Below are 57,671 nucleotides of genomic sequence, written 5' to 3'. Positions count from 1 at the left end.
TAATGACTGAACGTTACGAGCTACCCTAGTTTTTAATTCAGTTTTACTTACTTTTGAAAATTGATTTGACGCAATAACGTATAACTCATCTTTATAATGATCAAATACAAACACATCTTCTATCATATAGAGCGTTGCGTCGTGTGTTGTTTTCTTACTTTCAATAGCGATGCGTTGTAAAATTGGAAATTCATGTCGCACTAAATCAAAACTACACGTTCCGATAAAACCTGAAATAAATGGCAATTGCTTTAATGTTTCATCATCAATGTCACAATCAAACTGATTGATGTATGATTTCAAATAATTGTATGGCTCAGAAGTTATTGTTTGAGTTCCTTTTAAAGTTTCAATCATCAAAGAATTATCATTTAATTTGACAGTGCCATAAGGCTCAAATGCTACGATAGAGTATCTACCTTTCAATTGTTGTTGACTCGTACTTTCCAGTATAATTTTTCGTTCGTTTAACTGCCCTAAAACTTCGGGCGTTATATGCGCTCTTAATACTTCATAATAAAAATCCATTTTCTCATTCCTTTCATTAAAAAAGTCAGCCTCCTTATCTAAAGGACGCTGACGCGCGGTACCACCTTAATTAACGCAATATTCCAATTATTCGGAATATTGAACATTCACTCATTGATATTAATTTGTTTTACTAGCATAAACCCAATTTCATATTAAGCGGTGTTGATTTACATCACCCATCAACTTTCTGTCACTACCATACTTATCACTACTTCATTTATGCTATTAAATTGAATATTAAAAACACCACAGCATACGCGCTCACTTTATAAGGACGCGTTACCGTGGTGCCACCTTAATTAACAATAAATTGTTCACTCATCAATTATTAAACTTTAGAATTCCAGACCCAATTCGATAAATACGTTGTGCCAATTTGCATCACCCATTGACTTTCTATTTGCTACAAACCATATCATCTACTTCATTCATAGAATTGTGTGATATTTCTTATAATTCAGTATAATACAAAAATCTATTTTGTTTGTCAACAATGGATTATAAATTTATAGGTGATAAACAGTATGCATAAAGAAGATTTTGTGTTGCTTCAATAGATTCTATATGCGTTCTCTCTAGTGCATGAGATGATTCGATACCAGCACCAAATAGGCCATGACGAATATCAGCACCAGCTTTTAAGGCTGCTGACGCATCTGAACTATAATAAGGATAAATATCCACTTTATATGGTATATCATTTATTTTACATAAATTTATGAGATGTGATTTTAATTCTTTATGATATGGACCAGATCCATCTTTAGCACAAATTGATACGGTGTATTCATCTGATGACTGGCCATCACCTAATGCGCCCATATCAAGTGCAATAAATTCTACTATCTTATCCGATATAGAAGCATTAGCACCATAACCAATTTCTTCGTTATTGGAAATGTAAAATTGAGTTGTATATGGTAATTGCGTTTTTTCTTGCTTAAGTTTCTCTAGCAATTCTAGTATCATTGCCACGCTCGCTTTATCATCTAAATGTCTTGATTTGATAAATCCTGATGAGGTAATTTCAGTTCTAGGATCAAAACTGACAAAGTCTCCCACTTCAATTCCTAAATCTCTTGTCTCTTGATCAGATGTCGTTTTTTCATCGATACGGATTTCCATATGTTCACTATCTCTTGGTATTTCATGGTTATTTCTGTAAACGTGCACACTTGTTTCATGCATACATATCGTTCCAGTATATGTTTGTCCCGATTCAGTTTGAATCTCACAATATTCTCCCTCAATAGCATTGTATGTAAATCCACCTATTAAGCTTATAGCCAATCGGCCATCCTCTTTAATGTCTTTAACCATTGCTCCCAATGTATCTACATGAGCAGTAATACATCTTTGTTGCGCTTGGTTTTCTCCTTGAACTTCGATAATTAAAGCGCCTTTATTTGTTATCTTTGTGTCATAACCTAGTGATTCAACTCTATTCTTAACATAATTGATTGCCTCTGTCGCATTACCAGATGGACTATTGATTTCTGTGAGTTCTTTTATTGTTTTCAATACCTTTTGAGTCATCATTATCTCCCCCTAGTTAAATTATTTATTGGTAACATTTTATCGTATTTATAATACTATCACTATTAATTCATTTATTTTACTATTGTTTATCTATAGTCTGTACCTTACAATGTACATATTCTGAAAATTTCGAAATAAGGTGATTCAATATGCAACATATTTTATTTGTAGGTCTTGGTTTGATTGGTGGAAGTTTAGCCAGCAACTTAAAATATTACCAGCCTAACTTAACCATATCTGCTTTTGATGCAGATAAAAATCAACTAGAAAAAGCTTTGTCGATTGGAATAATTGACGAAAAAGTTGAAGATTATAGTGAAGGTGTTAAAAAAGCAGACGTTATCATTTATGCTACGCCTGTACAACAAACTGAAGTGTATTTAAAAGAATTACCTAATTATCAAACACAACCTCATTTGATTGTAACTGATACTGGCAGTACGAAAGCTAATATTCAAAGCTACGAAGCATTTCTGTTAAGCAATGATATTCATCTTATTGGTGGCCATCCAATGGCTGGAAGTCATAAATCAGGTGTTCTTAACGCTAAAAAACACTTATTTGAGAATGCTTACTACATCCTTGTTTATAATGATGCACGCAATGCTGAAACAGCCCAAAAATTACAATCATTATTATCAACGACATCTGCAAAATTTATAACAACCTCTGCTCAAGAACATGATTACGTTACTGGTGTCGTCAGTCACATACCTCATATTATTGCATCAAGTTTAGTTCATTTAAGCGAATCAAACTCAAATCATCATGCTTTGATAACTCAATTAGCTGCTGGTGGTTTTAGAGATGTTACACGTATTGCTAGTAGTAATGCAGATATGTGGCGTGATATTACATTTAGTAACCAAGAGAACATACTTCACCTATTGGATATGTTACAACAACAGATAGATTCAATTTCCACGCATATTCGCTCAAATCACACTGATGAGATTCATGATTTCTTCTCAAGTGCTAAAAAGTTCAGAGACCAGCTCCCAGTTAAGCAACAAGGTGCACTAAGTATTGCGTATGATCTTTATGTAGATATTCCAGATAAATCGGGTATGATTAGCAAAGTTACTTCTATCTTAAGTTTACATAATATTTCTATAAGTAACTTAAAAATTCTCGAAGTTCGTGAAGATATTTTAGGTGCTTTGCAAATTAGCTTTAAAACTCCTGAAGATCGCGAACGTGGTATTCAGGCATTACATGATTTTGAAACATATATTTTATAAGTATATCCTCCTAACTTGATGACGCTCCTAAAATATTAGAAGTTCAAGACACCGATGATTGGACCCCAATGCAAAAATGATACAAATATTGCACAATTGGGCATCGAGCCCTGAGTAAAGAGAACTTCACAAAGATATACCACGAGCAAAGCAAGTTTGAAATTGGAATGCCCAATTTTCATCTTGATACCATCATTGTTAGGAGGACATTATTTACATTTTATGCCCTGCCATTAAACCTAATCGTCCATGCTTTGTTCCAGCATCAGTATAAGATATCGCTTTAGATATAATGCCCTTCCCATATTTATTTTGTAAATAATCAATAGTTTTGGCTAATTTCTCATCTCGTCTTCTTTCATATTCATCAATAAACAAATTGAGTTGACGGTCTTCTTCATTAATAAGTTGTGTCAATGATACACTCAACGTCCGATACAGCGCGTGTTTATCACATAATTGATTCGCATAATAATTTACTACCTTATAAATATCTCGCTCCAAGTTTGTCGCATCCGTTAATGTATATTGCTTATGTACGCCGCCACCTTCCGTATAGCCAAATGAAAAGTGAATGGTTCTTGCCAATTGCTTACGTGCTCTTATTCTACTAGCAACATCTTCAATTAGTTCTTGCATGACTACCTTCGACTCTTCAAATCGGTAATCTCTCATCAAAATTTGGCTTTTGCATATAGAAGGATTAGTAACATTATATTTCTCTCTCAATTTACTTTGATCAATACCGTTTGCGTGTAAATGCATATCCACCCCTATTACACCAAAATCTCTTTTGAGATATTTATACGGATACTGTGCTAAATCCCCTACCGTTACAATCCCTTTCTTGTTAAGTTTTGCTTCTGTTTTTTTATTAATGCCCCAAAATTCCCTTAGTGGCGAAATTTTCCACAACTTTTGGGGGACATCATAATATCTCCATTCTGTAATACCATTGGCTGTATGCTTCGCTTCGATATCCATTGCAACCTTACTTAATAACATATTTGAGCCTATGCCTATTGTGCAATATATCCCTGTTTTATCTTCTATCTCTTTTTGTAATCGCTCTGCAAATGACTGAACAGTAGAGTTAAATCGATGATAACTATTAGTTACATCTAAAAAAAATTCATCGATGCTATATTGATGCAAGTCTTCTCCTGGTACATATTTAAGTGCAATTTTAGAAATTTCAATTGAAACTTCTAAATATTTTCTCATGCTAGGATTAATAATATAAATGTCATTCCGATGTGGTATTTCAAATAGCCTAGATCCTGTTTTAATACCAATTTCTTTTAGTTTAGGTGTAGCTGCTAAAACAACTGAACCTTGTCTTTTAGTGTCTGCAACTACTGCCAATTTTGTTTCTAGTGGGTCCAACCCTTTGTCGATGCATGAAACACTAGCAAAAAAGCTCTTTTGATCAATACACAGAATATCTCTATCCTCCAACAAATTATAATCATACATGCCAGATACCTCCCTTATCCAATTCCTATTATATACGAACACTTGTTCTATTTCAACAAAAATAAGAACGAGTGTTCTCAAAATTATTTTGGAGTCGTATCTTAAAACATGCTATACTATGGATGAAATTACTATTTCAAGGAGGAAATAAAATGCCAATCATCAATGTTAAATTATTAGAAGGACGTTCTGATGAACAATTAAAAAATTTAGTTACTGAAGTAACAAATGCCGTTGAAAAAACAACTGGAGCTAATAGAGAAGCTATTCATGTTGTCATTGAAGAAATGCAAAAAAATCATTATGGCGTTGCAGGCGTTAGAAAATCAGACGCTGAATAAAACGCAGATAAGTTTACATAATAATATTATGGTATTTAATTGCGTAGTAAAAAAGCACACTTGCTAAGTGTGCTTTTTTACTGTCATTTAATTATTTAAAAATTCTTGAATAGCCTTTTTGTTTTTATCTTTATCAATATCTAATGCACTGCCATCATTATTAGTATTAATATTTTGGTATGAATTATTAATCGGCACTGTAAGAGATTCTACGTTCTTATCTCCTCTAATACCAAAACTTATACCTGTTTGGAATATCGCTGAATTAGGCATACTTGTATTAATATAGCCTCTCAAAATACCAGCTACTTTAGGCAACTTAACTACAGAGCTAGGCGTAACTAATTCTTTTTTCAACGTTTGCATAACTTGTTGTTGACGTCTAACTCGCCCAAAGTCTCCTTCCTCATCATGTCTAAATCTTGCATATCCAAGTAATTCTTTACCATTCAAACGATGATGACCTTTTTTAAGAGATACGCCAATGTTTTCAGACATATCTTTTTCTACGTCCATAGGAACACCATTTGGCTCTAATTCATCGATCATTTTTTCAAAGCCTGTAAAATCAATGACTGCATAATATTCCGGATTGATACCTAAATTCTTATTTAATGTTTTTCTTAGCAGTTCTGGACCACCAAGTGAATATGCTGCATTAATTTTGTAATTTTGATACCCAGGTATTTCTGCATAAATATCTCGCATTACTGACATCATTTTCATCTTTTTATGAATAAAATCATATTGAACTACCATGATGGAGTCAGTTCTTGACTTACCACCATTTGCTTTGTCAGCGCCTAATACAAGTACAGAAATCTTACCATCATTTTTAACAGGTCCGTTAAACTTATGTACTTTAATATCTTTGGCATGTTTCTCAGCATAATTAACACCACTACGATAACTATGGACGATATAAATAATAGCTGCAAGAAGCAATATTACTATAATCAAAATAATAAAAGGTAATTTTCGTAGTTTTTTCTTATTTCGTCGTTTAGAAGGTGTCTCTGATTCTGCTTGTCGTCTGTATACTGTCTTATCCTTCTCTTCTGTCATATTTACCTACCTTACGTCTTGTAAAAATCTTCAAAATTGTATATCTATGTACTATAATTATATATAATTAAGTTATAGAAGTTACTTTAAAAAATCAAGTAATTTTTAAATAAATGGTACTAAGGTCCAATGAAAGGATGGCATAAATGAATATTAATACAGCATATTTTGCTGGTGGGTGTTTCTGGTGTATGACCAAACCTTTCGATCAATTCGATGGTATAGAAACAGTAACATCTGGCTACATGGGTGGTTCAACTCACAACCCTACTTATGAAGATGTGAAAAGTGGGACCACAGGACATTATGAAACTGTAAAAATCGAATATGATGTTGCACTGTTTTCTTATAATAAATTATTGGAAGTATTCTTTTCGGTAATTGATCCTATTGATGATGGCGGTCAGTTTCAAGACAGAGGTTCTCAATATAGAACGGCAATCTTCTACACGAATGAGGACCAAAAAAAACTCGCTGAACAATACATCCACCAACTCGAGCAAACCATTCATTCTGAAAAAGCAATAGCAACTAAAATCTTACCCGCTTCAACATTTTACAAAGCAGAAGAATATCATCAAGATTTTTATAAAAAGAACCCTGAGCGTTATGCTCAAGAACAACAAGACCGAGCTAACTATAGCGCAAATTAAACACATAAATAATCAAAGGCATCCTTCATAAATGATTGTTATCATTTCAGTTGTAGGATGCCTTATTTTTAAATAATGATTTATTTATGACGAATAACTCTCATTACTTTTAGCATACTATACCATAATGAACTGTCTTTTCTATAAACTAAAAATCTTGGTTCCCAATTAGGGCTATATTTTTCTTTATATTTACGTAATCCTTGAAAGCGATAAAGTCCATTGAAATGTTCAAAAACACGACCAGCTACACGTTCACGTGGATATGAATAATTTAATTGACCTACATTCGATAATGTTGCCATACCCATATTAAATGCTTTATAGCCTTTGTCTTTACCCCAAAGTAGCATATGCAAATACAAACCGTCCATTAAAGGTAAATCAAGGTCAGGTAACCAACGAATTAAATCAACAGAAATAGCTTCATTATAATAAGTAGGCATTAAAGTACAAAACGCAATTACTTTACCCTCTTCATTCTTCATGATTCCAATAGGCGCTTGTTGTAAATAGTCTTCAGTAAATTGTCCTACTGAAAAATGCATTTCATTACGTCCATCTAACCATTGATCACTGACATATTTCAATTCAGAAATAATATCCATTGAAAAAGGTGGTTCTAAAATTTCAAATTGAATATTTAAATCATCGAATTTATTAAGTGTCGCTCGAAAACCACGACGTTTCTTTCCTGATGTCGTAAATTGAGTTAAATCTATGATGGCTTCTTCGCCCAATTTGAAGAATTGATTACCAAAATTATGATAAAGTGGCATAAACCGATCTGATACTTGATAAAAAATGATGTCATAACCTAACTTTTCACCATAATTATAAAAATCAATCAGCAACGATTGGAAAGCATTTGGGTCACCAATTGGATCACCTAACACAACAAGTGCATTACCTTTATAACGATACATTAAAAATGCTTGTTCATTTTCATGCATAAAGATATCTTTATCTCCACTGTAGATCAGATGACTTAAATAATTACCACCATATGTTTCTATGATTGCTTTACATTGTGACAAATCTTCAAATTGGTGTGGTCTATTGTATTTTGACTCAAGGAGCCATGCAACTATACCCACTAACATTACAACGACAAGAATTGTTAACCAGAAATAATATTTTAATAATGATGTATCCATTTCAATATGATAAATGTCCAGCGCATATAATGTTTCGGAAATAATAATGTGATTAACGTATAATACAAAGACGCTCAAAATAATAGCTACAATGAACCTCTTTAATCTAAATGGTCGCTTCACAACTTTAGATCGGCGATATGCAAGAACAAGTAATACAAATATTAGAATAATCCATGATAATAAGATTAAAGATGCATAAGTGTATATTGTCGCAGCGAAAATTAAAATAAGCGAAATCATTACAAATAAAATAGCACGACGACTTTGCTTGTATACCCCTCTAACATTAAGAAGTAATAATAAACAAGCACTAGTATGAATAGATAACATAATATAATATGCAAAATGATGATCATCATATAAGCCATCATAAACAATCGTAATGTTATTAATAAAGAATACAAAACTTGTGATTAATACTAAAGTGGCTAAAGCAAAAGATGGTATTTTAGCAATAATATCTTTTTGATAAGAAAATAAAAACGATGTTACATCTTTTGCAGGAACAAAATATTTAGATTCTTCAAAGTATTTTCTAGCAGATGAACCAAATTCAAAAGTAGATAATACAAGTGCAATAATGACTGGTACAAAGTAATAAGCGAAACGATACAACAATAACGCTAATAAAACTTTTTCTTCAGGAACGCCTAACGACTTTAATCCTAGTAATACAACTAAATCGAAAGCACCAAAACCTCCGGGAATGAAACTGACTAATCCAGAAAGCGCAGCAATGATAAAAATTCCAATTACAGTCGTAAATGCGACATTAATATCAACAATAACTGTCGATAAATAAAGTACTGATGCAGCAGCAAGCCACTCAACACTAGAAACCAATGTGCAATAAACACCTAAATATTTGTTATAACGATCAATAGGATTAATCATAGTATAAGCAATAAATAAAGGTAAGAATAATGCAACAATATATAATATCCATCTTACCCAGCTTACTTTATTTAATATGTGCGAAGCATCAAAGATATGTAATACGACAAGAATAGATAGAAGACTCAAACCTGTCAACATTGATATAAGTATAATTGAAATGGCATGCACTAATTTTTTTCGATCCGTTGTATAATTTTTATACACAAATGCTCTAAATCCAGCACCGATAAACCCACCAAAACCAACAATAGCATTGAGTGCATTAATAATATAGCTCACTTTAAACACTCTTATCAGTGGGATATCAAGTTTCAATCCCTTAACCAATATAAGATCGTATAAGCTCAGCAAAATCATTGCAGCACCACCACAGATAAATAAGCCTACAAGGTACCAACGATTAATTTTGCTAAAAGCTTCAAGCGTTTGCTTGAAATTAATATGAGCTAGTTCATGATATAGCGTGGCAACAACTGCTATAAACAACACTGCAGCAAAAACAAATTTAAGTATAGATAATAATCTATTTTTTAGTTCTTCAGTCATATCATACCTCTACCTTCAACTTCGATTAGTTTAAAATATATCATACCTTCATTTGAATGAACATATGAATATATATTACACGTGCTAACAGTATTGTAATGTACGTGAGATTATACATTCAGATTTCAAAATTTGATATGTACATTGCATTAAAAAACTAGGGCTAAGAAAAAGTGGATATCCCTCTTTCTCAGCCCTAGTCAACTACTACAAAGTAACACTCTAGCATTATTTGTCTTTTACTCGACTATACTTTGTATCAACAAGCCGTACTAATCGGCTCGAGTATATTCTTTTGTCTCTTCTTTTTTTATTTCATATTCTCCTGAATCATTACCGTAATACTTATTATAACGACGTTTAAATAATAAGAACATGTGAGAGACTAATACTTTAAGTATCGCATATCCTGGTATACCTAATATAACACCAACGATTCCTAATAAATTACCAGCACTTAATAAGATGAAAATAATTGTTAAAGGATGAATTTTCAATGTTTTACCCATGACATTAGGTGAAATAAAATGTCCTTCGATAAATTGAACAAGCGTCCATACTACAATTAATTTCAATAACATAAGTGGAGATGTAATAATAGCTATGATAATAGCTGGTGAAATCGCAATAGTTGGACCTAAATAAGGAACAACGCTTGTAACAGCTGCGATACATGCAAGCACCAATCCATAATCAAGCCCAATGATAGAATAACCAATAAAGAGTAAGATACCGATACAAAATGAAACAATAATTTGGCCTTGAATATAAGAACCCACTTGTACACTCATTTTCTCCATTAAATCATGGTAATCTTTTCTAAATTTTGGTGGCATAATCTTAGTTGAATACTCTTTAAACTTATGACCATCCTTTAACATAAAGAACAATACAAATGGTGTTGTGACAAGCACTACGCCTACATTTACTATCGCTTCTGCAAAACTTCTTATTTTAGTTCCAAATCCATCAAAATAACTCGAAACCATCGAAGGAATCTTGTTAGAGACAGAGTCTAACCAATCTTGTATTTGAGTATAAAATGAAGATAAGAAAGAAAAATGCGTAACTTGATCTATTGCATTATTAAATTTATCTACATACTTAGGGAAATTGTTCGCTAAGCGTGTGATTTGATCACTGATTAATGGAATTAATAAATTAATAATTAATGTTGCGCCACCAACAATTGCTAAAAACACAATAATAATGCCCAGCAATCTTGGGATATTATATCTTTCCATCAAATTGATAATTGGATTAATAAGATAAAACAAAATGAGCGATAAAATAATTGGTGCCACAATTGTATTAAATATAATGATAAATGGTTCAAAAACATATGAAACTTTATCAAATATAAATATTACAATGCCTATGAGCACTAATGAAAGTAAAGCAAATAATAAATCTTTACCGCCTAAAAACTTCATAAAACGCGTTTCTGTAAAACTGAATTTTTTTGCGCTGTTATCTTCAACTTGTTTATTTTCAGTTGTCATGTTTCTCACCATACCTTAACTAACTTATAGAACTAAAGCTATCTAACATCATAACATAAAAACAATTAAATGTTGTTTCGCTTTAAGATGAACTTATTTGTGTTTCAAAATGATAAATATGTAGTGCAAGATAAACAATTTCAGAATCATCAATAGGAATATTTAAATGTTTTTGTATCATTCTTGAGATTTTAAAAGCAGTATTGTATGCATTAGGATAATGGTTTTTAACCATATCAATAAAGACATCTTGAGCGTAAATATATTCTTTTTTATTAAGACGTCGAATTAAAAATTGGATATGTCTAATAAATCGTTGATATTGAACTGTATGATTATCAATTTCATGGTTCAAATCATTTTCAATAATCAGTATGCTTTTACTAATTAACTTATTAATTAAAGACATTTCGTGTATTGTTAAATCCTCAGTGTTAGATGCGATATGTAATGCGATAAATCCAATTTCATCAGGTGGAAAATTGACATCTAGTCGTTGATTCAGTTTATCAATAACTTGGCTTGCAATTGCATAAGCGCCACTATATAAATGTTTGGTTTCAATAGCAAATGGATTACTAATAATTTGATTTTGCTTTAATCTTTTGTATGCAAATATAATGTGATCAGTCAAAGCAACAACCAGATTTTTATCGTCAGTAGTATGCGTTGTACTCGTTATAAAATTGACTGCTTCAATTATCGCTTGTAGAACATCTTCATCTGCAATTTCAACTAAAGATTTATAATATTCTTGCTGTTGCTTTTGTTCTAGCTTATAAACTTTTTCTATTGAAGCACTTTCATCTAAGGTCATTCCAGCCTTTTTATTAAAGCCAATACCTTTTCCAATGAGAATAACCTCTTGATTATTATAAGTGCATATGATGACGTTGTTATTTAAAGCTTTAGAAATAGTATACTCACTCATCATAATCACCTTTCTTTATAATATATGAATTATAAAACGAATTATTAAAAATGAAAAGATTTCAAACTTAATGTAAAAACTCCTTCCAACGTTATGAAACCTAAATTCAATACATTGAAAGGAGTATGTTAATAATATTATATTAAATAGTTATTCAATCGATTACTTTTTAGGTAGTTGATTTTCTCTACCCCAAGTTTCAATGCCAAACAAGTTAATTTCGAGATTCTCTGGTTTGAACACAGGTTTCATACCAGCTTTACGTTGTTTTTGATAATCTTTCATGACAGCTATAGCTATATTTGAAAGACCGATAATAGAAATCAAGTTAACAATCGCCATTAATCCCATAAATAAATCGGCAGTACTCCATACTGTTTCAGTTTTCACAACTGAACCAACAAATACTAATAAAACAACTAAACATCTGAAAATAAACATAATTGCTTTATTTTTAGATAAAAATTCAATATTTGATTGGCCGTAGTAATAGTTACCGACTACAGAAGAAAATGCGAATAACGTAATCGCAACTGTTAAGAAGATACCCCCAGCTGAACCTAAATGTTCATTTAATGCTGATTGAGTAACTTGAACACCTTGAGGTGCACTTTCACCAAATTTTAATCCTGAATATAATAAAATCATAATCGCTGTAGCTGTACAAACTAACATAGTATCGAAAAATACACCAAGTGATTGAATTAAACCTTGTTTCACTGGGTGTGGTACAGCCGCTGTAGCAGCAGCATTAGGTGCCGAACCCATACCAGCTTCGTTAGAGAATAAACCACGTTTAATACCTTGAAGGATAGCCGCACCAACAGCGCCTCCGGTAACTTGTTCGAAACCAAACGCACTCTTAATGATCGTACCTATCATTGGAACAATTTGGTCGATATTTAATAATAAAATAACTAAAACCATTCCAATATAAATGATCGCCATGATAGGCACAATCAATGATGATAATGTCGCAATACTGCGCACACCACCAAAGATGATGATTCCTGTAATAACTGCCAATACAATACCTGTTATAACTGGACTTATGTTGTATTGAGTATTTAATGACTCTGCAATTGTATTAGATTGAACAGTATTAAATACAAACGCAAATGTTACAGTAATTAATATTGAGAATAAAATACCTAACCATTTTTGATTTAAACCTTTAGTTATGTAGTAAGCTGGCCCCCCACGGAATCCACCTTCTTTATCGTGAACCTTATAAATTTGAGCTAAAGTAGCTTCCATAAACGCACTTGCCGCTCCAATGAAAGCAATTACCCACATCCAAAATACTGCACCAGGTCCACCAAGCACAATTGCCGTAGCTACGCCGGCAATATTACCAGTACCTACTCGAGAACCAGCACTGATTGCAAATGCTTGAAATGGTGATATACCTTTTTCACCACTATTCAATGTTTCAGGTTTCTCTACTAAAGCTCTAAACATTTCTGGCAACATACGTAATTGCACAAATTTAGAACTAATTGTAAAGAAGAAGCCTACAGTTAATAGTAATCCAATTAAATATTGCGACCAAATTAAATCATTACCTACCTGAACGATTGTTTTAAACCACCCAGGTATTAAATTATCAAAATCACTCATTAAATCCCTCTCATCTATAATTAATTAATATCCTAAGATATATTACAAGAGATTTATACTGCATTGAATAAACTCAATAAAATAATACTAATGTATATTACGTTTGAGGTTATACAACATCAATATAAATCTCTTGAAAGATTAAAATTGGTTAAAATAACAAGTTCAATTTTATCATTTTCTTTTTAAATTGAAAATAAAATTTTTTGAGCAATTAGTCGATTGTCATATCTAGAACGTCTCCAAACTCCTTAACATCAACGATAAATGAACCATTTGTATATTGTTCAGATAAATGAATATCAGTTATTTGTCCTTCTTCCGTATGACTTTCAGAATATAATGTATACATATGCTCATCTTTAACAACATGACCAGCAACAATACGGTGTGGATTTTTCTTCAATTCTTTAAGTAATGTAATTCCTCTTTGTGCTCGCTTAGCTTGTTGTAGAATTTTATAGCTGATTCGTTTTACAGCGCCTCTTTGAGTAGCCATTATAATTGAACTATCTTGATTTACGGCATCTGTCATAACTACAACATCTTCATCTTTTAAATTAATAGATTTAACACCAGCTGCTCTCAATCCCGTATCAGATAATTCTTCAGTTGAATACGTTAATGACATGCCTTTATGAGTTAATACAGTAATCAATTGATTTTCATTTAGGCGCATTACACTAATTAATTCATCCTGTGCTTTAACTTTCATGGCGACTAACGGTTTATTGTAGCGCGTTGTCTTAAATAAACTAACGTTACTTTTCTTAATCATACCATTTCGCGTTGCTAATACATAAAATGCATCATCTTTGAAGTTTTGCTCATTGTATACATCGACCACAGTTTCATTATCGTCTAGAGGAACAATCTGAGAAACATGTTGCCCAAGTTCTTTCCATCTGATATCCGATAATTTATGAACCGGAATAAATAAATATCTACCTTTATTTGTAAATACTAGTACCGTGTCTTGCGTATTGACTGTTTGATATTTGAGTAAACTATCTCCATCTTTGAGTCCAATTTCTGCAACACCACTGGCATTAAAACTACGTGTAGATGTGCGTTTAATATAACCCTGACGTGTGATACTTAAAACAACATCTTCACTTGGCACCATCACTTCTTTATCAATTTTAATTTCTGCAATTTCCGCTTCAATTGATGACAAACGTTCAGATTTAAATCGTTTTCGAATGTCAGTCAATTCATTCTTAATTACTTGTAACAGCGCATCATGATTATCCAGTATATGACGATATTCTTTAATCATATTTGCTAACTCATTATGTTCATTTTCTAACGCAACGATATCTGTATTCGTTAAACGGTATAGTTGAAGCATAACGATAGCTTCTGCTTGCGCTTCTGTAAATTCGAATTCAGATACTAAATTGTCTTTTGCATCTTTTTTATTCTTAGAGTTACGAATTAAAGCAATAACCTCATCCAAAATTGATAATGCTTTCATTAAACCTTCTACAATATGCATACGTTTTTCAGCATGATCTAAATCATATTTAGTACGGTTCGCTACCACTTCAATTTGATGATTTAAATAACTATCTATAATTTGACGAATACCCATTAATTTAGGACGTCCGTCACTAATTGCAACCATGTTAAAGTTATATGCAATTTGTAAATCAGAGTTCTTGAATAAATAGTTCTTTATAGCCTCTGCATTTACATCTTTTTTCAATTCAATAGCAATTCTTAAACCAGTACGATCCGTCTCATCTCGTACTTCAATGATACCGTCTACTTTCTTATCGGCTCTTAATTCATCAATACGTTTAACAAGTGAACTTTTATTCACCTCGTATGGAATTTCTGTCACGATAAGTTGTTGGCGGCCATTTCGAAGTGTTTCTGCGTCGACTTTAGAACGTACGACAATTTTACCTTTCCCGGTTTCATAAGCTTTCTTAATACCATCGATACCTTGAATAATACCACCAGTAGGAAAATCTGGTCCTTTAATATATTTCATTAATTGACTAACAGTAATATTAGGATTATCGATGTATTTCAATGTTGCTTGAATTACTTCAGCTAAATTGTGCGGCGGAATATCAGTCGCATAACCAGAAGAAATACCTGTTGAACCATTTACTAGTAAATTGGGGAATCTTGCCGGCAATACCATTGGCTCAAGTGTTGTATCGTCATAGTTAGAAACAAAAGCTACTGTTTCTTTATTAATATCACGTACAAGTTCCTCAGATAATTGACTTAACTTTGCTTCGGTATAACGCATTGCTGCTGGTGGATCATTATCAATACTACCGTTATTACCATGCATTTCAATTAAGACATGTCGCAATTTCCAATCTTGACTTAAACGGACCATTGCATTATATACTGATAAGTCACCATGTGGATGATATTGACCGATAACATCACCGACTGTCTTAGCACTTTTACGGAAATTTTTATCATAGGTATTTCCACTACTATGCATTGCGAAAAGAATTCTTCGTTGCACTGGCTTTAAACCATCACGAACATCCGGTAAAGCACGTTCTTGAATAATATATTTACTATATCTTCCAAAACGATCGCCTATCACATCTTCAAGTGATAAATCTTGAATTATCTCACTCAATTTGTTTCCTCCTCAGTATATTCTTCAGTTTCAATTACTTGTACTTCAGTGTTATCTAATATACTTTGATCTTCTTGCATGCCAAATTCAACGTGACTTTCAATCCATTCACGACGCGGTGCAACTTTATCACCCATCAATGTTGTAACACGTTTAGAAGAGCGCATTTCATCTTCAATTTGAACACGAATAAGCGTTCGAGTTTCAGGATTCATTGTCGTTTCCCATAACTGTTCAGGGTTCATTTCACCAAGACCTTTATAACGTTGTAACATAAATCCTTTTCCTAATTTTTTCTGAAGTTTATCAAGTTCATCGTCTGTCCAAGCATATTCGACTTGTTTAGATTTACCTTTTCCTTTTTCAAGTTTATAAAGTGGAGGCAATGCAATAAACACTCTACCAGCTTGTACTAGTGGTTTCATATACTTGAAGAAGAAAGTTAATAATAATACTTGAATGTGCGCACCATCTGTATCAGCATCAGTCATGATAATAATACGATTGTAATTGCTATCTTCAATTTTGAAGTCATTTCCTACTCCAGCGCCAATTGTATGGATAATCGTGTTAATCTCTTCATTCTTAAATATATCCTCAAGTCTTGCTTTTTCAGTATTAATAACTTTACCTCGCAAAGGTAAAATCGCTTGGAATTTTCTATCTCTACCAAGCTTAGCTGAACCACCTGCAGAGTCCCCTTCGACTAAATACAATTCATTTTTTTCAGTATTCTTACTTTGCGCAGGTGTTAACTTTCCTGAGAGCAACGTATCTTTACGTTTATTCTTCTTACCTGAACGTGCGTCTTCACGGGCCTTACGTGCTGCTTCTCTAGCTTGTTGTGCTTTAATTGCCTTTTTCACAAGTGATTTAGAAAGTTGTCCTTTTTCTTCTAAATAAAACGGTAATTTATCAGAGACTACTGAATCAACCGCACTACGCGCTTCTGAAGTACCTAATTTAGACTTCGTTTGTCCTTCAAACTGTAGCAACTCTTCTGGAATACGTACTGATATAATCGCAGTTAAACCTTCACGTATATCATTACCATCTAAATTTTTGTCTTTTTCTTTTAATTCATTAATTCGTCTAGCGTAATCATTAAAGACACGTGTCATAGCAGTTTTAAATCCTACTTCATGTGTTCCTCCGTCTTTTGTACGCACGTTATTAACGAAACTTAATATACTCTCTGAGTATTGATCGTTATATTGGAAAGCAACATCCACTTCTATGCCATTAGCTGAACCTGTGAACATTGTTACATCATGAAGAACTTCTTTGCCTTCGTTGACGTAACTTACAAATTCTTTAATCCCCTCTTCATAATGGTAAACATCTTCACGTTCTTTACCACTACGTAAATCTTTCAATGTTATTTTAAGATTCTTTAATAGGAAGGCTGATTCTTGTAATCTTTCACTCAATGTATCAAAATTGAATGAAGTTGTTGCTTTAAATATTTCAGGATCTGGTTTAAATGTAACTTTAGTTCCTGTTCTCTTCGTTTTACCTGATTTAACTAAACCAGAGGCAGGCACCCCACCATTTTTAAAACTTTGCTTGTAGATATTACCATCTCTATGTATTTCAACTTCTAACCATTCGCTCAATGCATTAACGACTGAAGCACCAACACCATGTAATCCACCAGATGTTTTATATCCACCTTGACCAAATTTACCACCGGCATGTAAGACGGTAAAAATAACTTCTACAGTAGGTTTACCTGATACATGCATCCCTGAAGGCATGCCACGACCATTATCTTCAATAGAAATACTATTATCCTGATTAATTGTTACATTTATTTCATTACCATATCCGTTTAACACTTCATCCACAGAGTTATCTACAACTTCATATACTAAATGATGTAGACCTCGTTTATCAGTAGATCCTATATACATACCTGGACGCTTTCTTACAGCTTCCAATCCCTCTAATACTTGAATAGAATCATCTGAATAATGATTTGAATTTTTTGTTGCCAATGCGTTCGCCTCCTACAAACGTACGTTCGTTTTAAAAACTATACAATAGTTATTCTTATATAAATCGGTCTAAATTGCAAGTGTGAGTTAAAAACTAATCAATTTTAAGTTAGTAAAAAAACAAAATTTCAAAATTGGTCGTTGCTAGCTATGAGATTATGGTAAAATATAGCTACGTTATTAAAGGATGTGTAAAGTTATATGATGATAGTAGTCATGCTCATATTAAGCTATCTCATCGGTGCTATTCCTAATGGATATGTTATAGGAAAGCTCTTTTTCAAAAAAGATATTAGACAATTTGGAAGTGGCAATACTGGCGCAACTAATAGCTTCCGAGTTCTTGGTAAACCAGCAGGATTTGTTGTAACCTTTTTAGATATATTTAAAGGGTTTATAACCGTTTTCTTTCCCATTTGGTTTCCAGTGCATGCAGATGGACCGCTTAGCACGTTCTTCACACATGGGTTAATCGTAGGTTTATTCGCAATACTAGGACACGTTTATCCGATATACCTTAAATTTAAAGGTGGTAAAGCAGTTGCTACAAGTGCAGGTGTTGTCTTAGGTGTAAATCCTATCTTACTGCTCGTATTAGCAATTATATTCTTTGGCGTGTTATATATATTTAAATATGTTTCACTCTCAAGTATTATTGCTGCAATATGTTGTGTAATTGGCTCACTCATCATACAAGATTACATATTATTCGGTATGAGCCTACTTGTTTCGATTATTTTAATCGTAAGGCACCGTACTAATATAGTAAGAATCTTTAAAGGCGAAGAACCTAAAATAAAATGGATGTAATTATTAATCAGAAAATATCGATCCGAGATATATAATATAATATTGCTACTTTGCAAATCACAGTAGCTGACTGTATTGAGAAGACGCTTGAACCAAGCTATTCACAAAACTAGTCATCTTTGCGGGCAGAGCCCAAGCTAAAGCAAGCTGGGAGCGGGGCCCCAGCAAAGAGAACTTCATCAAGAAATTCTACAAGCTAAGCAAGCTGGGAGTTGGGGCCCCAGCAAAGAGAACTTCATCAAGAAATTCTACAAGCAAAGCAAGTTGGGAGTAGGACAGTGAATTTAAAAGCATTCTGTCCTGCTCCTTTTTATTATGCTCATAAAATCATTAAAGATTATCTCAAAAAGGTATTATGTTATAATGCTTAGAGTTCCAATAAAGATAAAAATTTAGAAATAGATATATAAGGTAGGAGGATTATGTAATGAAAATTAAACTAACAGATCAAGCTGTAGAATGGTTTAAAGATGAATTAGATTTGCCTGAGAATGACAAGGTTTTACAGTTTTACGTACGATATGGTGGTGAATTTCAACTTAAACAAGGTTTCAGTCCTGCCTTTCGTGTTGAACCTAGACAAGATGTAGAAATAGGTTATGAAGAGAATTATAATGACTTAGTATTGGTCGTTTCAGAAGATGATTTATGGTATTTCGAAGATAGTGATGTTCTCGTTGAAAAAGTAGACCATGATGACGAAATTGCCTATTCTAAAGTAAATTAAATCATAAAGACCATTTGGAGTGGGACAGAATTCTTTTTAAATTCGTTGTCCCACCCCCGCAAGGATGACTAGAACTGAGAAAAGCTCGATTTAAGCGCCTTCTCAGTTCAGTCAGCTACTGCGAATTTGCAAAATAGCTTTATTATATTATTTTTGTCCCGGACTCCAATGGTCTTTTATTTTATTTAAATTTCAAGATCGCTTGGTTGTGTCACTTCAAAATCTTTTTCTTCTTGATTCAATTTATCAACGTGACTATATGTTTTATGCCATTCTGGAAAATAGCGATCTAACCTTATTGGACGAAAATTACTTGATTTCATACAAATTAATTGTGTAGATCCCGTTGTCGCAAGCTCCCCATTTTCATTATAATCTTCATAACAATAAACTGATTTAAGCCTTGAATATTGTTCAACCCATGTTTTGATTGTTACTTTTTCAGGATAAAAAATTGATTTTTTATATTTAATTTGAAGGTCTACAACCGGAGAAATGATACCCTCTCTCTCCATGTCTGCATAACTAAAGCCCAGCTTACGAATATAATCTGTTCGTGCAACTTCAAACCATGTAGCGTAATTCCCATGGTAAATCACACCCATTTTATCTGTTTCTTGATATCTAGCTTCAATTTCAGTCATACTGTATATCATTCATTCGTACCTCTTTCCTATATCATTCACAATTCATATTAACATAAAAAAACCATGCCAACATAAAGTCAGCATGGCTTCACATATTAATTTATTGTGCTAATTTGTTTCTTAAAACCATTTGTAAAATACCACCATGACGATAGTAATCTAATTCAACTAGAGAATCGAAGCGGACGATTGCTTCAAAATCAACAACGTCGCCATTTTCTTTTTTAGCGTGAACTTTAACAATATCATGAGGACGAACAGTTTCATCGATGTCTACTGAAATTGCTTCTCTACCATCTAAACCAAGTGAATCAGCTGAATCACCATCTTTAAATTGTAAAGGTAATACACCCATCATAACTAAGTTAGAACGGTGAATACGTTCATAACTTTGAGCGATAACTGTTTTAACGCCTAATAAGTTTGTACCTTTAGCAGCCCAGTCACGAGAAGAACCCATACCGTAATCATTTCCTGCTAAAACAGCTAAACCAGTACCGTCTTCTTTATATTTCATAGCAGCATCATAAATTGGCATTACTTCATCAGTTGGCCAATATGTTGTGAATCCACCTTCAGTACCTGGCGCTAATTGGTTTTTAATACGAATATTCGCAAATGTACCTCTTACCATTACTTCATGGTTACCACGACGAGAACCATATGAATTAAAGTTTCTAATAGGTACATCGTGATCTAATAAATATTTACCTGCTGGTGTATCTTTACCGATAGCACCTGCTGGAGAGATGTGGTCAGTCGTTACTGAGTCACCAAATTTACCCATTACTCTTAAGTCTTTAAGCGGTTCAATTGTACCCGGTTCTTTAGATAAACCTTGGAAGAATGATGGATTTTGGATATATGTTGAGTTTGGATCGAAATCATATAAAGGAGCATCTGTTACATCGATTTCATTCCACATTTCATTGTTGTTATATACATTTTTATATTCTTCTAAGAATAGTTCAGGTGTTACAACACTATCTACAGTATCCGCAACTTCTTGAATAGTAGGCCAAATATCATTTAAGTATACATCTTCACCATCTTTACCTTTACCGATAGGTTCATTTTGTAAATCAATATCAACTGTACCAGCTAATGCATAAGCTACTACTAATTGAGGTGAAGCTAAATAGTTTGCTTTAACTAATGGATGAATACGACCTTCAAAGTTACGGTTACCAGATAATACGGATGTTACTAATAAATCTTCTTCAGCCACTGCTTTTTCAATTTCTGGTAATAACGGTCCAGAGTTACCAATACATGTTGTACAACCGTAACCAACTAAGTTGAAACCTAAATCATCAAGGTATTCTTGTAAACCTGAATCACGTAAGTAACCAGTTACAACTTTTGAACCCGGTGCTAATGACGTCTTAACAAATTCAGGTACTTTTAGGCCTTTTTCAACAGCTTTTTTAGCAACTAATCCTGCACCTAACATAACATATGGGTTAGATGTATTTGTACATGATGTTATCGCTGCAATAGCTATATCACCTGTTTTCATTGTTGCAGTAGATCCATCTGTAAATTGAATATCTGCTTTTTTATCAAATTCACTTTGATCTAACCCGTGTCCTTGGTTACCAGCTGGTGCAGTAACAGATTTTTCAAATTCTTTCTTCATATCACTTAAGAAAATTAAATCTTGTGGACGCTTTGGACCTGATAGTGAAGCTTCAACAGTTGATAAATCTAAATCGATAACATCTGTGTATTCTGGATCCTCTTTATCTACAGTGAAGAACATATTATTTTGCTCTAAGTATGCTTTTACTAATTCAACATGTTCTTCTTTACGTCCAGTTAATCTCATATATTTAAGTGATTCTTCGTCAACCGGGAAGAAACCACAAGTTGCACCATATTCAGGCGCCATGTTGGCAATTGTTGCACGGTCTGCTAAAGGTAGATCCGTTACACCTGGTCCAAAGAATTCAACAAATTTGCCTACTACACCTTTTTTACGTAGTTCTTGTGTTACACGTAAGGCTAAATCAGTAGCTGTTGAACCTTGAGGTAATGAATTAGTTAAACGTACACCAATTACTTCAGGAATTGGGAAATATGATGGTTGGCCTAACATCCCCGCTTCAGCTTCGATACCACCAACACCCCAACCAAGTACACCAATACCATTAATCATCGTTGTATGAGAGTCAGTTCCTACTAGTGTGTCTGGAAATGCCGTTTGTTCTCCATCAACGTCACGAACGTGTACCACATTTGCAAGATATTCTAGGTTTACTTGGTGAACAATACCTGTCGCAGGGGGAACAGCATTATAGTTATCAAATGCTTTAGTTGCCCAATTTAAAAATTGATAACGTTCATAGTTACGTTCAAATTCTAATTTCATGTTTCTTTCTAATGCATCTGGATTAGCATAGCTATCAACTTGAACAGAGTGGTCAATAACTAAGTCTACTGGTACTTCTGGGTTGATTTTATTAATATCCCCACCAACATCGTTCATTGCTTTACGTAGTGATGCCAAGTCTACTACTGCAGGAACACCTGTGAAGTCTTGTAAAATAACACGAGATGGTTTAAAAGGTACTTCACCTTCGTTCCCTTCCTTACCAAAGTTACCCAAAGCTTTAATATGTTCATCTGTAATGACAAATTCATCTTCTTGTCTTAAGACAGATTCTAATAAAACACGAATTGAATAAGGTAATTTACTTACTTTCGTTAAGCCTTGGTCTTCTAAACTCTTTAAATCATAATACGTATATGACTGGCCATTCGCTTCAAATGTCTTTTTAGCTTGTTGCTTAATGTTTGAAGTCATTTGTATATCCCCCTTGAATATTAAAAATTCATATTTATATGCCTTTAAATAAATTGTATAATTATATGATTTTCAAAACAACTCTATATACTTATATTTCACGTGATTTAGCTTTCGCATTTTTAATCAGTGTATATAAGTTATTCTTATCATATAAGCAACCTACTATAAGTAAATATTATTAATTGAGAATGATTTTCATTGATATACAAATTATTGTAACTGCCTCAATAAAAAAATTGCCTTCAAGCACTGGTTATGTGCTTAAAGGCAATAAACTTAAATTACGATTACCTAATATTATTTTTCAGCGTTTCTTCTTGATTCACGCTTTTCTAAAATATCAGATTCATAATCTTGTTGTTGATATTTAACATAATCTTCAAGTCTATGTTTATTTGGTTGTAGTGTTAATCCTAAGAATTTACGTTCTTTATTTGCATCCTTATAGAAACTAATCATCATCATTATTACTACAAAGGAGAATGGGAAGGCACTTATGATTGCCGCACTTTGAATCGCATTTAATGCGTCAGCACCATTTCCTCCACCTGCTAATAATAAGATGAACGCGATTAATGATTGCGCAACACCCCAAGTTACTTTAACAGTACCAGAAGGTTCAAGTGAACCAAATGTTGTTTGCATACCTAGTACGAATGTTGCTGAATCGGCAGATGTAATAAAGAATGAAGCAATTAACACTAATGCTATAAGTGATAATGCCATTCCTAATGGAACGTGGTGGAATACACCAAATAGTTGAGTTTCAGGTGTCATATCAAATAACTCTGGATGTTTTTTACCTGTTTCGATACCTAATACACCAAATACACTGAACCATAAGAAACTTATGATAGCAGGTACAAGTAATACACCTGAAATAAATTCACGAATTGAGCGTCCTTTAGAAACACGTGCGATGAACACACCTACGAATGGACTCCAGCTTAACCACCAACCCCAATAGTAAAGTGTCCAAGAAGACATCCATTCACGTTTTTGGCCATTTAGCGCTGCAGTATCAAAACTGTTGAATAAGAATGTATTGAGTAAGCTACCAGTTGAACTAGTAAACATATTAAAGATTAGTACAGTAGGTCCAATTATTAAAGCAATAATCATTAAAAGTGTACCTAATCCAATATTTAAGTTACTTAAATATTGAATACCTTTACTTAAACCTGACCATGCACTAGCAATAAATAAAACTGTTACTACTACGATAATAATTGATTGAACCCATACATTATTTGGAATGCCAAATAAGTAATTAAGTCCACCATTAATTTGTAGCGCGCCCATACCAAGTGATACAGCTACACCTACAACAGTTGCGAAAACTGAAAGAACGTCAATAACTGTTCCGATAGGTCCTTCAACTTTATCACCTAAAATTGGACGTAATGTTCTTGAAATTAATCCTGGTTCATCTTTTCTAAATTGTGCATAGGCTAATGCTAATGCAACTACGCCATATACTGCCCAAGCATGGAATCCCCAGTGGAAGAATGTAGAACGCAATGCTTCCGTGTATGCTTCAGTAGTTTTAGGATCCGCATTAGGTGGTGAAGCAAAATCTGCCATAGGTTCAGCTGCGCCGTAGAACACTAAACCTATACCCATGCCGGCACTAAATAACATTGCAAACCAAGATACAGTATTAAATTCTGGTTTATCGTTTGGTTTACCTAGCTTAAGTTTACCGATTGGACTAAAGATTAAAAAGATACAAAAGAACACAATTACTGTAGTCAAAATCATGTAATACCAACCAAGCTTTTCAGTAATCCAACTACTAATATTGCCTGTAATTGTACCGAATTGATCCGGTAAAAACGCACCGATTAATACCACAATAGCTACTACAATAGCACTATAGATAAAAACCGATGAAAACTTCTTATTATGCTTTGTTTCTTCTGAAGAAGAATTCATAATTTACTTACTCCTTTCCTTTACTATATTTTAATCTACATATGATAATATTCTATGAAGTAATTTAAGACGCTATATTAAAGGATAACAAAGGCTTTATACAATAGCAAATTTCTTTTAAATAAAACATTTACTAAAATATTTATATGTTGTATAATATATTTTATTATTATGTGGGGGTATTGAGTTTATGTTTAAAGAATTTAAAGAGTTTGCACTTAAAGGTAACGTGTTGGATTTGGCAATCGCTGTAGTTATGGGTGCAGCGTTCAACAAAATTGTTACATCTTTAGTTACATACATTATTATGCCATTAATTGGTAAAATTTTCGGTTCAGTTGATTTTGCTAAAGATTGGGAATTCTGGGGAATTAAATATGGCCTATTTATTCAATCGATTATTGATTTTATAATTGTGGCAATTGCACTATTTATATTTGTAAAAATAGCAAATACATTAGTGAAAAAAGAAGAGCCTGAAGAAGAAATCGAAGAAAATACTGTTTTATTAACAGAAATTCGCGATTTATTAAGAGCAAAATAATGATAATTAAATACAATATGGCAACGATAGTACTGATATTAAGTTGCCATATTGTATTTTTTTAATTCCATTTAAATCTGGTTTGACTTTGATATTGATTTGACGTTACTTCGAGAATTAATGGTATGCGTTGTTTCAGTTCACTCACATGAGATATAATTCCAACCATTCTACCTGTCGTTTTTAGTTTAACGATAGTGTCTAGCGCCGTTTCTAATGTTTCTTGGTCTAACGTACCAAACCCTTCATCAATAAACATTGATTCTAATGTAATACCGCCAGATTCCTGTTGGACCACTTCACTTAAACCTAATGCTAAAGCGAGTGATGCTTGGAATGTTTCACCACCAGATAACGAACTAATGTGTCTTGATTTATTTGAATGAAAATCAAACACTTCAATTTCTAAACCACTATAACCATGAGATATTGATTCTCTTCGTTTTAATTGATATCTTTCTCCACTCATACGCTCTAAACGTATATTTGCTTGATGGATGATTCGTTCTAAATAGTAAATAAGTACATAATTTTCTAATGTCAATTTCTTACTATTTTTGCCTGATAATACCTCAGATAATTCAAATATTTCTTGTTGCTCTTTTAATTCTTTGTCTAAATAATTAATGTGGTTCGTTATACTATTGAATTTTTCTTTATTACTTTGTACTTTATATTGAACTGTAGCACTCATTTCCATGTAATGATTATACTTTCTTTCAATCTCAGTCTTAGTAGCGTCTAACTGATCAACCGCTTCAGGTACTTGACCTTTCGTAATATTAGATAAACGCTCAATTTCTAATGTGAATTTTTGGTGATCTTGTTCATATTGCTTAATCTTCATTTCAATTTGTTCTTTGCTATTTAACTTAGCAAGTAAAGATGCAACATCTTCATATGAATTTAATCCTATACGTTCCATTTCTTGATTAATCTTGTCGCTATAATCATTTAGCTCTTGTTTAAGTTCCTCGATACCTTGCTGATTATTATTTAAATTATTAGATTCAATTTCTATTTGTTGCTTTGTTTGATTTAATTCTGACTCTAAAGTTTCTTTCTTCGTTACATATTCACTAACAATTTGATCATATTGCATGTAGCATTGTTCAAAATTTGATATGTCTTCGTAGTCGGTATTATCTTTAAAATCCAATATTAATGTTTCGTAATATTGCTTCAAAGATTGTAATTTTTCATGTTTAATCTGTAAACTATGATAGATGTCTTTTTGCTTTTCGAGTTCTTTTTTTAATTGCTCAAGTTCTTTTAATTGAAGCTGCAGATTTTCTTTTTCTTTACTTTTTACTGTTAATTGGACTTCTATTTCACCAATGTCGTTAATTTCATCCTCATTAAACTCTAATTCATTCATTTGTTTACTAATATGTTCAGAAGTCGTTTCAAGTTTTGTTAACTCATTCACTTTAAAATTTAAGTCATTATTCACATTTTTTATTAAACTTTGATTTCTAGCGATTTCATTAAAGTTGATATGCTCATTAAGTGATTCAATCTCATTCCCACATATTGGACATGTGTCTCCAACATGAAGCGCATTTTGAATCTCTTGAATAAACGTTTGCTTATCATTCAAATCAATATTTGTTTTATCTATTTTCTCTAATTCAACTTTCAAATCTGAGATTTGTTCTTTAACCTTACTAATTTTAATTTCAGTTTCGTTATATTTTTGATTTAATAATTGAAATTTATCTTTATTCTGTTTTAAAGCCATTTTTTTATCATATGACATTTTTAATTCAAATATAACTTGGTTAAGTTTTTCAATATTTTCACTACTAACATCTATTTGAGCTATTTCCTTATTTAAATTATTGATTAACCCTCTATTTTCTTCTTGTGTTTGATGATTACTTTTAAGATGCGCATCATTTTGTTTAATTTCTTCAAATGCTTTCTGATATTTATTCAAATTCATATAAAATTGTTTTGTTTTTTCAACGTATGCTGCTTTACCACTAACCATTTCAGACTGTTCATTTAAATTATTCTGTTCTTTTTGGAGTTTCTTCAAATTTGCATTAAGCTCTTCCAAATATTTTAAAATAGTATTTAACTTCTGTTGCGTATCTTTTAGCTTTTGTTCTTTAGCGTTTTTTTGATCGTATAAATGACTTAAGGGTTTAACTTCCATTATTTTATGTAATTCACTTTTTAATTCTTCAATATACGCTTTATTTTTTTCAAGTTGAATTTTTTCATTTTTATTACGTTCTAGTTCTTTTAATGAATCAATTAAATTATGATTTGACTCTATCTTGCGTTTGATAGATTCAAGTGATTCGAAATGCTGTAATTTTAGATGTTCATATTCCTCATCTAAGCGTTGACCTACTTGTTCAAATTGAGGTATTGCATTAACAATTTCTTTAGTTTGCATACTATTTAGATCTTTAAATTGAATTAATGTATCATCTTCAAATGTTTCAACATCATCCCAAAGCATCTGAATTTGATCATAACGTGATTCAATTTGCTTTTTCTCATCTTTAACTTGATTCATTAATAAATTCTGCATCTCTTCAAAACGTATACTGTTAAATAGCGTTCTTAAAATACTCTGTTTATCAGAACTGTTTGAAACTAAAAATTTCTTAAATTCGCCCTGTGGTAATATAAATAATTGTCTAAATTGCTCCGCATTTATACCTAATAGTTCTTTAATATAACTATTACCTGAACTAATTTTACTCTCGCGCAATTCATATGACTGACTATCTTCATCAAATTCAAATACATCAAGTTTCCCCGCTGTTGGCGATGAATTTCCATCTTTAACGAAACCAGCTTGTCTATATATTTTAAACTTCTTATCATTGATATTAAATTCATACTCTACACTCATTGGTGATTTACCATCAGCGAAATGACTTCGCAACTCACCCTCATTTCTTCCTTCTGTTGATGCCTTTCCAAATAATGCATAAACAATAGCATCAAACAACATCGTCTTCCCCGAACCAGTTTTACCGCTAATTAAAAATAACTGTTCATTATTTATTTGTTGAAAATCAATCACTTCATGTATAAATGGTCCGAAGTTATTAAGTATTAATTTAGTTGGTCTCAATGATTTAATCCTCCTTATAAATAACTTGGTTTAATAATTGGTGTATCTTTTTCTCTTGATAGTCTGTTAAATCTTCATCTGTAATCGTTTTATAGAAATTTTTAATGATTGTAGGATCATCTGTTGTTTTAAAATTTGCATAAGTGGTATCATTTCGACTTTCAAATGTGATATTACTTAAAGATAATGTATTCGGAAATAGTTGTTTAAGGTGGATAATTGGATCGGTAACATGTGACATATTTTTTAATTTAAAATGGAAATAGTTGTCTTTATTCTTCACAGGAACATTTCCTTGTACGACATCCATATAGTCCCCTTCAATTTCTTCTAATTCTCGCAATGGCTTCAATTGAACAAACTTAGTTTCAATGTTGTTTTTTGATTTTATTGTTAATCTCTTATAACCTTTAGCTTGATTAACCTCTGAAAATGAATATTGTAATAGTGAGCCACTATAATCAATGACATTATCGGTGATACTAAACGGATGATGCAAATGTCCTAAGAGCACTCTATCGAACATTTTAAAATTAGACTTTTCTACACTCTCAACTGTCCCAATTGTAAGAGGTCTCTCAGACTCTGACGTTTTACCACCTTTAATGGTTAAATGGCCAATTAATATATTGATTTGATTTTGATCTAATTGCGTTGACATATGCTCGATACATTTTTGGGTTGCTTGCTCATATGTCTTTATCTCATCGTCATCAAAAAAGGCTTTAATTTCACTAATTGTGGCAAATGGGAGTGTGTAAAAGTTGATGTCATTAATCGTTATGGGTGTAGACATTGAATGAAGTTGCGTTCGAATATATAAATGTGAAAACTCAAACCAAGTAGAACCATAGTTTAATCTTTCTCTACCATCATGATTTCCATTCGTTATAATCGTCGGAATCTCCATGATTACATTGATTGTTTTAATCGTTTCTTCAAAAAGTTTAATTGTTTCCTTACTGGGATAAGACGTATCATAAATATCACCTGAAATGATTAAAACATCTGGTTTCTCGTCTTTCAAATTCTCAATAAACTGGTTTAGTATGTATCGTTGATCTTCTAAAAATTGCTTACCATTTAAAATCTTACCTAAATGCCAATCAGCAGTATGAATAATCTTCATTTTAACTCCTCCATCAAGAACATTTGTTCGTATTTATTATATCCTGAATTACATCATAGTTCAAACTAAAAAAAGGTGGAACGATATCATTAAGAAGTCGTCTTCCACCTATCTTTATATTCTTTCAAAAACGCTATGCTAACCCTAGCTTATTTTACAATTTTACTTTTCAATTTTTTATATTTATACAACATAGCTAATCTCCAAGGTACAATCATGCTAAAGGCTAATAAGAAGAACATACCGCCAATTTCACCTGGATCAATTTGACTACTAATAAATATTTTAATTACAGTTCGTATAATTAACAATGATATTAAAATAATTGGAAATGCTTTAGAACGCTTCATGTAAATATCAGTACCATGTATCTCAAAATGACTTGTCCATATTAGAACTGTAGAGAATAAAACGCCGAGTATGATTGATTCTAAGATTTCCATCCCAGTTAATCTAAAGTACGGAATCACATACATCAATGCACCTGTAGCCATAAAAAATGGTGGTAAAATGATTTTCTTTTCATTAACAGGAAAGTTTTGTGCTTTCATGCGGATAAAAATTACCACGATTCCCATAAATAATGCAAATACAATTGAAAAAACTAAATATGCCAACGTTACACCCTCTTATATTCATAAACTCTTACTAGAGATTACTTAATTAAAAGTAATTTGATATTTTAAATCTTTTTAAATTTTTTAAATAACACTAAAGATGTTTTACTATAAAAATAAAGGATTGTAAACCTTAAAGGTCTTACAATCCGTTAGAAGATTATTTTTTTGAACTTTTCATGTTTTGATCCATGTTTTTATTCATCATTGTCATCATTTGATTGATTTTCTTTTGCGATGGTTTTTGACCCATTTGCATCATCATCATACGTAACATTTCTTCATTAATAGGTGGGTTTTTTTTCAGATAATCCATCATGTATTTACGTGCTAAAAAGAAACCACCAACTAGTCCACCGATAAGCGCTACAATGATTAATAAGATTGCTAACCACGTTGCCATTGTTTCACCCACTTTCTATATCCTACTGAATTTTACTAAATTACGATTCTATTTTCAAGAGCTAGTTAGTAAATCTATATCCAAATGTTATCATAACAAATACTTACTCAAATGTAAGTCTTATTTTTAAACTTACACATAAAAATTTAAGATCAATCATATATTTTCACGAATAAATGAAGCGGGACAAAATTCAATTTGAATTCATTGTCCCGCCCCTATGACTAAGAAAGCATGTTCAAACGCCATCTTAGATTAGTTAACTTCTAGGCATTAACTAAATATTTCCACTATCTTTTTGTACCAAGCTTTAATGTTTCTATCATTAAAGTGTACGAATTTGATTTAATACATTTTCTTTAGTGAAACCATATTTTTCGACAACTAAATCACCAGGGGCACTTGCACCAAACTGATCAATACCAATCACTTTACCTTCTGTTCCAACATATTTATGCCATCCTAATGGTGATGCCATTTCAATTGCCACACGTTTAGTGATTTCTTTAGGAATTACAGATGCTTTATATTCATCTGATTGTTGTTCAAATGCAAACCAGTTTGGCATTGATACTACACGTACACCTTTACCTTGTTTATCTAAATCTTTAGCTGCTTCAATAGCTAAGCTAACTTCTGAACCAGTTGCTAGTAACAAGTATTCAGGCTTAGTTTCTGTTTCAAAAACAACATAAGCACCTTTACGAACACCTTGTTCAACTGTATCTTCATCAACGTCTAAATATGGTAGATTTTGACGTGTAAGTACTAATGAAGTAGGTGTTTGTTCTGATTCTAGCGCAACTTCCCATGCTACTCTTGTTTCGTTTCCATCAGCGGGACGTATAACATTCATATTTGGAATAGATCTTAATCCAGCTAATTGTTCAATTGGTTCATGAGTAGGACCATCTTCACCTACTGCAATTGAATCATGTGTAAAGATAAATGTTGAATTTAATCCCATAATAGCTGATAAGCGTAACGCAGGTTTTAAGTAGTCACTAAATACAAAGAATGTTGCACCATATGGGTGTAAACCACCGTGTGCTGCCATACCATTTACAGCTGCACCCATTGCGAATTCACGCACGCCAAACCATATATTTTTACCTTCAGGTGTATTTCTATCATAATCAGTTGCTTCTTTTACATTAGATTTATTTGAACCCGCTAAGTCAGCTGAGCCACCAAAGAATGAAGGAACAGATTTACTTAACGCTTGGATGATTTCTCCTGAATCAGCACGAGTTGCAGCATTATGATCGCTATCAAAGCGTGGTAATTCATCTCTATAATTTGTTGGTAATTTACCGCTAATAGCCAATTTAAATTCATCAGCTAATTCTGGATATTTATTTGAATACGTTTCTAATAATGCTTTCCATGCGTCTTCATGTTCATTTGCACGTTTTAGCATTGTAGTTTGGAAAATTTCATATACTTCTTCTGGAACGTTGAAACGTTTTTCTGGATCTAAACCATATGCTTCAAATGTTAATTTTCTTTCATCTGAACCTAGTGGTGCACCATGAACTCCATTCGTTCCGCTAACATTAGGCGCACCATAACCAATAATTGTCTTAACTTCAATCATCGTTGGTCCATGTTGTGATTTAGCTTTCGTAATCGCTTGATCAATGGCATCAAGATCATTACCATCTTTAACTAAAATGTGATTCCAACCATAACTTTCAAAACGCTCTTTTACATCCTCTGAAAATGCTTTGTTTAATTCCCCGTCTAATGAGATATCATTTGAATCATATAATACGATTAATTTATCTAATTGGTTGTGACCTGCAAATGAAGCAGCTTCATGAGAAATACCTTCCATTAAGTCACCATCAGATGCTAGTACGTAAGTATAGTGATCAACAATATTGAAGTCATCTTTATTAAATTTACCAGCTAAATGATCTTCAGCTAATGCCATACCTACTGACATTGCAAAACCTTGACCTAGAGGACCAGTCGTAACTTCAACCCCATCAGTGTGTCTGAATTCAGGGTGTCCAGGTGTTTTAGAGCCCCATTGTCTAAATTGCTTTAATTCTTCTAATTCAAGACTACCTGAAACATGTAATAAGCTATATAATAGCGTAGAACCATGGCCTGCTGACAATACAAAGCGGTCTCTATTAAAATAGTCTTTAGATTGAGGGTTAAAATTTAAATGGCGTGTCCATAACGTGTAAGCCATTGGTGCAGCGCCCATTGGTAACCCAGGGTGACCTGAATTAGCTTCTTCTATTGCATCGATACTTAAAGCTCTAATAGTATCTATCGCTAGTTGATCTTTCTCGTTAAACATCTCTAATACTTCCCTTCTATTTAAATCATATTTGTTATATTATAACTTAAAAATAGTGTAATTGATAATCGTTTAGTCTCAAAGAACCTTACTTTAAATTTACTACTTTTTATTTTGTGCTTGAATTTTTTTTAATTTTTCAGGCGTAACATCATTACCTTCTGGATCAATTACTTTTGTACTTTCAATTTGTTGTTTAAATCCTTTTCTAAATGCTTCTAAATATTTTTTACGTAATTTTGATTGTTCTTTAGCTTCAGCTTCCGTCAAGCCCTGCTCTTTTTTCTTTTTAGCTAGTTCATTAATTCTATCTATATTCAAATTATCTTTAGGCATCTTTATCACTCTTTCTATATTTTCCTATTTCATTCTCTTTTACTTCATAGAATATAACAAAAAAGAGGCCTAGGCAAAAGCTATAGACATTTCTATAGCTTCGATAGACCTCAAAATTGATACTTATCTGACAAAGGCGAACACTTTGTAGTCATCTTGTTCCCCATTTGTATTATTTACGTTCTTATTATCATCTTTAATTATTGCCTGTTTAGAAATTGTATGATCAGTGATTTCGTACGTTTGTTCCGTTTGAGCGTTATGATATAAATTCATGAAAAATACTATAAAAACAACACAAGATATTGATACAACAGCTATATTCGTTATTAATTTATTTTTATATTTATTAAACATTACTTCCACCTCTAGAACATTTGTTTGTATACACACTTTAACAGAACATCTGTTCCTAGTCAACACAAAAACGAACAAATGTTTGTTCAATAAATAAATAAATGCTATACTATAGTTAAATAAAACTAGGGAGTGCCTATATATGAGAGAATTAACTAAACGTCAAAGCGAAATATATGATTATATTAAACATGTAGTACAAACGAAAGGATATCCACCTAGTGTTCGAGAAATTGGTGAAGCTGTTGGATTAGCGTCAAGTTCTACTGTCCACGGCCATTTATCACGACTAGAAGAAAAAGGATATATTAAAAGAGACCCTACTAAACCAAGAGCGATTGAAATTGTTAGCGAACAAACGAATGATTCAGTTAACATGGAAGAAACGATTTACGTTCCTGTAATCGGTAAAGTTACTGCTGGTATTCCAATTACTGCAGTAGAAAATATTGAAGAATATTTCCCATTACCAGAGCATTTAACATCTACACACAATAGTGACATTTTCATTTTAAATGTTGTTGGTGAAAGTATGATTGAAGCTGGCATTTTAGACGGAGACAAGGTTATCGTTAGAAGTCAAACCATTGCTGAAAATGGAGACATTATTGTTGCTATGACTGAAGATGATGAGGCAACGGTTAAACGTTTCTATAAAGAGAAAACACGTTATAGATTACAACCTGAAAATAGTACAATGAGCCCAATTTATCTTGATAACGTAACCGTTATTGGTAAAGTGATTGGTTTATATAGAGAATTGTAGTTCTAAATTTTAAAATTTACGTTTACCTCTCTCTTATATATCGAAATAAATAAAGATCTAGCAAAGTTTACAATGTAGACTTTGCTAGTTCTTTTGCTTTTCATTTTCTTTTTTATTCAAAATTTCTTTAACTTTGTCTAGAATATCTAGTTTTTTTGCATTTTTAGTTGTCATAATATCAACTTCCTTATCAACTAAAAGATACCCTAAATAAGTTGGCTTAAAACACTTACCCAGTATAATTTTCTGTCCAATATGGCTGACGCTCATCATTAAAATCAACGCCTACACCTAGTGTTTTAAAATTAGAATTCAATATATTTTTTCTATGACCAAGTGAATTCATTAATCCTTCATGTGCAAATATACTGTTTTGTTGACCGTAAGCTAGATTTTCACCTGCAGCGTTAAAGTCAATGTTATCAGCCTTTAATCTATCAAATGGGGATGCCCCATCTAAATTGTTATGATCAAAATAATTCTGTTTTACCATGTCTTCACTATGCTTCCTCGCAGTATTAGACACATCTTTGGCATAACTTAATGTATTCAGTCCATGTTGTTTTCGCTCTGCATTAACTAAATCATAATTTTGATATTCAAAACTCTGCTCTAACGTTGAGGATGGTGCACCATAATGTTGAGTCAATCTTTTTTCCATTGCATCACTAACTTGAAGTAATGCGGTAACACCATTGTCATTATGTTTATCATAAAAAACAGTTGTATAAATATTATCTTTATGGAAAACATCATATTCATCACTACTGATATCAATTCGATATCTGCCTTTAACCATTTCTTTTAACGGCTTACCCAGTCGTTCATTTACGACATCTTTAGGTGTGTTATATTTCACTTTAGATTTAGAAGTAATGACATTCTGATTACTATACAATGCATTGACCTTATTGTCGATATAGCTAACCATAATAAAGTTTTCGTAATCATTGTTGTAATAGGCATACCATTTCGTTCCATATTCGTTAGATGTTACTCTTTTAGGTTGACCTAATTGACGCTCAACTTTGTCTTTGGACATATTCATTTGAATATTATTGATTGCAAAGTCTTGATCTTTAGGTGTCTTTAGTGCATTGTTTTTAACACTTGAGTCTTGGTTCATTACTTGTTGAACTTTACTTCTAACGTCATTTTGAATATTAATTAGTGTTTGATTTTCTTTTAATGGTATTAATAAAGTTACAGCTAACAATACCAATGAAAGTAAAAAGAATTTTTTGATAATGTACACCTGCCACTCAAATTTTAATCTTTGTCCCCATTAAAAATTGAATTTCGTACGATAACATAATCTACTGTTGTTAATGATTTTAAATCTTTTCCACCTGCATATGAAATTGAACTTTGTAAATCTTGTTGCATTTCAGTCAAAGTATCTTTTAATGACCCTTTATGTTCAACAAACATTTTTTTGCCTTCTACATTCTTATGTTCGCCTTTTTGGAATTCAGATGCACTACCAAAATATTCTTTATAACGTTTACCGTCTAATTCAACTGTTTCACCTGGTGACTCTTCGTGAGCAGCAAATAAAGAACCAATCATCACCATACTCGCACCAAAACGAATTGATTTGGCTATGTCACCATGTGTTCTTAAACCACCATCAGCAATAATAGGTTTACGTGCTGCTTTACTACAAATGTTTAAGGCTGCTAATTGCCAACCACCAGTACCAAAACCAGTCTTAATCTTAGTAATACAAACTCTACCTGGCCCAATTCCAACTTTAGTGGCGTCGGCGCCTGCATTTTCAAGTTCTCGAACACCTTCTGGCGTACCTACATTCCCAGCAATTACAAATGATGAAGGAATATGCTTTTTAATATGCTTGATCATTTTAATAACTGAATCTGAGTGTCCATGAGCGATATCAATCGTAATATACTCAGGTGTCAATTGTTTGTCAGCTAAATCTTCAATAAATTTAAATTCATTTGCTTTAACACCTACTGATATAGAAGCAAATAAACCTTCTTTTTGCATATTTTGAATAAATGGAATACGAGCTTCTTCATCAAAGCGATGCATGATATAAAAGTAATCATTTTTGGCAAACCAATGCGCTAATTCTTCACTCATTACAGTCTGCATATTTGCAGGAACTACAGGTAACTTGAATGTTTTAGGTCCGAATTGGACAGTTGTATCACATTCAGAACGACTTTCAACGATACATTTATTTGGAATTAATTGAATATCTTCATAATCAAAAATTTTCATACTTTTTAGCCCCTATACAATCATATTTATTAAGTAAAAACGAACGTTTAGTATATTAAAACTAAAAATCATTCATTTTCTCACCCTTATATACTTTACAATGTTTTAATTGTCTTGTAAATGGACTAAAGTACTAGATTTGAATTTTACCAGCTTGATTTTTTAACACCAGGAATTTGTCCTTTATGTGCGTGTTCTCTAAATGCGATTCTAGACATTTCGAATTTTCTCATGACACCTCTTGGACGGCCTGTCACTTTACATCTACGAGTTAAACGTGTTGGAGAAGAATCACGTGGTAATTTACGTAATGCTTCATAATCTCCTTTTGCTTTTAATTCTTGACGTAATTCATAATATTGATTTACTAATTTTTCTCTTTTCATTTCTTTAGCAATTTTAGATTTTTTTGCCATTTGAGTCACTCCTATTTTTATAAATCGTAATTATTACGTTTTATATAATAACATATGCTTTTAAATTTACAAGACGAATAACTCAATTTAATCAATTAATTGCAAACATTCGTGATTATTAAAAACGAGAAAACGTTTATTTTGAGTGATCATGACTATTATAAATGGACAGTATTCTTACGATCATCATCCTAGCAATTATTACGTCAAATTAAGAAAGCAGCCTAATGAGAACCCTCATAAGACTGCCATATTATAAGTAATTAACTAATCGTAGAAAAAGAGGCTGAGACAAAATAAAATGTCTCAGCCTCTGTTATCATTTTGGCAATAGTTGATGATTTGAAAATACGCTTAATTCAAGCTATTTCAATCCTAGTCAACCTAGCCTGGGGAAGACAATGAAATAAATTTGAGAAAATATTGTTTCTGTCCTACTTCCCATTGTTAACTTTATCTTTATTGTCGTATTTAAAAGATAAGATATTATTTAGTTTCACGGTGTAGCGTGTATTTATTTAATCTTGGGCAATATTTTTTCATTTCAATACGCTCAGGATTGTTACGTTTGTTTTTAGTAGTAATATAATTACGATCGCCACATTCTGTGCAAGCTAATGTTACATTAACGCGCATAATTAACATCCTTTCTTGTTTAACTAGGAATACTTACGATTTAAAATTTTACCATAATACAATGCTCAACGCAATTGAATTTTTTCAGTACTATTTAAAATTTTCGTAAGTTTCGTCATTAGTACCTTCTAAATCAACATCATTAATATCAATTTCTAAGGCTTTGGCAACACCTTTACCATATTCTGGATCAGCTTTATAGCAATGACGGATATGTCTATGTTTAACATCTTCACTCACACCATCCATTGCATTTGCTGTGTTTGTAAAGATTCTTTCTTTCGCATCATCTGATTGTAAACGGAATAATTTACCTGGTTGTTCGAAGTAATTGTCATCGTCTTGTCTTTGATTATATTCGTAGCCATCACCGTCTACAGGGAATGCTGGTTTTTTATATTCAGGTTGTGATTGATACACACCTTTATTATTTGGATAGTAATGTGGGCCTCCACCTTGGTTACCATCAAGGAATCTCATTTGGCCATCACGACTAAATGGACACATGTTTTCAACACCAACACCTTTAGGTTGGTTTACAGGTATTTGCCAGTGGTTAACACCTAATCTATAACGTTGTGCATCACCGTATGAGAATAGTCGACCTTGTAACATTTTATCTGGTGAGAAGTCTAAACCAGGTATAATGTTTGTTGGTGCGAACGCTGCTTGTTCTACATCCATGAAATAGTTTTCAGGGTTTCTGTTAAGTTCAAATTCACCGACTTCAATTAATGGATAATCACCTTTGTACCATACTTTAGTTAAATCAAATGGATTATCTGGGTGATTTTTAGCTTGTTCCTCTGTCATGACTTGGATATACATTTTCCATTTAGGATAATCGCCGTTTTCGATTGCATCATATAAGTCACGTTGAGAAGATTCTCTGTCTTGACCTACAATTTCAGCCGCTTCATCATCAGTATAATTTTCGATACCTTGTTGCGTTCTGAAATGATATTTAACCCATACACGTTCACCTTCATCATTGTACATAGAATATGTGTGCGAACCGAAACCATGCATATGGCGGAAGTCTTTTGGCATACCTCTATCAGACATTAAAATAGTAACTTGGTGTAACGCTTCAGGTAAACCAGTCCAGAAGTCCCAGTTATTTTGTGGACTTCTCATATTAGTACGTGGATCTCTTTTAACGGCACGGTTTAAACTCACAAATAATTTAGGATCTCTAAAGAAGAATACAGGTGTATTGTTACCTACTAAATCCCAGTTACCTTCTTCAGTGTAGAATTTTAGTGCAAATCCTCGGATATCCCTTTCTAAATCGGCAGCGCCACGTTCACCTGCTACTGTTGAGAAACGTGCAAACATTTCTGTTTGTTTCCCTACTTCTGAAAAGATTTTAGCATTTGTATACTTTGTAATATCATTTGTAACAGTAAACGTACCAAATGCACCTGAACCTTTCGCGTGCATACGACGTTCTGGAATGACCTCACGATCAAAGTGAGACATTTGCTCTAAGAAATAAGCATCTTGCATTAATAGAGGACCTCGCGGACCAGCTGTCATACTGTTTTCTCTATCTGAAACTGGGTGCCCAAACAAACCAGTCAATCTTTTATCATCTTTCGCCATAGTTAATTCCCCTTTCACTTATTTATAATAATTATAATTTAGAATCTACTATTAATAAACCCATAAGCCCTATAATTGAAACATTTTCAATAATCTGTAAAAAGTCAGAAAATTTAAAATTTTTAAGCTAAATTGTTCAAAAGTTATTGAATACTGTCTTCAAAAGGATTAAAATGGTTTGTATATTTTAAATTTTAGAATTAGGAGTCATCATATGGAAGATAACAATATGAAACGTGGTCTTAACTCAAGACACATATCTATGATTGCTATAGGTGGCGCAATTGGTACAGGGCTTTTTGTAGCAACAGGTAGTGTTGTTGCTCAAGCGGGTCCTGGGGGCGCTATTTTAGCTTATTTATTAATCGGAGTAATGCTTTACTTTTTAATGTCATCAATCGGTGAACTAGCAACTTTTTACCCTGTTTCAGGATCATTCAGTTCTTACGCAACGCGATTTGTAGACCCTTCTCTTGGCTTCACTATGGGATGGTTATATTACATTATGTGGTCATTAGTATCTAGCGTAGATGTAATGGTAGCTTCAAATGTGCTTTATTATTGGGATGTATTCAAATTCTTTAGTCCACTTACTTGGAGCTTAATTTTTATAACTATTGTATTTTTATTAAATATTTTTACGGTTAAAGCCTTTGGAGAAACTGAATTTTGGTTATCACTCATAAAAGTTGTAACTATTATTATATTTATCATTGTTGGCTTCTTGATGATTTTCGGTATTTTAGGTGGTCACACGTATGGTTTTGAAAATTATACAAAAGGTGATGCCCCATTCGTAGGCGGTCTATCTGGTTTCTTAGGCGTACTATTAGTAGCCGGCTTCTCAGTTGGTGGTACTGAAGTTGTTGCAGTAACTGCTGGTGAATCTGACAATCCACAAAAGACAATGCCTAAAGCTGTTAAACAAGTATTCTGGAGAATTCTATTATTCTACGTTTTATCTATAGGTGTCATTGCGGCTATTATTCCATATACAGATCCATTATTATTAAATGAGAATGAATCCGTTTCACAAAGTCCTTTTACAATTGTATTTGATAGAATTGGTGTTGCATTTGCCGCTTCAGTTATCAATGCTGTTATTTTGACATCATTATTATCAGCGACAAATTCAGGTGTCTACACTACAAGCAGAATGTTATTCTCTTTAAGTGATGAGAAACAAGCACCTAAATTCTTAAGTAAATTAAATGATAAATCTAAACTACCATTACGTGCATTGGTAACAACATATATTTTAATTGTCGCAATTATCATTATTGCTAATTTCTATTCAAATGCTGTGTTTAGCTTATTGAATATTATAGGTTCATTGGTAATTATTGTATGGGCAGCTAGTTCGTGGGCTCAAGTTAGATTACGTAGGGCAATTAAACGCCAAGGTCAAGATATTAATGAACTATTACCTTACAAATCACCTTTATATCCACTAGGACCAATTTTAGTATTTGCAACTTTAATTTTCTTATATTTTGGTAATTCTATTGGAGATTTATTTGATGGTAATATAGGCAAATTCTTCGTTAATATTCTGCCAATCATTATCTTAGGGCTTATTTTCTTAGCTCATAAAATAATCAGAAAAACAAAATTTGTAAAATTAAATGATATGGATATTACACCACATCATTATCATAATGATTAATTAAATCAATGAATGCGAGAAACTAAAAGTGGATTAACCGCTTTTTGTTTCTCGCATTTTTTATAGTTACAATATATTGATTATTTTCGAAAAATCAGTTATCTAGTATAATAATAGTAAAGATGATGACTTAGAGGTGAATAGCAAAATGGTTGGTCAAACAAACTTATTTGATGATGTCATTAAAAGTGAAGAACGTTTCGTTATCGTTGTACAATCTCTCGAAGAAAAAAATGGTCAATTGCTAAAACGTACTTTAAGAGAGTACCCTAGCCTTGAACATGACCAAATGGAGAATTTGTTCACGCATTTAAAGGATGTATTTAGTACAGAGCCATTTGGTGAAAATCAGTCTGCGTTTACTATTACAGTCTATACCAATTTAGATTATGCTGCGGACCAAGTTTATGCTTATGTTAAGCGCTATAAAGGTAAACATGAATGGACACATACTGCTAAATAAATATAAAACGGCATGAGAATAAGCATGGCTTGTTCGTCATAGTTTTAATGATGAACATACACCACACTCATTTCTCATGCCTTATTTTGTACTATAAAAGTTCTTTCAATGCCTTTGGTATGCCGTTAGAATCGTTATCTAACGTTATTTTATCCGCAATCGCTTTAAGTTCTTCATTGGCATTTCCCATTGCAATCGCACAACCAACGACTTCAAACATAGATTGATCATTCAAACTATCTCCAAAACAAATCACGTCAGATAATGATATATTCATTTTCTCACATAAAGCTTTTATCGCATTACCTTTAGAAACATCTTTAGCCATAAATTCTAAAAAGAATGGTTTACTTGTAGTCACGTCTATTTCCGAATTAAAATGTCCATGCAGGTCGTCACGTACTTTAGAGATATTCGAAGCATAATCAACACCCATTGCTTTAGGTACATCTTCTTTGATATATGCTTTAATATCTTCGACGCGCTTCATAGGTAATCCCGTAAGTTCAGATTCAATATCTCTATATTCGTGATCACCATCATGAATGATGTATCCGTCTTGATAAGTCAATATTAAGAAATGGTGTTTACGACAAAAATCTGCAATAAGGTCAAAATTTTTCTTCGATACACTTTGACTCACTTCTACTTCTTCTGTAGACACTTTGATTGTTTTGCCACCATTGTAACTAATGATGTAACTATCATGTACATCTAATTGAAGTTCTTTAGCAATGGGCAACATACCTTCAGTAGGTCTTCCTGAAGCTAGCACTACTTTATATCCTTGGTTCTGAATATCTATTAAATAATCTTTTGTTTCTTGACTTACTTTATTTTCACTATTAATTAATGTATCGTCCATATCCATGACAACCATTTTATAATTACTCATATCTGAAGTGTACTCCTTTCGACATTTTACTCTTTTATATTTTACAATAAAATTTATGAAGGATACACAATTTCTTCTACAACACCTATTTCATTAATTGTAGCTAGTTCAGAATGACATGACGCAACTTGTTGTCTCAACGCTCTAACTAATTGCCCACTCTTCTCTTTACGACTCAATGTCAATATTGTAGGCCCTGCACCACTTATCACTGTCGCATAGGCATCGTATTGTTGAGCTAATGCTTTAACCTCTTTAAATTCAGGTATTAAATGCTGACGAAATGGCTCATGAAAGCCATCCTGTGACATCATTTTTCCAGCAAGTTCATAATTATGTTGAATTAATGCACATAGCATCGTGTTACTAATTGCACTACTTTGAACCGCACGCTTATGAGAAAATTGATCAGGTAATACATTACGAGAATCCTCAGTCTTTAATTCATAAGGAGGTATAGTTAAAATGATATCAACGTTTGGTACATCAATATGTGCTACGTTCGTTTCGTTAGTTTCGGGATTATAATAACCTGCTAACAAACCACCATATATTGTAGGTGCTACATTATCGGGGTGACCCTCAATTTCTGTTGCTAATTGAAGTAGTTCGTATTTAGATAGTTGTATATTGCCAAAATAGTTAGCAATATATAATGCACCTACTAACGCTGATGCTGATGATCCTAAACCTCGTGCTAAAGGAATATCACTTCTCATTGTAATACTTAAGCTAGGCAATTGAACATTATATTTTGATGCAACCTGTTGCGCTACTTTATAAACATAATTCTCCTTACTATTAGGAAGTGACGCTAATTCAGAATTCAGATACGTAAATTCCCAATTATCCCCTTCAATTCGTTTCACATAGAGATGCAAATATTTATCTATAGCCATACCTATTGAATCGAAACCAACGCCTAGATTAGCCGTAGACGCTGGAATCTTTAAGTGCAATTGTTCGCTCATTTTACAAAGCCCCTTTTATGTAATCAATAATACTTGATTTATCGTTAGGAAGCGGTTGAATTGGATTATCTAAAATTGAAATAGCAGTGTCAGGATCTTTTAATCCATTACCAGTTAAAATTGCCACTACTTTTTTACCTTTAGGTAGTTGACCTGCACGATGTAATTTAATTAATCCAGCAATTGAAGCATTACTAGCCGGCTCACTAAACACACCTTCTTTAGATGTCATTAATTGATAAGCTTCTAATATCTCTTCATCTGTAACACTATCAATTAATCCTTTAGACTCATCTAACGCTTTAGTAGCTTTAGTCCAACTAGCTGGATTACCAATTCGAATAGCTGTAGCAATTGTTTCAGGGTTTTTAATCACTTTATTTTGTACTATTGGTGAAGCACCTTCTGCTTGAAAACCGAATAATCGCGGTAATTGACTACCTTTTTTCTCATGATATTCTTTAAACCCTTTCCAGTAAGCAGTAATGTTACCAGCATTACCAACTGGAATTGCAAGTATGTCAGGCGCTTGTTCTAATTGCTCAACAATTTCAAATGCACCTGTTTTTTGTCCTTCAATACGATAAGGATTTACAGAATTAACTAGTTCAATCTCTTCGTCATTTTCAGCAATTTCCTTAACTATTTCCAAAGCTTCATCAAAGTTTCCTTCAATTGAAACGATTTCAGCACCGTACATTACAGCTTGTGACAATTTACCAAGTGCAATCTTTCCTTCTGGAATAACCACAATTGCTTTTAGTCCAGCTCTTGCTGCATACGCAGCTGCGGAAGCTGAAGTGTTACCAGTAGATGCACAAATGACGACTTTCTTCCCTTGTTCTTTCGCTTTAGTAACAGCCATAACCATTCCTCTATCTTTGAAAGAACCTGTTGGATTTGCACCTTCATATTTTACATATAAATCAATATCTAACATGTCCGATAAATTCTCACAATGAATCAATGGTGTATGACCTTCATTTAAAGTTAACTTTGGTGTGTCGCTATTAACTGGTAAATATGCTTTAAACTCATCTACTAAACCTTGCCATCTTTTCATAAACATTAAACCCCTTCAACTGGATAAATTTTCTCGATATTAAAATCAGCTTTACTTAAAACGTCTTCCGGTGATTGATCTAGACCAACTATAACTACACCATAAGATTGATCATCGCGCTGTTCAACCTGTAGTGATTTGTGGAATGGTAACGTTTCTTTCAATAATGATTCAAATTTTTCTTTTGATAAATCACTTTTTAGAACGACATAATAATTTAACTTCTCTTGAATGGATACTACATCTTCCGTATCCATCAGTTCTCGTGTTGCATCCGTTTTCAGTTCAAAGTGTGGCGGTAATGTATGTGTATTTGATTCAAAGAATAATGCAACGTTTAATAAGTCACTTACAACGGCACTACCAGTAGCTAGGCTACCTGCGCCTTTCCCATAGAACATTGTGTCACCTACTGCATCTCCTACGACATAAATAGCATTATATTCATCTTCAACTGTAGCTAGTTGGTGGGATTTATGTATTAATGTTGGTTCAACTGATGCGTTCACTTTACTATTTTGATAAGTTCCCTTACCAATTAGTTTGATTTTATAGCCTAATTTATCAGCTACATTGATATCAGATAGCGTTGTTTGGCTGATACCTCGAACCTTAACATCATTTAATTTAATAACTTGGTTAAATGATAAATAAGACGTAATAACAACTTTGCGCGCTGCGTCAATACCTTCTACATCATCAGTTGGGTCTGCTTCAGCAAATCCTAATCGTTGTGCTTCATCAAGCGCTTCTTCAAACGTTGTTTGTTCGCGCGTCATTTTAGAAAGAATGAAGTTAGAAGTACCATTAAGTATTCCCATAAACTTAGAAATATTATTCGCATTCAATCCATTATTAATTGCATTTACAATAGGAATACCGCCAGCAACACTCGCTTCAAACTTCAACGCAAGTCCTTTCTCTTCAGCTAAATCTTCTAATAATTTTAAATGTACTGCTAATAAATCTTTATTTGCAGTGATGACATGTTTCCCGCTCTTTAACGCATCTCTCAACCAATCTACAGTCGGTTCGATACCACCCATAACTTCAATGACAATATCAATGGAATCATCATTTAAAATTTCATTAACATCTTCAGTTAAATGATATCGGCTAATATTAATAGGTCTTTTCTTAGTTTTATCACGTACTAAAATATGTTTAATAACAATATCTTTGTTTAACGTATCAATGATTTGTTGTCGATTTTCTTCAATTATTTTAACTACGCCTGATCCAACTGTTCCTAGACCAAGTAAAGCAATATTTAATTCTTTCATATTTTTATCTTCCCCCATTTGTATAATTGAGAAATACAATTGTCTTGTTGAAATATACTTTATTTTAGTATACTATTAAACCATATTAAATTGATAGGACTTTTTAGCATAAAATGTAAATACTTAGCTATATATTATCACGTGATATCAGAAAATTAAATAGAATTTTCTGATTTTTTAGAAAGGTTGATTAGGTATATGAAAGTGGCAAAATTCGGCGGTAGTTCAGTTTCAAATGCAACACAAATTAAAAAAGTCCTAGATATCGTAAATAGTGACCCAGAACGTAAAATTATCATTGTATCTGCACCAGGAAAGCGACACAAAGATGATGTTAAAACGACAGACCTTCTTGTTCGTTTATACGAAAAAGTGCTAAATAACCTTAATTATCAGGATAAAAAGAAAGAAATTATTCAACGATATGCTGATATCTTACAAGAATTGGATATGGATACGTCGTTATTAACTGTGATTGACGAGACATTAGAAGAGATTATTTCAACTTTAAAAGAAGAACCTTTAAGATTGTATGATGCACTTCTATCTTGTGGCGAAAATTTTAATGCACAATTAATTGCGTCATATAATGATTCACAAGGTTTTAAAACAACTTATCTTTCACCTAAAGATGCAGGTATTCTAGTAACAGATTTACCACAGCAAGCACAAATTTTAGAAGAAGCATATGAACAGATAAGTAAATTAAGAGATATTGAAGGTAAAATTATTATCCCTGGATTCTTTGGTGTATCAAAGAATAACTACGTTGTTACCTTCCCTAGAGGTGGTTCTGACATTACGGGTGCAATTATTGCTAGAGGAATTAGAGCATCTCTTTACGAGAACTTCACTGATGTATCAGGTATTTTCAAAGCGAATCCAAATATTATTCAAAACCCCGATCTTATTGAAGAGATTACCTATCGTGAAATGCGTGAATTGTCTTATGCAGGATTTAGCGTCTTCCATGATGAAGCCTTGCAACCACTTTATAAACATAGAATTCCAGTGGTTATTAAAAATACCAATCGCCCTCAAGATAAAGGAACATTTATTCGTCATGATAGAGATGTAAGTGATAAAAATGTCATTATTGGTATTAGTTGTGATAAAGGATTTACTGTAATTAACATTAAAAAATATTTAATGAACAGACAAGTTGGCTTCACTCGTAAGGTACTTGAAATATTAGAAGACTATAACATTTCATTCGACCATATATTGACAGCATCAGTATCATTCTCCGTACACATCAATTAAAAGGTAAAGAGAAAGATGTACTCAATGCGATTCGTAAACGTTGTGATGTCGATGAATTAAGTATCGAGCATGATCTAGCCATATTAATGATTGTTGGCGAAGGTATGAATAAAGCGATTGGCACAGCGAACACGATCACGCATGCCTTAGCAGAATCCAATATCAATTTAAAAATGATTAACCAAGGGTCATCAGAAATTTCAATGATGTTTGGTATTTCAATTGAAGATGCAGATAAAGCTGTTTTGTCTACATATGAATATTGTTATCACGGCGTTTGTTTAAAAAACTTAAATAAGCGAGCATAATTAAAAACATCTAGTATTTAAGTAATCATGTTCATTTACATTTTACTTAAATATTAGATGTTTTTTATGAATGATTATTGGCTAAAGCTTCTTTTATACGTTGCTCACCGACAACTACTTTCAAAATTACAAATTGATAATAGCTTAAAGCGTCTAAAACCATTTTGTAGTTAGGTAATTGATGATAGTTTTGGTTATCTAATAAATCATACATTAATACAATTTCTGGCTTAATATAATCTACGCCCCACGTCAATGAATGAAAGTATATGCTATTCATAGGAATACGAATATTATTATCAAGTCTAAATATCCATTCTTCATTCACCACATCATAAATGAAGATATTTATTAGCAATTGCTGGTTAAACGTAATATCTATGTGCGCAATTTCTGGCACACTTAGTTGATCACGATCCATTAACACATTATTTTTATCATAATAATTTAATTGATATGTGGAAGGAATTACTTTTAGTACTTCGACGAGTTGCTTGCGCTCTACACAAATGTCGACTCTAGAAGGTAGAATAAAATTATCACTTAAAAATAACTGCATTGCGACTTCCCCGTGAAATTTGAATGAAGTACGACATTTATTTTTTAATATTTTAACTAGCTCTTCTACATGTTGTTGATGTTCCATATTACTACCTCCAAAGGAAACGCTTTCATACACTAATTATACATATACTGATTTGAGTTTTCAATTTACGAATTGTGAAGTATCGTTAAAATTGATGTTAAAAAAATGATTGATATGACTAATAATTAGATTATTTTTATTAATTTAACAATTTAACTTAATTTATATTTTGTTGAACTACGCAAATATAATAGATATAATTTATATGTTATTTCATATCACTCACATCTTTAAGATTACAATAAATGAGTGATATAAAATGAAAAATTCGAACATAGGTGATGAATTATGACATTAACAATTATCTTGGTTGTTATCATCGTTATTCTTATTTTAGCGTTCATCTTAAATCAACGATATATGCAAGATAGAGTTGATACAGAAGTTTACGCGAGAAATCAGATGGTAACAAAGAATGCGTCGCTTAGTAATGAAAATTTAGAACTCAAAAATCAAATGCTTAGTTCTAATAATGACGTAAGCTCACATGCTAAACGAAACGCAAAGCACGTTTTAACTGGCATTCTTGATAAGTATAAAGACGAAGGAAAGTTAAAATTCTATGATATTATAACGACAAGTAATTTAGCTACTAAGCATCCTTTCTTCGAATATGCTAGAACGTTTGATTATATCGTCGTTTCAGATGTTGGTTTAATCAATATTGATGTCAAAAACTGGAAACAAAAGACATTTTATCACTTTGATGCACCAGTTGACGATGATATGCAAATCGACACAACTGATGTCAATCAAATTGTTGGTCATTATGTTAGCAAACAATATCATAGTCAGTTCGATTCACCACGAAGTGAGATTTATACTTTCATCGAAAAAATCCAAAGTAACCGTGTCATTTATGAATTTTATGATCATGATCCATATGAACAGGCAGCAATTAATTCTAAAATTCTAAAAGACGGTATTGAAAATCACTTTAACCATAAAGTACAAAGTATCGGTGTCGTTTACTTTAGTGATGGTAGTGTCAATATCATTGAAGGTTCAGATGAAAGAGCTCAATATGTGGATACTGTTTCGACTAAGTCATCTCTTGAAGCGGTAATCAAAAATGCAATTGATTTATCTAAGCATCCGCTTTCTGAAGAACAAGTGACTAAAATTGTAAATAGCTTTAATAATTAATGCATTAAACAAGCGATTGACATTCCATCTTTTTACAGATACACGTGTCAATCGCTTAAATTTTTAACTCCATAAATTCACTTTATCTTTTTTAGCTTGTTGTTCGCCTTGTTCGAATATATGACGATATTTGCCATTTGGTGAGAAGTACTTTTCACGTGCTAATCCTTTTTTTACTAATTCTTCGTTGTACATCGTGTTGTCATTCAACCACACATACGCCAGTGTTCGTCCATAACGATCCTCTTTTTCTTTATCATATTCTAAGTATACATCTTTTCCGTTTAGATGTTGTTTACTATAATTTGACGCTTCTTTACCATAAGGTTGAACTGGTGTGTTAGGTTTTACTGTTTCTGGTGTATCTACTCCTATAAGCCTAACTTTAATTTCTTTGCCGTCTTCATTAGTTGCCACAAAGGTATCACCATCTACCACACGTTCTACATGTACTTTTTCTTTATCTTTTATATTAGTAGAAGTTGATGAAGATTGCGTGCCACTATTTTTAAATGGACCTGTATGATTAATAAATTGAAAAGCTAAAACGCCTATTACTAAAACTGCTAATACTATGATGCTAAGGGATTTTTTCGAATTCACAGTTGTCACCTACACTTTTAATTTCAATAATAAATATCATATATAAATTAAAATTAATCGTCAATGGCTTCTTAATTTTATTGAACAAAGTTAGACTCAATCTTACACGCAATAAGTGAATTGTTGAGTCATACCATGCTATAATAAATGCGTTAGGAGTGACATAGATGTCTGAGAAAAATGAAAATTTAGTGACAGTTATAGCTGTTATTATAGCTATTATTGTCGGTGTGATTCTTCAAATCGTCTATAAATTACCTATTATTGTATCTGTCGTAGTAGCAATATTATTAGGCGTGTTAGTAGGATTTATTGCTTATATTATTCAATCGATCGTACGTAAAAGAAAAAACAAATAATAACAACAATGACAACACTATTATTTTTAAGGCGACGTATCATATTTGAAATGGCTAATTAAATTGAGAAAGCTATTATATTCGTTTTTCTCAACTTTAGTTATCATTTCGAGCATGGCACAACAAAGAATTGCATGAAACATTTTAGAAGTAAAGCTAATTGGGAGCGAGACTATGAATTCAAATTAAATTCTGTCTAACTCCCAAATTTTTTTATATTTAAGGTTAATTTTTAAAATTAGTGGTATGTATAAGAAATACCTTAATTGTATAAAATTAATTATAAAAATGGATGGATTTTCAAGTAGCTACAAAAGCCTCATCATCAAATCAATTAGCGAGGTGTCATTATGGAAATTATAGACGTCATTATAGATCATCACGGTCTAATATATAAAGTTCAAACACAAAATGGCAATGTATTCGAACATACCTTGTCAAAAGACACCCCTCCAGATAAAGTAGCGCAAGTGTTACGTTTATTAGCTACTCATGTCGACAATTTAGAAGAGCAAGAAAAGAATAAGTAATATATTTAAAATGTCGCGCTCAACTTCAACGTACGCGATTATTTGTAAACAAAATGCAGAACATAAAATCATCTGTTTTCGGTTACTGAAGTATAGTAACCTAAACAAAGTTTTATGTTCTGCACTTTTATGCAGTCTATTTGATGAAATTAATCCAATACTATATCCAACCTTTATCGTTCGCTTTTTTCCAAGCATCAAAACGATTCTCCGCTTCGAGCTTATCAATAATGTTAGACATATAATTTCTTACTGTCCCATTTGAAAGATAAAGCTTATCTGCAATTTCTTTATTACTTAACCCTTCTCCAATCTCACGTAGTACTACTTGCTCTTTATGCGTTAGAGGATTGGCCTCTTTAAATAAAGATGTCATTAAAGATGTACTATATTCTTTTTCGCCATTTAAAACTTTGTGAATGGTGGTAACTAAATCGTCGACTGAGCGTTCTTTTAAGACATATGCGTCGACATCATTCGCAACTGCTCTTTCGAAATAACCAGGCCTTTTGAAAGTCGTAACAATAATTACCTTTGTTTTAACTTTGTGTTCTCTTAATTGCGACAATACCTCTAAGCCTGTCATCCCTGGTATTTCAATATCGAGAATAGCGATGTCGGGCTGATTATGCGTAATGCATTCCAATGCATCAACACCATTATCAAAATCATTGATTACTTTTAAATCATCATGAAATTCAATTAATTGTATCATTGCTTTACGTAACATATTTTGATCTTCTGCAATCACGATTGAAATCATTGTATACCTTCTCTCGGAATCATTATATCGATGGTCGTACCCTGTTTAGAAGTGATATGAATAGTACCGTTTAATAACGCTACCCTATCATTAATACTTTTTAAATTCACTTTATTAGGTTGTTTCAAACCTATACCATTATCACTGATGGTGAATTGAATACCTATGTCATTACTTTCTATTTTCCCGTTAATTTCAGTGGCTTGTGCATGCTTAATCACATTGTTAACTGCTTCTCTAAGTATCATAGATAATATGGTTTGTTTAGTTGGATTAAGAGAACTCGCGCCTCTTTTATTTTCAAAATGAAAGTGAATATTCGCATCCTGTAATATTTGCGCTATTGATTGAATTTCCTCTTCAAAACTTTGTACTTTTAAATTTTCGATAATGTGCCTTACTTTCTCCAATGTTTCTTTCGACATTTCATTTATATTTAAAATTTCTTTCTTAGCGGCTTGAGGATCTTTATCAATCAGTTTCGCTGCTAACTCTGATTTCACACTTAAACTTGCAAATACATGACCTAATGTATCATGCAAATCTTGACCGATTCTGTTGCGTTCTTTCTCAGCAATTAAAATATTAATATATTTATTCTTTTCCTCAATTTGTTGACGATATTGTCTTTCTTTCACAATTTTAAAATTACCAAACAATATCGCTAAAATAACAATATAATATATAATAATACTCACAACATATAAGTGATTGGAATGTAAAGTTGTGATGATGATACAAGCAATCATTGAACTTATTAATAAAACAAATTCGATTGATTTAATCCCTTTTTTAAATAAAAATGGTATTGCAAAAGCACTGAAGAAGAAAAATAAGCTCAATGACGGATTGTATGCATATACAAAATAGATAATCGCTAAAAAGTGAATAATGAACAAAATTAAGTTCATTCGGTGGCTCAATGTTTCATGAAATAGAATTAACCCTGCATATGCAATCGTAAAAATGATGACTATACAAAGATTAATGAAAAAGCTTTCATGTCTCCACGTTAAATATAAACCATAATAAGGAAATATTAAGTAAATTAAAGATGAAATTTCTCCCATTTTAGCGCCTAAACTACGTTTCATTTAATCCACCTCTTTCTTCTTATTAATTAATAATGCAATACCTAAAAAAATAATGCTATAAATACCTAAAATAAGGAACGATTGAAGATTAAAGCCGTGACCTTTACCTAGTTCAAGTGCCAAATGACGTAAATGATACGTTGGTGTTAACTTAGTAATGGTTTGCATCCAATCTGGAAACGTACTTACTGGGAACCATAAACCGCCAATAATCGCTAAAACAATATTAAGTAAATTTGCTATACTACTCGCTTTCTGTGTTTCATTAAATTGCGTAATAATTAAACCTAAAGTTAGAAACATGCTAGCACCTAACCATAGTGTTACACCAGATAAGAGCCATTCACTTGGTTTAAGTGATACACCTTTATAGAAATGGGCCACACTATATAAAAGTACAATTGAAATAAAAAATAAAGTCATTGTTTTAAGTATTTTAGCTAAATAATAATTTAGTACAGTGATGGGTGTAGATATTATTTTTTTATACCATCCATTGTTCCTTTCATCTATAATTTCTAATGGAAATTGCATTAAACAGAAGCCCATTAAACTAAATACAGTCATACTATACATATATTCTTTATAAAAAACTTTTTTTGCATCTTCTGGCATATCAATTAAAGATGTAAATAGTAAGTAGAACGCAAGCGGAAAAACAAATGCCATAAATGACGAAAATTTACGTCGCAACAATAATTTATATTCAAAATTGAGTAAAGTCATTGTCTTTAACATAAGCTATTGCACCACACTTTATTCATTTGAAAACATATGTTCCAGTAAAGATTTCTTATAAATTGTAATTTGGTTTAAATCTATTTGGATTTTAATTAAGTTCATAATGACTGACTCAACATTTTCTGAATGTATTTTTAAATTATTATTCATAATATCTATATGGTATATTTCTGAAAGTTGATGATATTGGTCTTCTGTATATTTCATGACTTCAATAATAGAATTATTTTGACTAAACAAGATATTATGCGGTGTATCATTAAGTTTAACCTTACCGTGCTCTAAATATACAACTTTGTCAGCCATCCTTTCGACTTCTTCAATATAATGAGACGTATACAATATGGTCATTCCATCTTGTTTGAGATGACTAATCAAATTCCAAAAATGTTCCCTCGTTTCAATATCCATTGAAGTGGTGGGTTCATCTAATATTAAGAATTGAGGCTTTCCTATTAAAATGAGTACAAAATCTAATATTCTTCTTTGCCCTCCTGATAATTTATTAGCATATTGATTCATTTGGACATCCGAAAAATGCGTTAATCTTTGAAACGTTTCAAATGTCATGGGATTTGGATATAATTGTGCATATAAATGATATAACTCTTTCACTTTAATGAGCTTAGGCATATGTGTAGTTTGAAATAATATCCCCATATTCTTCGACGAAATTAGGTTTGAGGTATCCTCAATTGATCCACTATTCGCATGTTTATGACCAATTAGTATATCTATTAATGTTGACTTGCCTGCGCCATTCTTCCCGATTAAAGCTGTACATTTTCCTTCTTCGATATTTAAAGTAATGTTATCTAATATAGTCTTCAGGCCAAACGATTTATTCAATTGGTTGATATTTATCATTACGAACTCACATCCTTATCATTTATACATCTATCTTATTCTTTTATCGAAGCTGAAATTAGTTCATAATGTCATGACTTTACTATGACATTTGTCATAGTAAAATGATGACAAAATAGCAAAAAAGATTAAGCAACTCAGTGTCGCTTAATCTCATAAATAACTTAATCCATTAGATTTAATAGAGAAGCAAAATGTCTTCTCCATTTAACCGGCAATGACCGACAAGTAATCTTATTAGATTAGTTTGTGTATGTTCTTATTCTGAATACTATAAAATTGGTGATACTAATTTTGCTATATCTTCTTTTATTTTAATTGAAAGTGAACGTTTATTATATGCGTCTAATGTTAATAATTTAGATTTTTTAATATCTTCTTCATAAGCATTTCTAATTTGTTTGGCGATATTTTCATCATAGATAAATGCATTCACTTCAAAATTTAATGCGAAACTACGATAGTCCATGTTAGCGGAACCAACACTGCATATTTCATCATCAATTATCATAACTTTAGAGTGGATAAAACCATTTTGATACGTATAAATTTTCACACCACTATTTAATAGTTCAGCAGCATTTGAAAACGTCGCCCAATATACGAATGGATGATCTGGTTTACATGGAATCATTAAATGTACATCTACGCCAGCATTCGCTGCCATTTTCAGTGCATTGATATAGGATTGATCTGGAATAAAGTAAGGACTTTGCATATAGATAGATTTTTTGGCGCTCATAATCATTTTAGTATAGCCGTACTCTATTTGATGTAACTCAAAAGCAGGTCCACTTGAAGCAATTTGTATAGCTGATTTACCTTTATGCTGATTCTTTGCAGGGAAATATTTCTCATCATATTCAAATTGTGGTCGATGCGCTTGTGAATTCCAATCTAAAATGAAACGTATTTGTAATGCATCGATGGCATTACCTTCAACACGAATATGCGTATCTCTCCAGTAACCTAACTTACCAAGTCCTAAATAATCATCACCAATATTAAATCCTCCGATGTATCCTACTTGTCCATCAATAATTATAATCTTTCTATGATTCCGGTTATTCATTCTAAAATTGATAAGTGGAAACTTAGAAGCAAAAAAGGCTTCAACTTCGCCACCTAGTGATTGGAAATGATGAAATTTTGACATTCTTACTTTCTTAGAACCCACATCATCATATAATATTTTAACTTCCAAACCTTCTTTAAGTTTTGTTTCTAATGCATCTATTATACGATGACCTAAGCCATCAAGTTCAAATGTATAATATTCTAAATGAATGTAGTCTTTCGCATTATAAATATCTTCAATCACTTTGTCGTAAAGCTTGTGGCCATCCGTAAATAAATCAATATGATTATCTTCTGTTAGAAATGCATCTTGCTTGTTTAATAACATTCTAATAAGATCCCTATGTTTCAATACTTGCTGATTATGAGTTTGATAACGATATGCATCGAATTGTTTAACTTGTTCATCTACTATACCTTTAAATGTATCCAATTCTTTACCATTATTTTTCTCCATTTTCCTTTTTGAAACTGTTCTTCCAAAAAATAAATAGAGTATAAACCCGATTAATGGTAAGACAAATAATACAAAGAGCCATGCCCATGTTGATGATGCACTACGTCTATTTCTTTCTAAAAAAATGATAATAAACGCTAATATTAGATTTATCACAAACCCTAGTGCTAATATAATCGTAAAAAACGTCCCCAAATCTAGGCCGAACATAAATTTCATAATATAATACTCCTATTTAATTCCATAATTTGGATTTATCTATTCAATCAATTTATTACTTGGCATTTAATATTATAATTGCGTTAAGTACTTCTTCATTATTGGGGAATTTACGTTCTTCTACTTTATCAATCGAAATATTCAAAACTTCATATTGGCTACCTTCATCACTTTCAAGAAATATATTAATCTCTTTTTCTAGCTCATCCAAAGTTTTTTCTTGAATTTTTTTAAATTTGATTTTGTTCATTTTATAACACTCCATTTCAACTTATTTGTTTAAATCATAGTCTTTTTACATTTAAATCGCAAATAAATTTAGACTTCACCTTTTTAATTGAAACGCTTACAATTTTATATTTAAAATATTAAATTCACATAAGTGCTAAATTATTGTATACTAAAGTCATTCTATTAAATTTTCAGAATAATTAAACTATTTAGATTGTGGGGTATTATATGATTTCTTTTGAAAATGACTACCTTGAAGGTGCACATGAAAACGTATTACAACGATTACTTGATACCAATTTAATCCAGGCCTCTGGTTATGGTGATGATCAATTTTCAAAGCAAGCAGCAGAAAAAATTAAATCAGCCATTAAGTGTCCAGAAGCGACTGTACGTTTCTTAGTTGGCGGTACACAAACCAATCAAGTTGTGATTAATTCAGTATTAAAGCCGTATGAAGGTGTAATTTCAGCCGACACTGGTCACGTCGCCGTACACGAGGGAGGTGCGATTGAATTTAGTGGTCATAAAGTGTTAGCGATACCATCACATGAAGGTAAAATCAGACCAAAAGAAGTGAATGAATATTTAGATACATTTTACAATGATTTCAAACGTGAACACATGGTCTTTCCTGGAATGGTCTACATTTCACACCCTACAGAATACGGTACTTTATATACTAAAGAGGAATTGAAAAATCTTGCTGACGTGTGTAAAGAACATAATGTACCTTTATTTATGGATGGTGCGCGTTTAGGCTATGGTTTAATGAGTGATCAAAGTGATATAAAATTTGAAGATATTGCTAAATATTGCGACATCTTTTATATAGGTGGTACTAAAATAGGTGCGCTATGTGGTGAAGCCATCGTATTTACTAAAAATAATGAGCCAAAACACTTTACCACTCGAATCAAACAACATGGTGCATTACTTGCTAAAGGTCGCTTAGTAGGCGTACAATTTCTAGAATTATTCACTAATAATTTATACTTAGATATTAGCCGCCATGCCATCAATATGGCTAATAAAATGAAAAAAGGATTCCTTGAAAAAGGCTATCAACTCTACTTCGATTCACCTACCAATCAACAATTCTTCGTGCTTAGTGAAGAAAAGATTAATGCGTTGAAACAAAAAGTGAAGTTCGCGATTTGGGAGAAATATGACGATAATCATCGTGTTGTTAGATTTGCGACAAGTTGGGCTACTACCGAAGAAAATGTAGATAAGTTATTAGAGTTAATTTGATAATAGAGAAACAGGACTTCCTAAAAGGAAATCCTGTTTTTAATGAAATTTATAATAAATACCGGCTATAATTACAATTAATCCAAAGAGTGCTATAATTTTTTCTTTTTTAGATGGTTCTCGTTTTTCTATAGTGACTTTAATATTAAATTCCACTTTTTATTCTCCTTATAAAAGTTTAAGCAATCATGTTAATCTCATTCACTACCACGTTAACATTGAATTTTAAGTGGGAGCGGGACAGAATTCTTTTGAATTCGTCGT

At 32.2% G+C, this 57,671-nt stretch carries 50 protein-coding genes and 2 pseudogenes (1 of these 52 cut by a window edge); 15 read left to right on the top strand and 37 right to left on the bottom strand.

Translation table 11 applies throughout. From position 1 onward, the window contains the following. Positions 1 to 528, bottom strand: partial view of an anthranilate synthase component I gene (locus HMPREF3239_RS10395; RefSeq protein ID WP_070855585.1) — the 5' end (the start) only. It extends 882 nt beyond the left edge of the window; the window shows 528 of its 1,410 coding nt (coding positions 1-528); the start codon lies at positions 526 to 528; its stop codon lies beyond the left edge, outside the window. A gap of 501 nt (positions 529 to 1,029) precedes the next feature. Continuing rightward, positions 1,030 to 2,067, bottom strand: coding sequence for a M42 family metallopeptidase (locus tag HMPREF3239_RS10390; RefSeq protein WP_070855584.1), 1,038 nt, complete (start codon positions 2,065 to 2,067; stop codon positions 1,030 to 1,032). 152 nt (positions 2,068 to 2,219) lie between these two features. On the opposite strand from HMPREF3239_RS10390, the gene HMPREF3239_RS10385 reads away from it, so the two are divergent. Next, a complete protein-coding gene (locus HMPREF3239_RS10385; RefSeq protein ID WP_053030959.1) occupies positions 2,220 to 3,311 on the top strand; it encodes a prephenate dehydrogenase in 1,092 nt (363 codons plus the stop codon). Between the two features lie 213 nt (positions 3,312 to 3,524). Here HMPREF3239_RS10385 and HMPREF3239_RS10380 read toward each other — a convergent pair whose 3' ends face one another. Further along, entirely contained in the window at positions 3,525 to 4,787 is a 1,263-nt protein-coding gene (locus HMPREF3239_RS10380; RefSeq protein WP_070855583.1) for a Y-family DNA polymerase, read from the bottom strand. A gap of 152 nt (positions 4,788 to 4,939) precedes the next feature. Here HMPREF3239_RS10380 and HMPREF3239_RS10375 point away from each other — a divergent pair, with 152 nt between their 5' ends. Further along, positions 4,940 to 5,128 carry a 2-hydroxymuconate tautomerase gene (locus HMPREF3239_RS10375; protein ID WP_053030962.1) on the top strand — a complete coding sequence of 63 codons (189 nt, stop codon included), beginning with the start codon at positions 4,940 to 4,942 and terminating at the stop codon, positions 5,126 to 5,128. Between the two features lie 87 nt (positions 5,129 to 5,215). Here the strand turns inward: HMPREF3239_RS10375 and HMPREF3239_RS10370 are convergent, their stop codons facing one another. Next, complete coding sequence (locus HMPREF3239_RS10370; RefSeq protein WP_053030963.1) at positions 5,216 to 6,193, bottom strand: LCP family protein; 978 nt, start codon at positions 6,191 to 6,193, stop codon at positions 5,216 to 5,218. Positions 6,194 to 6,339: 146 nt separating this feature from the next. On the opposite strand from HMPREF3239_RS10370, the gene msrA reads away from it, so the two are divergent. After that, positions 6,340 to 6,846, top strand: coding sequence for a peptide-methionine (S)-S-oxide reductase MsrA (gene msrA / locus HMPREF3239_RS10365; RefSeq protein ID WP_053030965.1), 507 nt, complete (start codon positions 6,340 to 6,342; stop codon positions 6,844 to 6,846). A gap of 80 nt (positions 6,847 to 6,926) precedes the next feature. On the opposite strand, the gene mprF is transcribed toward msrA, so the two are convergent. The 6 genes from mprF to parE all read right to left on the bottom strand — a co-directional run bounded on the left by mprF (position 6,927) and on the right by parE (position 18,113). Further along, positions 6,927 to 9,449, bottom strand: a complete 2,523-nt coding sequence (gene mprF / locus HMPREF3239_RS10360) for a bifunctional lysylphosphatidylglycerol flippase/synthetase MprF (RefSeq protein WP_070855582.1) — start codon at positions 9,447 to 9,449, stop codon at positions 6,927 to 6,929. 272 nt (positions 9,450 to 9,721) lie between these two features. Continuing rightward, the gene (locus tag HMPREF3239_RS10355; RefSeq protein WP_070855581.1) at positions 9,722 to 10,951 is read right to left on the bottom strand and encodes an AI-2E family transporter; all 1,230 of its coding nucleotides are present in this window, start codon (positions 10,949 to 10,951) and stop codon (positions 9,722 to 9,724) included. 82 nt (positions 10,952 to 11,033) lie between these two features. After that, positions 11,034 to 11,882, bottom strand: a complete 849-nt coding sequence (glcT, locus tag HMPREF3239_RS10350; RefSeq protein ID WP_070855580.1) for a glucose PTS transporter transcription antiterminator GlcT — start codon at positions 11,880 to 11,882, stop codon at positions 11,034 to 11,036. 162 nt (positions 11,883 to 12,044) lie between these two features. After that, positions 12,045 to 13,502, bottom strand: a complete 1,458-nt coding sequence (locus HMPREF3239_RS10345; RefSeq protein WP_053030971.1) for a glutamine transporter AlsT — start codon at positions 13,500 to 13,502, stop codon at positions 12,045 to 12,047. A 214-nt stretch (positions 13,503 to 13,716) separates the two neighbouring features. Further along, a complete protein-coding gene (gene parC / locus HMPREF3239_RS10340; RefSeq protein ID WP_070855579.1) occupies positions 13,717 to 16,116 on the bottom strand; it encodes a DNA topoisomerase IV subunit A in 2,400 nt (799 codons plus the stop codon). Beyond that, entirely contained in the window at positions 16,113 to 18,113 is a 2,001-nt protein-coding gene (parE, locus tag HMPREF3239_RS10335) for a DNA topoisomerase IV subunit B (RefSeq protein ID WP_070855578.1), read from the bottom strand. Before parE ends, parC begins: the two co-directional genes overlap by 4 nt. Positions 18,114 to 18,314: 201 nt before the next feature. Here parE and plsY point away from each other — a divergent pair, with 201 nt between their 5' ends. Together plsY and HMPREF3239_RS10325 are read left to right on the top strand one after the other, a co-directional pair. Beyond that, on the top strand, positions 18,315 to 18,923 hold the full coding sequence (gene plsY, locus HMPREF3239_RS10330; RefSeq protein WP_053030977.1) for a glycerol-3-phosphate 1-O-acyltransferase PlsY: 609 nt from the start codon (positions 18,315 to 18,317) through the stop codon (positions 18,921 to 18,923). 427 nt (positions 18,924 to 19,350) lie between these two features. After that, positions 19,351 to 19,650, top strand: a complete 300-nt coding sequence (locus HMPREF3239_RS10325; protein ID WP_053030979.1) for a HesB/YadR/YfhF family protein — start codon at positions 19,351 to 19,353, stop codon at positions 19,648 to 19,650. 185 nt (positions 19,651 to 19,835) lie between these two features. Here HMPREF3239_RS10325 and menI read toward each other — a convergent pair whose 3' ends face one another. The 3 genes from menI to HMPREF3239_RS10310 all read right to left on the bottom strand — a co-directional run bounded on the left by menI (position 19,836) and on the right by HMPREF3239_RS10310 (position 25,041). Further along, positions 19,836 to 20,306: a 1,4-dihydroxy-2-naphthoyl-CoA hydrolase MenI gene (gene menI, locus HMPREF3239_RS10320; protein ID WP_070855577.1), complete on the bottom strand. Its 471-nt coding sequence runs from the start codon at positions 20,304 to 20,306 to the stop codon at positions 19,836 to 19,838. Between the two features lie 91 nt (positions 20,307 to 20,397). Further along, positions 20,398 to 23,103: an aconitate hydratase AcnA gene (gene acnA, locus HMPREF3239_RS10315; protein WP_053029404.1), complete on the bottom strand. Its 2,706-nt coding sequence runs from the start codon at positions 23,101 to 23,103 to the stop codon at positions 20,398 to 20,400. Between the two features lie 300 nt (positions 23,104 to 23,403). Next, a complete protein-coding gene (locus HMPREF3239_RS10310) occupies positions 23,404 to 25,041 on the bottom strand; it encodes a BCCT family transporter (protein WP_053029403.1) in 1,638 nt (545 codons plus the stop codon). A 190-nt stretch (positions 25,042 to 25,231) separates the two neighbouring features. Here HMPREF3239_RS10310 and mscL point away from each other — a divergent pair, with 190 nt between their 5' ends. Further along, positions 25,232 to 25,585: a large conductance mechanosensitive channel protein MscL gene (gene mscL, locus HMPREF3239_RS10305; RefSeq protein WP_033080045.1), complete on the top strand. Its 354-nt coding sequence runs from the start codon at positions 25,232 to 25,234 to the stop codon at positions 25,583 to 25,585. Positions 25,586 to 25,646: 61 nt separating this feature from the next. Here mscL and sbcC read toward each other — a convergent pair whose 3' ends face one another. The 7 genes from sbcC to sosA all read right to left on the bottom strand — a co-directional run bounded on the left by sbcC (position 25,647) and on the right by sosA (position 33,838). Then, a complete protein-coding gene (gene sbcC / locus HMPREF3239_RS10300) occupies positions 25,647 to 28,682 on the bottom strand; it encodes an exonuclease subunit SbcC (RefSeq protein ID WP_070855576.1) in 3,036 nt (1,011 codons plus the stop codon). A gap of 4 nt (positions 28,683 to 28,686) precedes the next feature. Beyond that, positions 28,687 to 29,811, bottom strand: a complete 1,125-nt coding sequence (gene sbcD / locus HMPREF3239_RS10295) for an exonuclease subunit SbcD (protein ID WP_070855575.1) — start codon at positions 29,809 to 29,811, stop codon at positions 28,687 to 28,689. A gap of 149 nt (positions 29,812 to 29,960) precedes the next feature. Continuing rightward, complete coding sequence (locus HMPREF3239_RS10290) at positions 29,961 to 30,428, bottom strand: CcdC family protein (RefSeq protein ID WP_070855574.1); 468 nt, start codon at positions 30,426 to 30,428, stop codon at positions 29,961 to 29,963. 160 nt (positions 30,429 to 30,588) lie between these two features. Then, positions 30,589 to 30,831, bottom strand: a complete 243-nt coding sequence (locus HMPREF3239_RS10285) for a YneF family protein (RefSeq protein WP_011275855.1) — start codon at positions 30,829 to 30,831, stop codon at positions 30,589 to 30,591. A 325-nt stretch (positions 30,832 to 31,156) separates the two neighbouring features. Further along, positions 31,157 to 33,145, bottom strand: a complete 1,989-nt coding sequence (tkt, locus tag HMPREF3239_RS10280; protein WP_070855573.1) for a transketolase — start codon at positions 33,143 to 33,145, stop codon at positions 31,157 to 31,159. A gap of 102 nt (positions 33,146 to 33,247) precedes the next feature. Then, positions 33,248 to 33,481 carry a DUF896 domain-containing protein gene (locus tag HMPREF3239_RS10275; RefSeq protein ID WP_053029398.1) on the bottom strand — a complete coding sequence of 78 codons (234 nt, stop codon included), beginning with the start codon at positions 33,479 to 33,481 and terminating at the stop codon, positions 33,248 to 33,250. A gap of 123 nt (positions 33,482 to 33,604) precedes the next feature. Beyond that, positions 33,605 to 33,838, bottom strand: a complete 234-nt coding sequence (sosA, locus tag HMPREF3239_RS10270; protein WP_053029397.1) for a DNA damage-induced cell division inhibitor SosA — start codon at positions 33,836 to 33,838, stop codon at positions 33,605 to 33,607. A gap of 142 nt (positions 33,839 to 33,980) precedes the next feature. Here sosA and lexA point away from each other — a divergent pair, with 142 nt between their 5' ends. Further along, positions 33,981 to 34,604, top strand: a complete 624-nt coding sequence (gene lexA, locus HMPREF3239_RS10265) for a transcriptional repressor LexA (RefSeq protein WP_053029396.1) — start codon at positions 33,981 to 33,983, stop codon at positions 34,602 to 34,604. Positions 34,605 to 34,833: 229 nt separating this feature from the next. Here lexA and HMPREF3239_RS10260 read toward each other — a convergent pair whose 3' ends face one another. From HMPREF3239_RS10260 to rpsN, 3 genes are all read right to left on the bottom strand, one after another. Then, positions 34,834 to 35,859 (bottom strand): CAP domain-containing protein, encoded by a 1,026-nt coding sequence (locus HMPREF3239_RS10260; RefSeq protein ID WP_070855572.1) that lies wholly within the window; start codon positions 35,857 to 35,859, stop codon positions 34,834 to 34,836. Positions 35,860 to 35,873: 14 nt separating this feature from the next. Further along, positions 35,874 to 36,851, bottom strand: coding sequence for a GMP reductase (gene guaC, locus HMPREF3239_RS10255; protein ID WP_053029394.1), 978 nt, complete (start codon positions 36,849 to 36,851; stop codon positions 35,874 to 35,876). Between the two features lie 146 nt (positions 36,852 to 36,997). After that, complete coding sequence (gene rpsN, locus HMPREF3239_RS10250) at positions 36,998 to 37,267, bottom strand: 30S ribosomal protein S14 (RefSeq protein WP_070855571.1); 270 nt, start codon at positions 37,265 to 37,267, stop codon at positions 36,998 to 37,000. Positions 37,268 to 37,412: 145 nt separating this feature from the next. Here rpsN and HMPREF3239_RS12730 point away from each other — a divergent pair. Next, positions 37,413 to 37,523: pseudogene (locus HMPREF3239_RS12730) on the top strand (IS110 family transposase); the annotation flags it as partial. Positions 37,524 to 37,753: 230 nt separating this feature from the next. On the opposite strand, the gene rpmG reads toward HMPREF3239_RS12730, so the two are convergent. Then, on the bottom strand, positions 37,754 to 37,903 hold the full coding sequence (gene rpmG / locus HMPREF3239_RS10245; protein WP_001265708.1) for a 50S ribosomal protein L33: 150 nt from the start codon (positions 37,901 to 37,903) through the stop codon (positions 37,754 to 37,756). A gap of 90 nt (positions 37,904 to 37,993) precedes the next feature. Further along, positions 37,994 to 39,508, bottom strand: a complete 1,515-nt coding sequence (locus HMPREF3239_RS10240) for a catalase (protein WP_053029391.1) — start codon at positions 39,506 to 39,508, stop codon at positions 37,994 to 37,996. 214 nt (positions 39,509 to 39,722) lie between these two features. Here HMPREF3239_RS10240 and HMPREF3239_RS10235 point away from each other — a divergent pair, with 214 nt between their 5' ends. Beyond that, positions 39,723 to 41,174 (top strand): amino acid permease, encoded by a 1,452-nt coding sequence (locus tag HMPREF3239_RS10235; protein WP_070855570.1) that lies wholly within the window; start codon positions 39,723 to 39,725, stop codon positions 41,172 to 41,174. A 148-nt stretch (positions 41,175 to 41,322) separates the two neighbouring features. After that, positions 41,323 to 41,637, top strand: a complete 315-nt coding sequence (locus HMPREF3239_RS10230; protein ID WP_053029389.1) for a hypothetical protein — start codon at positions 41,323 to 41,325, stop codon at positions 41,635 to 41,637. 91 nt (positions 41,638 to 41,728) lie between these two features. Here the strand turns inward: HMPREF3239_RS10230 and HMPREF3239_RS10225 are convergent, their stop codons facing one another. The 4 genes from HMPREF3239_RS10225 to HMPREF3239_RS10210 are packed head-to-tail and all read right to left on the bottom strand — an operon-like array spanning position 41,729 to position 45,849. Beyond that, positions 41,729 to 42,532, bottom strand: a complete 804-nt coding sequence (locus HMPREF3239_RS10225; protein ID WP_070855569.1) for a Cof-type HAD-IIB family hydrolase — start codon at positions 42,530 to 42,532, stop codon at positions 41,729 to 41,731. Between the two features lie 53 nt (positions 42,533 to 42,585). Then, the gene (thrB, locus tag HMPREF3239_RS10220; RefSeq protein WP_070855568.1) at positions 42,586 to 43,503 is read right to left on the bottom strand and encodes a homoserine kinase; all 918 of its coding nucleotides are present in this window, start codon (positions 43,501 to 43,503) and stop codon (positions 42,586 to 42,588) included. 1 nt (position 43,504) lies between these two features. Next, on the bottom strand, positions 43,505 to 44,566 hold the full coding sequence (gene thrC, locus HMPREF3239_RS10215; protein ID WP_053029386.1) for a threonine synthase: 1,062 nt from the start codon (positions 44,564 to 44,566) through the stop codon (positions 43,505 to 43,507). A 5-nt stretch (positions 44,567 to 44,571) separates the two neighbouring features. Further along, a complete protein-coding gene (locus tag HMPREF3239_RS10210) occupies positions 44,572 to 45,849 on the bottom strand; it encodes a homoserine dehydrogenase (protein ID WP_053029385.1) in 1,278 nt (425 codons plus the stop codon). A gap of 198 nt (positions 45,850 to 46,047) precedes the next feature. Between HMPREF3239_RS10210 and HMPREF3239_RS10205 the strand changes: the two are divergent. Beyond that, positions 46,048 to 47,420: pseudogene (locus HMPREF3239_RS10205) on the top strand (aspartate kinase). 64 nt (positions 47,421 to 47,484) lie between these two features. Here HMPREF3239_RS10205 and HMPREF3239_RS10200 read toward each other — a convergent pair. Beyond that, a complete protein-coding gene (locus HMPREF3239_RS10200; protein WP_070855567.1) occupies positions 47,485 to 48,066 on the bottom strand; it encodes a hypothetical protein in 582 nt (193 codons plus the stop codon). Positions 48,067 to 48,354: 288 nt separating this feature from the next. On the opposite strand from HMPREF3239_RS10200, the gene HMPREF3239_RS10195 reads away from it, so the two are divergent. After that, positions 48,355 to 49,212 (top strand): hypothetical protein, encoded by an 858-nt coding sequence (locus HMPREF3239_RS10195; RefSeq protein ID WP_070855566.1) that lies wholly within the window; start codon positions 48,355 to 48,357, stop codon positions 49,210 to 49,212. 63 nt (positions 49,213 to 49,275) lie between these two features. Here the strand turns inward: HMPREF3239_RS10195 and HMPREF3239_RS10190 are convergent, their stop codons facing one another. Then, complete coding sequence (locus HMPREF3239_RS10190) at positions 49,276 to 49,815, bottom strand: thermonuclease NucI (protein ID WP_053029381.1); 540 nt, start codon at positions 49,813 to 49,815, stop codon at positions 49,276 to 49,278. A gap of 167 nt (positions 49,816 to 49,982) precedes the next feature. Here HMPREF3239_RS10190 and HMPREF3239_RS10185 point away from each other — a divergent pair, with 167 nt between their 5' ends. Further along, complete coding sequence (locus HMPREF3239_RS10185) at positions 49,983 to 50,174, top strand: hypothetical protein (RefSeq protein ID WP_053029380.1); 192 nt, start codon at positions 49,983 to 49,985, stop codon at positions 50,172 to 50,174. Between the two features lie 350 nt (positions 50,175 to 50,524). Continuing rightward, positions 50,525 to 50,704: a hypothetical protein gene (locus HMPREF3239_RS10180; protein WP_053029379.1), complete on the top strand. Its 180-nt coding sequence runs from the start codon at positions 50,525 to 50,527 to the stop codon at positions 50,702 to 50,704. 160 nt (positions 50,705 to 50,864) lie between these two features. Here HMPREF3239_RS10180 and HMPREF3239_RS10175 read toward each other — a convergent pair whose 3' ends face one another. From HMPREF3239_RS10175 to HMPREF3239_RS10150, 6 genes are all read right to left on the bottom strand, one after another. Then, a complete protein-coding gene (locus tag HMPREF3239_RS10175; RefSeq protein WP_053029378.1) occupies positions 50,865 to 51,467 on the bottom strand; it encodes a response regulator transcription factor in 603 nt (200 codons plus the stop codon). Then, the gene (locus tag HMPREF3239_RS10170; RefSeq protein WP_070855565.1) at positions 51,464 to 52,561 is read right to left on the bottom strand and encodes a sensor histidine kinase; all 1,098 of its coding nucleotides are present in this window, start codon (positions 52,559 to 52,561) and stop codon (positions 51,464 to 51,466) included. Before HMPREF3239_RS10170 ends, HMPREF3239_RS10175 begins: the two co-directional genes overlap by 4 nt. Next, the gene (locus HMPREF3239_RS10165; protein ID WP_070855564.1) at positions 52,562 to 53,299 is read right to left on the bottom strand and encodes an ABC transporter permease; all 738 of its coding nucleotides are present in this window, start codon (positions 53,297 to 53,299) and stop codon (positions 52,562 to 52,564) included. Between the two features lie 18 nt (positions 53,300 to 53,317). Further along, complete coding sequence (locus HMPREF3239_RS10160) at positions 53,318 to 54,169, bottom strand: ABC transporter ATP-binding protein (RefSeq protein ID WP_070855563.1); 852 nt, start codon at positions 54,167 to 54,169, stop codon at positions 53,318 to 53,320. A gap of 271 nt (positions 54,170 to 54,440) precedes the next feature. After that, complete coding sequence (gene cls / locus HMPREF3239_RS10155) at positions 54,441 to 55,922, bottom strand: cardiolipin synthase (RefSeq protein ID WP_070855562.1); 1,482 nt, start codon at positions 55,920 to 55,922, stop codon at positions 54,441 to 54,443. 55 nt (positions 55,923 to 55,977) lie between these two features. Beyond that, complete coding sequence (locus HMPREF3239_RS10150) at positions 55,978 to 56,172, bottom strand: hypothetical protein (RefSeq protein ID WP_070855561.1); 195 nt, start codon at positions 56,170 to 56,172, stop codon at positions 55,978 to 55,980. A 209-nt stretch (positions 56,173 to 56,381) separates the two neighbouring features. Here HMPREF3239_RS10150 and HMPREF3239_RS10145 point away from each other — a divergent pair, with 209 nt between their 5' ends. Further along, positions 56,382 to 57,407: a threonine aldolase family protein gene (locus tag HMPREF3239_RS10145; protein WP_070855560.1), complete on the top strand. Its 1,026-nt coding sequence runs from the start codon at positions 56,382 to 56,384 to the stop codon at positions 57,405 to 57,407. The last annotated feature ends 264 nt before the right edge of the window (positions 57,408 to 57,671 follow it).

Origin of the sequence: Staphylococcus sp. HMSC34C02, assembly GCF_001838705.1 — a bacterium.
Taxonomy (GTDB): Bacteria; Bacillota; Bacilli; order Staphylococcales; family Staphylococcaceae; genus Staphylococcus; species Staphylococcus borealis.
This window is presented reverse-complemented; position numbering and strand designations above follow the sequence as displayed.

What these genes read in the sequence shown, in the direction of transcription:
- HMPREF3239_RS10390 (WP_070855584.1), bottom strand. Translation starts at nt 2,067, where the DNA reads ATGACTCAAAAGGTATTGAAAACAATAAAAGAACTCACAGAAATCAAT.
- HMPREF3239_RS10385 (WP_053030959.1), top strand. Translation starts at nt 2,220, where the DNA reads ATGCAACATATTTTATTTGTAGGTCTTGGTTTGATTGGTGGAAGTTTA.
- HMPREF3239_RS10380 (WP_070855583.1), bottom strand. Translation starts at nt 4,787, where the DNA reads ATGTATGATTATAATTTGTTGGAGGATAGAGATATTCTGTGTATTGAT.
- HMPREF3239_RS10375 (WP_053030962.1), top strand. Translation starts at nt 4,940, where the DNA reads ATGCCAATCATCAATGTTAAATTATTAGAAGGACGTTCTGATGAACAA.
- HMPREF3239_RS10370 (WP_053030963.1), bottom strand. Translation starts at nt 6,193, where the DNA reads ATGACAGAAGAGAAGGATAAGACAGTATACAGACGACAAGCAGAATCA.
- msrA (WP_053030965.1), top strand. Translation starts at nt 6,340, where the DNA reads ATGAATATTAATACAGCATATTTTGCTGGTGGGTGTTTCTGGTGTATG.
- mprF (WP_070855582.1), bottom strand. Translation starts at nt 9,449, where the DNA reads ATGACTGAAGAACTAAAAAATAGATTATTATCTATACTTAAATTTGTT.
- HMPREF3239_RS10355 (WP_070855581.1), bottom strand. Translation starts at nt 10,951, where the DNA reads ATGACAACTGAAAATAAACAAGTTGAAGATAACAGCGCAAAAAAATTC.
- glcT (WP_070855580.1), bottom strand. Translation starts at nt 11,882, where the DNA reads ATGAGTGAGTATACTATTTCTAAAGCTTTAAATAACAACGTCATCATA.
- HMPREF3239_RS10345 (WP_053030971.1), bottom strand. Translation starts at nt 13,502, where the DNA reads ATGAGTGATTTTGATAATTTAATACCTGGGTGGTTTAAAACAATCGTT.
- plsY (WP_053030977.1), top strand. Translation starts at nt 18,315, where the DNA reads ATGATGATAGTAGTCATGCTCATATTAAGCTATCTCATCGGTGCTATT.
- HMPREF3239_RS10325 (WP_053030979.1), top strand. Translation starts at nt 19,351, where the DNA reads ATGAAAATTAAACTAACAGATCAAGCTGTAGAATGGTTTAAAGATGAA.
- menI (WP_070855577.1), bottom strand. Translation starts at nt 20,306, where the DNA reads ATGATATACAGTATGACTGAAATTGAAGCTAGATATCAAGAAACAGAT.
- acnA (WP_053029404.1), bottom strand. Translation starts at nt 23,103, where the DNA reads ATGACTTCAAACATTAAGCAACAAGCTAAAAAGACATTTGAAGCGAAT.
- HMPREF3239_RS10310 (WP_053029403.1), bottom strand. Translation starts at nt 25,041, where the DNA reads ATGAATTCTTCTTCAGAAGAAACAAAGCATAATAAGAAGTTTTCATCG.
- mscL (WP_033080045.1), top strand. Translation starts at nt 25,232, where the DNA reads ATGTTTAAAGAATTTAAAGAGTTTGCACTTAAAGGTAACGTGTTGGAT.
- sbcD (WP_070855575.1), bottom strand. Translation starts at nt 29,811, where the DNA reads ATGAAGATTATTCATACTGCTGATTGGCATTTAGGTAAGATTTTAAAT.
- HMPREF3239_RS10285 (WP_011275855.1), bottom strand. Translation starts at nt 30,831, where the DNA reads ATGGCAACGTGGTTAGCAATCTTATTAATCATTGTAGCGCTTATCGGT.
- tkt (WP_070855573.1), bottom strand. Translation starts at nt 33,145, where the DNA reads ATGTTTAACGAGAAAGATCAACTAGCGATAGATACTATTAGAGCTTTA.
- HMPREF3239_RS10275 (WP_053029398.1), bottom strand. Translation starts at nt 33,481, where the DNA reads ATGCCTAAAGATAATTTGAATATAGATAGAATTAATGAACTAGCTAAA.
- sosA (WP_053029397.1), bottom strand. Translation starts at nt 33,838, where the DNA reads ATGTTTAATAAATATAAAAATAAATTAATAACGAATATAGCTGTTGTA.
- lexA (WP_053029396.1), top strand. Translation starts at nt 33,981, where the DNA reads ATGAGAGAATTAACTAAACGTCAAAGCGAAATATATGATTATATTAAA.
- guaC (WP_053029394.1), bottom strand. Translation starts at nt 36,851, where the DNA reads ATGAAAATTTTTGATTATGAAGATATTCAATTAATTCCAAATAAATGT.
- rpsN (WP_070855571.1), bottom strand. Translation starts at nt 37,267, where the DNA reads ATGGCAAAAAAATCTAAAATTGCTAAAGAAATGAAAAGAGAAAAATTA.
- rpmG (WP_001265708.1), bottom strand. Translation starts at nt 37,903, where the DNA reads ATGCGCGTTAATGTAACATTAGCTTGCACAGAATGTGGCGATCGTAAT.
- HMPREF3239_RS10240 (WP_053029391.1), bottom strand. Translation starts at nt 39,508, where the DNA reads ATGGCGAAAGATGATAAAAGATTGACTGGTTTGTTTGGGCACCCAGTT.
- HMPREF3239_RS10235 (WP_070855570.1), top strand. Translation starts at nt 39,723, where the DNA reads ATGGAAGATAACAATATGAAACGTGGTCTTAACTCAAGACACATATCT.
- HMPREF3239_RS10230 (WP_053029389.1), top strand. Translation starts at nt 41,323, where the DNA reads ATGGTTGGTCAAACAAACTTATTTGATGATGTCATTAAAAGTGAAGAA.
- HMPREF3239_RS10225 (WP_070855569.1), bottom strand. Translation starts at nt 42,532, where the DNA reads ATGAGTAATTATAAAATGGTTGTCATGGATATGGACGATACATTAATT.
- thrB (WP_070855568.1), bottom strand. Translation starts at nt 43,503, where the DNA reads ATGAGCGAACAATTGCACTTAAAGATTCCAGCGTCTACGGCTAATCTA.
- thrC (WP_053029386.1), bottom strand. Translation starts at nt 44,566, where the DNA reads ATGAAAAGATGGCAAGGTTTAGTAGATGAGTTTAAAGCATATTTACCA.
- HMPREF3239_RS10210 (WP_053029385.1), bottom strand. Translation starts at nt 45,849, where the DNA reads ATGAAAGAATTAAATATTGCTTTACTTGGTCTAGGAACAGTTGGATCA.
- HMPREF3239_RS10200 (WP_070855567.1), bottom strand. Translation starts at nt 48,066, where the DNA reads ATGGAACATCAACAACATGTAGAAGAGCTAGTTAAAATATTAAAAAAT.
- HMPREF3239_RS10195 (WP_070855566.1), top strand. Translation starts at nt 48,355, where the DNA reads ATGACATTAACAATTATCTTGGTTGTTATCATCGTTATTCTTATTTTA.
- HMPREF3239_RS10185 (WP_053029380.1), top strand. Translation starts at nt 49,983, where the DNA reads ATGTCTGAGAAAAATGAAAATTTAGTGACAGTTATAGCTGTTATTATA.
- HMPREF3239_RS10180 (WP_053029379.1), top strand. Translation starts at nt 50,525, where the DNA reads ATGGAAATTATAGACGTCATTATAGATCATCACGGTCTAATATATAAA.
- HMPREF3239_RS10175 (WP_053029378.1), bottom strand. Translation starts at nt 51,467, where the DNA reads ATGATTTCAATCGTGATTGCAGAAGATCAAAATATGTTACGTAAAGCA.
- HMPREF3239_RS10170 (WP_070855565.1), bottom strand. Translation starts at nt 52,561, where the DNA reads ATGAAACGTAGTTTAGGCGCTAAAATGGGAGAAATTTCATCTTTAATT.
- HMPREF3239_RS10165 (WP_070855564.1), bottom strand. Translation starts at nt 53,299, where the DNA reads ATGTTAAAGACAATGACTTTACTCAATTTTGAATATAAATTATTGTTG.
- HMPREF3239_RS10160 (WP_070855563.1), bottom strand. Translation starts at nt 54,169, where the DNA reads ATGATAAATATCAACCAATTGAATAAATCGTTTGGCCTGAAGACTATA.
- cls (WP_070855562.1), bottom strand. Translation starts at nt 55,922, where the DNA reads ATGAAATTTATGTTCGGCCTAGATTTGGGGACGTTTTTTACGATTATA.
- HMPREF3239_RS10150 (WP_070855561.1), bottom strand. Translation starts at nt 56,172, where the DNA reads ATGAACAAAATCAAATTTAAAAAAATTCAAGAAAAAACTTTGGATGAG.
- HMPREF3239_RS10145 (WP_070855560.1), top strand. Translation starts at nt 56,382, where the DNA reads ATGATTTCTTTTGAAAATGACTACCTTGAAGGTGCACATGAAAACGTA.